This is a genomic window from Jiangella muralis (assembly GCF_001270745.1).
In the GTDB taxonomy this organism is placed as follows: domain Bacteria; phylum Actinomycetota; class Actinomycetes; order Jiangellales; family Jiangellaceae; genus Jiangella; species Jiangella muralis.
Map to the genome: position 1 here is coordinate 340839 of NZ_KQ434755.1, position 40947 is coordinate 381785.

Annotated in this window: 37 protein-coding genes; 18 read left to right on the forward strand and 19 right to left on the reverse strand. The window is 74.0% G+C overall.

Annotated features, from left to right (window positions below; translation table 11 throughout):
• Positions 1-1144 (forward strand): bifunctional rhamnulose-1-phosphate aldolase/short-chain dehydrogenase (gene rhaD, locus ACW62_RS11835; protein WP_157574698.1); only part of this gene is annotated, 1144 nt, incomplete at its 5' end.
• On the forward strand, positions 1141-2334 hold the full coding sequence (gene rhmD / locus ACW62_RS11840) for an L-rhamnonate dehydratase (protein ID WP_053204298.1): 1194 nt from the start codon (positions 1141-1143) through the stop codon (positions 2332-2334). The genes rhaD and rhmD, both read left to right, overlap by 4 nt.
• On the opposite strand, the gene ACW62_RS11845 is transcribed toward rhmD, so the two are convergent.
• From ACW62_RS11845 to ACW62_RS11865, 5 genes are all read right to left on the reverse strand, one after another.
• Complete coding sequence (locus ACW62_RS11845; RefSeq protein ID WP_053204356.1) at positions 2282-2794, reverse strand: VanZ family protein; 513 nt, start codon at positions 2792-2794, stop codon at positions 2282-2284. The two genes, rhmD and ACW62_RS11845, sit on opposite strands and share 53 nt — an antisense overlap.
• 305 nt (positions 2795-3099) lie before the next feature.
• Positions 3100-4881: a TNT domain-containing protein gene (locus ACW62_RS11850; protein ID WP_053204299.1), complete on the reverse strand. Its 1782-nt coding sequence runs from the start codon at positions 4879-4881 to the stop codon at positions 3100-3102.
• Positions 4882-4900: 19 nt separating this feature from the next.
• A complete protein-coding gene (locus ACW62_RS11855) occupies positions 4901-5596 on the reverse strand; it encodes a hypothetical protein (protein ID WP_053204300.1) in 696 nt (231 codons plus the stop codon).
• A 59-nt stretch (positions 5597-5655) separates the two neighbouring features.
• Positions 5656-6750 (reverse strand): cation diffusion facilitator family transporter, encoded by a 1095-nt coding sequence (locus ACW62_RS11860; RefSeq protein ID WP_053204301.1) that lies wholly within the window; start codon positions 6748-6750, stop codon positions 5656-5658.
• Between the two features lie 477 nt (positions 6751-7227).
• Positions 7228-8409, reverse strand: a complete 1182-nt coding sequence (locus ACW62_RS11865) for a helix-turn-helix domain-containing protein (RefSeq protein ID WP_053204302.1) — start codon at positions 8407-8409, stop codon at positions 7228-7230.
• Between the two features lie 141 nt (positions 8410-8550).
• Here ACW62_RS11865 and solA point away from each other — a divergent pair, with 141 nt between their 5' ends.
• Genes solA through ACW62_RS11910 form a run of 9 tightly spaced genes read left to right on the forward strand, consistent with a single transcriptional unit; the run spans position 8551 to position 17419 of the window.
• Positions 8551-9741 (forward strand): N-methyl-L-tryptophan oxidase, encoded by a 1191-nt coding sequence (solA, locus tag ACW62_RS11870; protein ID WP_053204303.1) that lies wholly within the window; start codon positions 8551-8553, stop codon positions 9739-9741.
• 30 nt (positions 9742-9771) lie between these two features.
• On the forward strand, positions 9772-10764 hold the full coding sequence (locus ACW62_RS11875) for an ABC transporter permease (protein WP_205629298.1): 993 nt from the start codon (positions 9772-9774) through the stop codon (positions 10762-10764).
• Complete coding sequence (locus ACW62_RS11880; protein ID WP_083459659.1) at positions 10761-11642, forward strand: ABC transporter permease; 882 nt, start codon at positions 10761-10763, stop codon at positions 11640-11642. The genes ACW62_RS11875 and ACW62_RS11880 overlap by 4 nt, the downstream gene beginning before the upstream one ends.
• Complete coding sequence (locus ACW62_RS11885; RefSeq protein WP_053204305.1) at positions 11639-12577, forward strand: ABC transporter ATP-binding protein; 939 nt, start codon at positions 11639-11641, stop codon at positions 12575-12577. The genes ACW62_RS11880 and ACW62_RS11885 overlap by 4 nt, the downstream gene beginning before the upstream one ends.
• Entirely contained in the window at positions 12574-13311 is a 738-nt protein-coding gene (locus ACW62_RS11890) for an ABC transporter ATP-binding protein (RefSeq protein ID WP_053204306.1), read from the forward strand. The genes ACW62_RS11885 and ACW62_RS11890 overlap by 4 nt, the downstream gene beginning before the upstream one ends.
• The gene (locus tag ACW62_RS11895) at positions 13304-14863 is read left to right on the forward strand and encodes an ABC transporter substrate-binding protein (RefSeq protein WP_083459660.1); all 1560 of its coding nucleotides are present in this window, start codon (positions 13304-13306) and stop codon (positions 14861-14863) included. The genes ACW62_RS11890 and ACW62_RS11895 overlap by 8 nt, the downstream gene beginning before the upstream one ends.
• Positions 14860-15840, forward strand: a complete 981-nt coding sequence (locus ACW62_RS11900; protein ID WP_053204308.1) for an aminopeptidase — start codon at positions 14860-14862, stop codon at positions 15838-15840. The genes ACW62_RS11895 and ACW62_RS11900 overlap by 4 nt, the downstream gene beginning before the upstream one ends.
• A complete protein-coding gene (locus ACW62_RS11905) occupies positions 15837-17042 on the forward strand; it encodes a threonine synthase (protein WP_083459661.1) in 1206 nt (401 codons plus the stop codon). Before ACW62_RS11900 ends, ACW62_RS11905 begins: the two co-directional genes overlap by 4 nt.
• Positions 17039-17419, forward strand: coding sequence for a cupin domain-containing protein (locus ACW62_RS11910; RefSeq protein ID WP_053204309.1), 381 nt, complete (start codon positions 17039-17041; stop codon positions 17417-17419). Before ACW62_RS11905 ends, ACW62_RS11910 begins: the two co-directional genes overlap by 4 nt.
• Here the strand turns inward: ACW62_RS11910 and ACW62_RS11915 are convergent.
• Complete coding sequence (locus tag ACW62_RS11915; RefSeq protein ID WP_053204310.1) at positions 17391-18098, reverse strand: GntR family transcriptional regulator; 708 nt, start codon at positions 18096-18098, stop codon at positions 17391-17393. The genes ACW62_RS11910 and ACW62_RS11915 overlap by 29 nt on opposite strands.
• A 156-nt stretch (positions 18099-18254) precedes the next feature.
• On the opposite strand from ACW62_RS11915, the gene ACW62_RS11920 reads away from it, so the two are divergent.
• Genes ACW62_RS11920 through ACW62_RS11940 form a run of 5 tightly spaced genes read left to right on the forward strand, consistent with a single transcriptional unit; the run spans position 18255 to position 24931 of the window.
• Positions 18255-20408 (forward strand): ABC transporter ATP-binding protein, encoded by a 2154-nt coding sequence (locus tag ACW62_RS11920; protein ID WP_053204311.1) that lies wholly within the window; start codon positions 18255-18257, stop codon positions 20406-20408.
• 39 nt (positions 20409-20447) lie between these two features.
• Entirely contained in the window at positions 20448-22124 is a 1677-nt protein-coding gene (locus tag ACW62_RS11925; protein WP_053204312.1) for an ABC transporter substrate-binding protein, read from the forward strand.
• A 2-nt stretch (positions 22125-22126) separates the two neighbouring features.
• The gene (locus ACW62_RS11930) at positions 22127-23263 is read left to right on the forward strand and encodes an ABC transporter permease (RefSeq protein ID WP_276202945.1); all 1137 of its coding nucleotides are present in this window, start codon (positions 22127-22129) and stop codon (positions 23261-23263) included.
• Complete coding sequence (locus ACW62_RS11935; RefSeq protein WP_083459662.1) at positions 23260-24156, forward strand: ABC transporter permease; 897 nt, start codon at positions 23260-23262, stop codon at positions 24154-24156. The genes ACW62_RS11930 and ACW62_RS11935 overlap by 4 nt, the downstream gene beginning before the upstream one ends.
• A gap of 31 nt (positions 24157-24187) precedes the next feature.
• Positions 24188-24931 (forward strand): PIG-L deacetylase family protein, encoded by a 744-nt coding sequence (locus tag ACW62_RS11940; RefSeq protein ID WP_053204314.1) that lies wholly within the window; start codon positions 24188-24190, stop codon positions 24929-24931.
• Here ACW62_RS11940 and ACW62_RS11945 read toward each other — a convergent pair.
• Genes ACW62_RS11945 through hutH form a run of 4 tightly spaced genes read right to left on the reverse strand, consistent with a single transcriptional unit; the run spans position 24909 to position 30608 of the window.
• Positions 24909-26216 carry a formimidoylglutamate deiminase gene (locus ACW62_RS11945; protein WP_053204315.1) on the reverse strand — a complete coding sequence of 436 codons (1308 nt, stop codon included), beginning with the start codon at positions 26214-26216 and terminating at the stop codon, positions 24909-24911. The genes ACW62_RS11940 and ACW62_RS11945 overlap by 23 nt on opposite strands.
• Positions 26213-27370 (reverse strand): allantoate amidohydrolase, encoded by a 1158-nt coding sequence (locus ACW62_RS11950; RefSeq protein ID WP_053204316.1) that lies wholly within the window; start codon positions 27368-27370, stop codon positions 26213-26215. Before ACW62_RS11950 ends, ACW62_RS11945 begins: the two co-directional genes overlap by 4 nt.
• The gene (gene hutU / locus ACW62_RS11955) at positions 27367-29031 is read right to left on the reverse strand and encodes a urocanate hydratase (protein ID WP_053204317.1); all 1665 of its coding nucleotides are present in this window, start codon (positions 29029-29031) and stop codon (positions 27367-27369) included. The genes ACW62_RS11950 and hutU overlap by 4 nt, the downstream gene beginning before the upstream one ends.
• Before the next feature lie 14 nt (positions 29032-29045).
• Positions 29046-30608 (reverse strand): histidine ammonia-lyase, encoded by a 1563-nt coding sequence (gene hutH, locus ACW62_RS11960; protein ID WP_053204318.1) that lies wholly within the window; start codon positions 30606-30608, stop codon positions 29046-29048.
• Positions 30609-30687: 79 nt separating this feature from the next.
• On the opposite strand from hutH, the gene ACW62_RS11965 reads away from it, so the two are divergent.
• Positions 30688-31452: an IclR family transcriptional regulator gene (locus ACW62_RS11965; protein ID WP_053204319.1), complete on the forward strand. Its 765-nt coding sequence runs from the start codon at positions 30688-30690 to the stop codon at positions 31450-31452.
• 64 nt (positions 31453-31516) lie between these two features.
• Entirely contained in the window at positions 31517-31726 is a 210-nt protein-coding gene (locus ACW62_RS11970) for a heavy-metal-associated domain-containing protein (protein WP_053204320.1), read from the forward strand.
• A 23-nt stretch (positions 31727-31749) separates the two neighbouring features.
• On the opposite strand, the gene ACW62_RS11975 is transcribed toward ACW62_RS11970, so the two are convergent.
• From ACW62_RS11975 to trxA, 9 genes are all read right to left on the reverse strand, one after another.
• Positions 31750-33261 (reverse strand): MFS transporter, encoded by a 1512-nt coding sequence (locus ACW62_RS11975; RefSeq protein ID WP_053204359.1) that lies wholly within the window; start codon positions 33259-33261, stop codon positions 31750-31752.
• Positions 33262-33284: 23 nt separating this feature from the next.
• Entirely contained in the window at positions 33285-33845 is a 561-nt protein-coding gene (locus tag ACW62_RS11980) for a TetR/AcrR family transcriptional regulator (RefSeq protein ID WP_053204321.1), read from the reverse strand.
• 36 nt (positions 33846-33881) lie between these two features.
• Complete coding sequence (locus ACW62_RS11985; RefSeq protein WP_053204322.1) at positions 33882-34829, reverse strand: zinc-binding dehydrogenase; 948 nt, start codon at positions 34827-34829, stop codon at positions 33882-33884.
• The gene (locus tag ACW62_RS11990; protein WP_157574693.1) at positions 34826-35626 is read right to left on the reverse strand and encodes a carbohydrate ABC transporter permease; all 801 of its coding nucleotides are present in this window, start codon (positions 35624-35626) and stop codon (positions 34826-34828) included. Before ACW62_RS11990 ends, ACW62_RS11985 begins: the two co-directional genes overlap by 4 nt.
• Positions 35627-35643: 17 nt before the next feature.
• The gene (locus tag ACW62_RS11995; RefSeq protein ID WP_053204324.1) at positions 35644-36585 is read right to left on the reverse strand and encodes a carbohydrate ABC transporter permease; all 942 of its coding nucleotides are present in this window, start codon (positions 36583-36585) and stop codon (positions 35644-35646) included.
• Positions 36582-37907, reverse strand: a complete 1326-nt coding sequence (locus ACW62_RS12000; RefSeq protein WP_083459663.1) for an ABC transporter substrate-binding protein — start codon at positions 37905-37907, stop codon at positions 36582-36584. The genes ACW62_RS11995 and ACW62_RS12000 overlap by 4 nt, the downstream gene beginning before the upstream one ends.
• A 14-nt stretch (positions 37908-37921) precedes the next feature.
• The gene (locus ACW62_RS12005) at positions 37922-38968 is read right to left on the reverse strand and encodes a Gfo/Idh/MocA family protein (RefSeq protein ID WP_053204326.1); all 1047 of its coding nucleotides are present in this window, start codon (positions 38966-38968) and stop codon (positions 37922-37924) included.
• Positions 38965-40212: an ROK family protein gene (locus ACW62_RS12010; RefSeq protein ID WP_053204327.1), complete on the reverse strand. Its 1248-nt coding sequence runs from the start codon at positions 40210-40212 to the stop codon at positions 38965-38967. Before ACW62_RS12010 ends, ACW62_RS12005 begins: the two co-directional genes overlap by 4 nt.
• Positions 40213-40318: 106 nt before the next feature.
• On the reverse strand, positions 40319-40681 hold the full coding sequence (trxA, locus tag ACW62_RS12015; protein ID WP_053204328.1) for a thioredoxin: 363 nt from the start codon (positions 40679-40681) through the stop codon (positions 40319-40321).
• Positions 40682-40947 lie beyond the last annotated feature (266 nt).

The following is a 40947-nucleotide window of genomic DNA, read 5'->3' on the forward strand; positions in this document are numbered from 1 at the left end:
AGACCTCCCCACCACCACCCCGGTCGAGGAGGCGATCGTCCGGTTGCGCGAGTTGCACGCGACCTACCGGGACGAGTACGCCGCCTACTACCAGCGCCACGCCACGCCCGACAGTCCGGCGATGCGGGGCGCGGACCCGGCGATCGTGCTGATCCCCGGCGTGGGCATGTTCTCCTACGGCCGCGACAAGCAGACGGCGCGGGTGGCCGGCGAGTTCTACCTCAACGCGATCAACGTGATGCGCGGCGCCGAAGCCGTCTCCACCTACCAGCCGATCCCCGAGAGCGAGAAGTTCCGGATCGAGTACTGGGCCCTCGAAGAAGCCAAACTGGCCCGGATGCCGGCACCGAAACCACTCGCCACCCGGGTCGCGTTCGTCACCGGCGCCGGGTCCGGGATCGGCAAGGCGATCGCGCAGCGCCTCGCAGCCGCGGGCGCCTGCGTCATCGTGGCCGACCTCAACACCGAGAACGCCGTCTCGGTCGCCGAAGGGATCGGCAACCCCGACGTGGCGGTGCCGGTCACGGTGGACGTCACCAGCGAGGAACAGATCACCGCCGCGTTCGAACAGGCCGTGCTGGCGTTCGGCGGGGTCGACCTGGTCGTCAACAACGCCGGCCTGTCCATCTCCAAACCGCTGCTGGACACCACAGCGGCGGATTGGGACCTGCAGCACGACGTGATGGCCCGCGGCTCCTTCCTCGTGTCCCGCGAAGCCGCCCGCATCATGACCACCCAGCGCATGGGCGGGGACATCGTGTACATCGCGTCCAAGAACGGCGTCTACGCCGGGCCGAACAACATCGCCTATGGCGCCACCAAAGCCGACCAGGCCCACCAGGTCCGCCTCCTCGCCGCCGAACTCGGTGAGCACGGCATCCGCGTCAACGGCATCAACCCCGACGGCGTCGTCCACGGCTCCGGCATCTTCGCCACCGGCTGGGGCGCCCAACGCGCCGCCGTCTACGGTGTGCCGGAAGACCAGCTCGGCGCGTTCTACGCCCAACGCACCCTCCTCAAACGCGAAGTCCTCCCCGAACACGTCGCCAACGCCGTCCACGCCCTCACCGCCGGCGACCTCTCCCACACCACCGGCCTGCACATCCCCGTCGACGCCGGCGTCGCCGCCGCCTTCCTCCGATGAACGGCGACCGCATCGTCGCCGTCCGCACCTACCTCGACGAGGAGCGGCCGCCGCCGCAGCAGGAGGTGCCCAGCGACCCGCCGGTGCACTGGCTCCAGGGCAAGGTCGCCAACCCGATGACGAAGTACGCGGAGTTCCGGAACAACCGGTCGGCCGCGATCGGGCCGCTGGCGAACGAGCGCGTCCTCGTCGAGGTCGAGAGCGCCGACGGCAACGTCGGCTACGCCACCACGTCCGGCGGCCTGCCGACGGCGGCCATCGTCGAGCACCACCTCGCGTACCTGGTGGTGGGGGAGCACGCGTCCGCGCACAGCCGCATCTGGGACCGGATGTTCAACAGCACCCTGCTCTACGGCCGCAAGGGCCTCGTGCTGCACGCGATCTCCGCCGTGGACATCGCGATCTGGGACCTGCACGGCCGGATCACCGGGCTGCCGGTGCACGCCCTGCTCGGCGGCAAGATCCGCGACGCGGTCCGCGTCTACGCCACCGGCCCGGAGCCGTCCACCGCCCGCGACCTCGGCTTCGCCGGCGCCAAGCTGCCGCTGACCTACGCGCCGTGCGAGGGCGAGGCCGGGTTCCGGGCCAACGTCGAGATCGCCGCGCAGGCGCGTGCGGCGCTGCCCGCCGACTTCCCGATCATGTACGACTGCTGGATGTCACTCGACGTCGACTACGCCGCCCGGCTGGCGCACGCGGTGGCCGAGCTCGGCGTCGCGTGGATCGAGGAGCCGCTGCCGCCGGACGACTACGCCGGGCTGCGCCGGCTGCGCGACCGGATGCCGCCGGCGATGCGGCTCGCGACCGGCGAGCACGAGTACACCGCCAAGGGCTTCCGGCTGCTCTGCGAGGCCGGCGTCGACGTCGTCCAGCCGGACCCGGCCTGGTGCGGTGGCCTGACCGAGCTGCTGCAGATCTCGGCGGTCGCCCAGGCCTTCGGCGTCACGGTGATCCCGCACGTCGGCGGGATGCCGGCGTACCACTACGTCGCCACCAGGCCGGACGGCGACCTCGCCGAGTTCCCGGTGCTGTCCCACGACGGCGGCACCGTGACCGGCCAGCACGCACCGTTGTTCTCCGGCGAGGTGCTGCCGGTCGACGGCTGGATCACGCCGAACGACGAGCCCGGGTTCGGGCTCACCCTCGACGCTGCTGCGCCGTTGCGGCGAGCCCTGCCCGCACCCGGATGATCGACCACGCGAGCAGCGCACCGGCCACCGCGCCGATGGTGTTCATCTCCCAGTCCGTCGTGTCGCAGGCCCGGCCGATGGCGGGGACCAGCGCCTGAACCGTCTCGATCAGCAGCGAGCCGGCCGACGCCGCCGCGGCGACCAGCACCGGCCGCCGGGTCAGCAGGGTGGCGAGGAACGCGACGGGCAGCAGCAGGGCGATGTTCGCCAGCGTCTCGACGCCGCCCAGCGAGGGCCAGGCGAACTGGACGGTACAGGTCCGCTCGGGTTGCGCGCCGCCCGGCGACAGCGTCAGCAGCAGCGCCGCGAGCACCGCCGCCGCGGCCAGCCAGCGGGTGACCCGCCGGCCGCGGTCGCCGCTGCGGAGCAGGACGGCGCCCAGCAGCAGGCAGCCGGCCAGCAGGAGGACGAAGACGATCGGCACCGCCCACGCGTGCTCCACCAGGAACGTCGAGATCACGCTGCGGAGTATGCCCGACGCCACCCAGCGGACTCCGCCGTTCGTGACATCGGACGTCGGACTCTGTCGGTGCCCGCCCGTAGGGTGGGCACCCTCCCTAGAGGGGCGGGTCATGCCTACCCGCAACGCAACGCGACGCTTGCGCAACGCCGTCGTTGGACGCGCGCCGCTTCCGCACCTCGTCGCCGGGCCTCGGTCAGCTGTTCGGCGACGTGCCCCGCTCCCCGCGCCATGATCATCAACCTTCTGTGCTGCTATCACGACGCAAAAGGTTGATGAAATCCGCCGGCGGCCGGCGGTGGGCCTCAGCGGGCGGTGAGGCTGCCGTCGGCGAGGTGGCCGGCGACCGAACGGGGCAGCAGGTAGGCGGGGCCGCCGCCGGGCTGCTCGTGCCAGGGCACGGTGTTCCCGGTGAGGACGCGCAGCTCCCGCTCGACGCGGTAGTGGTGCGGCCCCTTCTGCTCGCGCTCCGGGCGCAGCGACATGGCGCTGAACGCCGTCCCGGCCGCGAACGTCAGGTTGCCGCTGTCGGCGCCGTAGCGGACCAGCTCCCGCCCGGGCATCAGCACCGCGATGCGCTTCTCGGCGAGCAGGGTCAGCGGCGGCTCGCCGGGCAGCGGCTGGACCGGCCAGTCGTTCAGAGCCGCGGCCGTGTTCCGGTCCTTGGCCCCGCCGCGCAGCCGCGACGGGATGAGCGTCAGATGGCCGAGCAGGTACGCGCCGGCGTCCCAGAGCTGGGTGAACCGCTTCGGGTCGCGGGCCCGGCCGCGCTCGTAGAACGCGACCTGCCACTCGTCGCCGGCCCGTTCGAGGCAGGCGGCGCCCTCCTCGGCGTCGAGCAGCCGGTAGGCGAGCGGCAGCACGCCCGCCTCGCCCAGCTGCCGCTCGATGATCTCGAGGACGCGGCGGTCGCGGTCGGAGAGCGCCGGCGCGGGCGGCGCCGACGGCGGCTCGCCGGTGAGCGCGAGGTAGGCGGCGGCCCGGGTCTCCTGATCGACCGGTGGCACCGCGAACCCGTTGCGGCGGACGTGCTCGACGAGGTCGGGCTCGGGCGAGATGGCGTGCTTGGTGAAGGTGTGCGGGACCGACGCGGTCCAGAGCCAGACGCCGTCGGTGTGGTGGCCGGCCGGCACGTCCCGCGCGCCGCCGGGGTCGAACGGGTCCGGCTCGAAGCCGCGCCCGGCGACGATCACCGGCGCCTGCTCGAGGTAGTCCAACAGCGGCTGCCGCTCCTCGTCGCTGACCGCCGGCCGCTCGGCCACGGGGCGGCCGATCTCGTCGCGGTAGTCGAAGAGGCGGGCCCGCCGGAACCGGCCCGCGACCTCGGCCGCCTGGCGTGCGGCCGGCAGCGCGGCCGTCATCCAGTCCGGGACGCGATCGGCCGTGCGCGGGAACCGCTCCAGCTCGTCGAGCACGTCCCAGCGCGACGGCGCCCGGTGCCAGCGGGGCTCGTCGCGATAGTCGATGGACAGCCGGATCGGGTACTCGACGACGGTGCTGGCCGCCGTCCACGTGCCGGCGCCGTCCGCGTACATGCCTGCACGCAGGCGCCGGTAGAACGGCGCGACCTCGGCCGGGGGCTGCCACTCCCGCAGCTGCCCGTCGATGCCGAGGACGTGGCCGATCACCTCCTCGTGCGAGCCGGCCGCGTTGTACATGACCCGGATCTGGTCGCGGTCGGCCGGCGCCCGCTGCACCAGCAGGTCGGCGATCGCGCGGTGCAGTTCGCGCTGCTCCTCGACGGCGGTGCGCCCAGAGCCGGCCGGGACCGGCGGATTGTAGTGGTAGAAGACCTGGAACGCGCTCGGCGGGTCCATCGTGTACCGGGCCGCGCGCCAGACGCCGCGTTGCTCGTCACGCATCACCTCGCGCAGCTCCGCGAACGCCGTGGCGAGCTGCTCGGGCGGCGCGACCGGCGCGTCGGAGCCGTCGGCCATGATCACGGTGAGGCCGACGTCCTGCATGCCGTCACCGACGGTGGCGATGAGGTCCAGTCGGCGCCACCCGGGCGGCGCCGCGGCCAGCAACGTGCCGCCGATCTGCTGCAGCAGCTCGTCGTAGCGCTGCTGCCGGGCTGGGTCGGACATGGGTGGTCTCCCGGTGTCGTCAGGCGAGAGTGGTCCAGGGCACGCGGTGCCGCAGGTCGGTCATCAGGTCCGCGAGCGCCATCGCGCCCTCCGGTGTGAGCGGACCCGGCAGCACCGCCATCAGCTCGGCCGGCTCGAACACGACGATCGCGGCGGCGGCGCGGGGGTCGGCGGCCAGCCAGGTGGTCAGCGGCGGGCGCAGCACGAGCCGGGCGAAGTCCGGTGCTCCGGTGCTCACGTGGAAGACGTCGTCGAACCGCGGGTCGCCCACCTCGACATCGCGCCGGAACGCCGTCGCCCACGACAGTCGTCGCGGTGCCAGGCGCAGCTCCGGGCCGGGCACCGGGCGCGGCACCAGCAGCACCGTGTACTCAGGTGTCCGGGTCGACACCTCGAACGTCTCCGCGTGCTGCCGCGGCGGCGGGCGGCGCACCTGGAACGCCTGGAACGGCACGTCGCGCATGGTCCCGTCGAGGTGGAAATCCACGTAGACCAGCGGGTCGCCGATGATGTCGTTGATGCTCGGCGCCCGGGCCGGCAGGTTCGGTTCGGTCCGGCCGAACCGCATGCCGTTGACGGCGGCGAAGTCGGCCATGACGGCCGCCGTGGCCGCCAGCCGCCGCCGCTTGCGCAGCCGGATCGGGACCAGGATCGCCAGCGCGATCAGGAACGCGACGAGCACCAGCAGCAGCGCGACCGCCCCACCGGTGCTCATCGGCCCGCCGCCGAGGGCATCGCGACGGCGGCGGGCTGCAGGACGAGCACCCGGTCACTCTAGGGTGCGTGCGCCTCCTGGTAGGCGCGGCGCGCCTCGGGTGAACTGTGGTGGTGGGTCAGCTCGTGCGCCTCGGGCGGCGTGACGCCGTCGTAGGCGGGGTGGACGTGCACGCTGACGTCGTTGAGGTGCGGGATGGTGTGCAGCAGCTCGTGGTGCGCCTCCTCGGCCAGCTGGTGCCCGTCGGCGACGGTGAGCGTGGCGTCGACGCCGAGCGTGACCTGCGCCTCGAGGCGGTGGCCGCTCCAGCGGGCGCGGATCGCGTCGACGTACTGGACGCCGGGGACGCGGGCGGCGACCCGGTGGATGTCGTCGACCAGGCCGGGCTCGACGCCGTCCATGAGGCGGCGGATGACCGACTTGCACGACTCGACCAGGATCCACAGGATCGCGACCGCGATGAGCAGCCCGATGATCGCGTCGGCCTGGCGGAAGCCGAGCCAGACGCCGACGACGCCGAGCACGACGGCGATGGAGGTGAAGCCGTCGGCGCGGGCGTGGTTGCCCTCGGCGATGAGGGCGGCCGAGCCGATCTTGCGGCCGATGCGGATGCGGTAGATCGCCACCAGCTCGTTGCCGAGCGCGCCGACGATGCCCGCGGCGAACACCCAGCCGAGGTTCGTCAGCTCGCGCGGGTTCACCAGCGCGTCGACGGACTCCCAGATGATCAGGGCGGCGGACAGCGCGATGACGGCGGCGATGAGCAGCCCGACCAGGTCCTCGGCGCGGCGGTAGCCGAACGGGTACCGCTTGGTGGGGGCGCGCCGGCCCAGCCGGAACGCGATCACCAGCGGGATGGTGGTGACGAGGTGGCCGAGGTTGTGCAGGGTGTCGGCGAGCAGCGCGATCGACCCGCTGATGGCGACGATGACGATCTGCAAGACAGCGGTGGCGCCCATGCCGCCGAGACCGATCCAGGCGGCGCGGATGCCCTCGCTGCTGGCCTCCTCGGCGGTCTGGATGGCCTCGGTGTGGTCGTGCGCGTGCGGCTTGAACAGGTGGGTGACGCGGTCGCGCAGGCGGACCCCGTCGTGCCCGTGGCCATGTCCGTGCCCGTGACCGTGCGCATGTCCGTGGCCGTGCTCGTCGTTCATCTCTGCGGCGCTCCCCACGAGTGGACGCTGTGATACATCACAGCGAACGCTATCTGAAACATCACAGTCCCGGAAGATGCTGAGCCGAACCAGCTTCACTTGGTCCGAAACTCCGGCACGTGAACCGAGTTCGATCGATGTGAGAACGCTGTCGTGTCCGCGACAGTGATGCCGCGTCGTTTCCGCAGCGATCTCACATCGATCCCCGCATCGTTTGGCCGCGACGACTGTGCGCCCGCCTCGGCGCGCCACTGGGTGGGATCACTGTGCGTGCCGGGTGGCGTTGCTGTTGCCAGGGGAACAGTGATCCACCCCACCCGGCGCAGCGGATCCACACGGTGGCGTTGGGGATCGCGTACGGTTCGCCGTTTTGCGGCGGTTCGCCGCTTTGTGGCAGGGGGACGGCCAACGTGCGGACCACGGCGGACGCGGCAGACCCGGCACACGGCCGGCCAGCCAACGAGAAGCGCGGGGCGGTCAGGCGTCGGCCGGGGCGAGGCGGGTGGCGAGTACGAGCGCCGCGTGCGCGCCGAGCCGCCCGGTGCCCGTCGACCAGGAGCTGCCGACGAGGTCGCGGATCTTGTCCATGCGGTAGTAGAGCGTGGTCCGGTGGATGTGCAGTGCGGCGACGGTGGCAGCGGCGTCGCCGCCGGAGTCGAGGTAGGTGAGCAGGGTGGTGGCGAGCAGCCGGTGCTCCGGGCGCAGCAGCGGCGCCAGCGGTGGGTGCAGCTCGCGCGCGGTCGCCGGGGTCCACGGCAGCCCGAAGAGGAGCTGCCAGGCGCCCAGCTCGGTCCAGCAGGCGAACCCGTCGAACTCGCCGACCCGCTGGGCGACGTCGGCGGCGTAGGCGGCGCGGCCGAACGACGGGCCCGGCGGCTCGCCCGGCAGCTGGTCGGCGAGGCCGACGGCGAGGGCGGGCTCGGCCGCGCGGGCGGTGCTCCAGAACCGTTCGCGCCAGGCGGCCGACGGCGGGCGCGGGCCGGCCCGGCTGACCACGGCGAGGTACCCGCCGACCGGAGCCACCAGCGCCGGCCCGATCAGCTGGCGCAGCGCGACGGACCGGGTGACGGCGTGCCGGGCGGCCTCGGCGGTGTCGCCGTCGCCGTCGCGGAACCGGATCGCCGCGATGCGCAGCGACGCGCCGGGGCCGAGGCGGTCCGGCCCGGTCACCGCGGCGAGGGCGGCGTCGCGCCGGGCGCGGTCGTCGCCGAACAGGCCGGCCAGCAGCGGGGTGTCCTGCGCCTGCAGGTCGTCCAGCTGGGCGGCGTTGTGGCGCAGCAACTCGGTGATGGCGCGGGCGCCCTTGGTGGCCATGGTCAGCTCGGACGGCGTGACCGGCGGGTCGGCGTCGATCAGCCAGAGGAAGCCGTAGAGGTCGGAGCCGTCGCGCAGCGGCACCGCGATGCGCGGCAGCGTGCGCAGCTCGGCGCTGTCGGGGATGTGGACGGGGTCGACGGCGTGGTCGATGCCGAACGTGCGCACGTGCGCGACGATGGCGGCGTCGGCCCGGCGGGCGAGGACGCTGTCGATGCGGGGCGGGTCGATGGCGCCGTAGTGCGCGCTGGCCGCCAGCAGCTGGATGGCGACGTCGTCGACCGCCACCGACCGCTGCAGCTCGGTGGCGAGGTCGTCGACGAGCTGTTGTAGCTCATCGAGCATGCGTGCCTCGCGGACTCGACATCTGTCGAGTCTAAGGCCGGGAGATTGCGACGTTCGGGTGCGGACCGGACGGATTCCGGCCCCCTAGGTTGTCCGGCACGACAGTCCGGCAGCGACGCCGGCGACCGACGGGAGACGCCGATGGCGAACCGGTACCGGGTGATCGTGGTGGGATGCGGCGCGATCGGCGCCGCCACCGCCTACTGGCTGAGCCGGCGTCTCGGCGGCGAGGTCCTGGTGCTGGAGCAGTTCGACCTCGGCCACTCGCGCGGCGCGTCGGAGGACCACTCGCGGGTCATCCGGCACACCTACACCCGCACCGCCTACACGACGCTCACCCCGGCGGCGTACCAGAGCTGGAACATCGTCGAGCAGGCGACCGGCCTGCGGCTGGTGCAGCGGACCGGCGGGCTGATCCTGGCGTCGTCGCAGGCCCCGTCCATCTCGTTCGTCGACGACACCGTCGCCGCGATGGCCGCGACGAACCTCCCGTACGAGGAGGTGGGCGCCGCCGACGTCATGCGGCGCTGGCCGCAGTGGCGGCTGGAGCCGCACCATCGCGGCGTGCTGGACCCGGAGGCCGGGGTGCTCGACATCCGCCAGGCCACGGCGGCGCACGTCGCGCTCAGCCGCGACAACGGCGTGACGATCGTCCCGAACGCGCCGGTGACGGGGCTGACGGAGACGGCGGGCGGCGTCGAGGTCGCGGTCGCCGACGGCCGCCGCTTCACCGCCGACCGGCTGGTGCTGGCCGGCGGCGCCTGGAACCCGGCGCTGCTGGAGCTGCTGGGCACCCGGCTGCCGATCACGCTCACCGAGGAGCAGGTGACGTACTTCGCGACCCCCAAGGTGCGCGAGTTCACCCCGGACCGCTTCCCGGTGTTCGGCTTCATCGACGACGACAGCCGGCTCTACTACGGGCTGCCGGTGTACGGCGAGGTGGCGGTGAAGGCCGGGCTGGACGGCGTCGGGCCGGAGGTCACCAGCGAGACGCGGACGTACCGGGCCGATCCGGGGCGGGTCGACGAGGTCCGCCGGTTCCTCGGCCGGCACCTGCCGGCCGCCGTCGGGCCGGAGCTGTACTCGCGGGTCTGCTGCTACGACTTCCCGCCGGACCGCGACTTCATCGCCGACTTCGTCCCCGGCCACGACCGCGTGCTGGTCTGCGCCGGCGCCGGTCACGCGGGCAAGTTCGCCGGGCTGCTCGGCCGGGTGCTCACCGAGCTGGCGCTCGACGGCGTCAGCCGGTTCCCGGTCGAGGCCTTCCGGGCCGACCGACCGGCCCTCTACTCTTCGGCCCCAATGCAGGTCAGCCGCTCCAACTCGATGTGAGAGCCGGATGAAGGCGAGGGACCGATGAGCGTGACGCGAAGAAGACGGCGGCGACTGGGCCGGGTGCCGCGCCGGATCCTGCACATGCTGGTGACGCTGTGGGCGGCGAGCCTGCTGGTGTGGTCGCTGCTCGCGCTGGCGCCCGGCGACCCGGCCCGGCGGGTGCTGAACGGGCGCGGCGTCGTGGACCCGACCGACGGGCAGCTCGCGGCCGAACGGCTCGCCCTCGGCCTGGACCGGCCCGCCTGGGAGCGGTACCTGGACTGGCTCGGCGGCGCGGCGCGCGGCGACTTCGGCCAGTCCTGGCGGACCGGGCGGCCGATCAGCGACGAGCTGGCCGTCTACCTCCCCGCGACGATCAACCTCACCCTCGCGGCGCTGGTGATCGCGCTGGCAGTCGCGCTGCCGCTGGGCCTGCTCGGCGCCGCGACGGCGGGCCGCTGGCCGGACGCCGTCATCCGGGTCGTGACGCTGGTGATGGTGTCGACGCCGGCGTTCGTCATCGGCGTCGTGCTGCTCTACGTCGTGGTGCTGCGCTGGGGCGCCGGCAACGTCGTCGCGGACGGCACCTGGTCGAACGCGTGGCTGCCGGCGATCACGCTGGCGGCCTGGCCGGCGGCGTCCTGGGCACGGATCCTGCGGGCCGGCCTGCTGGAGTCGATGTCGGCCACCTACCTGCACGTGTCCGAGGCGCGCGGCGCCGGGCGGCTGCGGCTGCTCGTGACGCACGCGCTGCCCAACGCGTCGGTGCCGTTCCTCGCGGTGTTCGGGGTCAGCGTCGGCTGGCTGCTGGCCGGCGCGCCGGTGGTCGAGACGGTGTTCACCTGGCCGGGCATCGGCCGCTACACCGTCGAGTCGATCATCGCCCGGGACGTGCCCGTCGTGCAGGCGTTCACGATGCTGGCCGTGCTGCTGTTCGTGCTGAGCAGCCTGGCCGTCGACCTCCTCTCGACGACGATCGACCCACGGCTGCGCGAGCGCGGCCGGCCGGCCGGATCGATGGCGGGGGAGGCAGCGCGATGACCGCGGCACCCGTCCTCGTCGCCCGCTCCGCCCGGGCCGGCAGCCAGCCGGTCGGCGTCTGGGCCAGCCTGCTGCGGCACCCGTCCGGGCGGGCCGGGCTGGCCATCGCGGCGCTGCTGGCGCTGGTCGCCCTCGTGGGCCCATGGCTCACCGCCGACCCGAACCAGACCAGCTACGACACCCAGCTCGCCCCGCCCAGCGCGGAACACCTGCTCGGCACCGACCAGGCCGGGCGCGACCAGCTGGCCCGCGTCGTGGCCGGTGCGCAGGCGACGCTCGGCGCGGCGCTCACGGTGTTCGTGCTGGTCGGCGTGATCGGCGTGGTGGTCGGGATGGTGGCCGCGCTGGCCGGCGGCTGGGTCGACAGCGTCATCTCCCGCATCGTCGACCTGCTGCTCGGCATGCCGTCGCTGGTGCTGGCGCTGGCGATCGTCGGCACCCTCGGGCCGAGCCTGCGCAACGTCATCATCGCGCTCACCGTCAGCGGCTGGGCGTACCTGGCCCGGCTGGCCCGCAGCCACGCCCTCGGCGCGCACGACCGGCCGGACGTCATCGCCGCGCGGATGGCCGGCGTCGGCCGGGTCCGGATCGCCGTCGGGCACGTGCTGCCGGGCGTGACCGTGCAGGTCGCGATCGCGGCGACGATGGAGCTCAGCGCGATCATCCTCGGGCTGTCGGCGCTGTCGTTCCTCGGCCTCGGGGTGCAGCCGCCGACCGCCGAATGGGGCCAGATGCTGGCCGAGAGCCGCTTCGCGCTCACCCAGATGCCGACGCTCGCGCTCGGCCCCGGCCTCGCCGTGATGCTCGCTGTCGGCGCGGCCGTGCTGATCAGCGAGGCGTTGCGCGATGTCGTCGACCCGGCTTGGAGGCGCGGATGAACGAGACCAACGGCGTGGTGACGGCGCCCGTGCTGTCCGTCGACGGGCTGGACGTCACCTACGCGAACGGCGCCCGCGCCGTCCGGGAGCTGAGCCTGGCCCTCGGCGACGGCGAGTGCCTGGCGCTGGTGGGGGAGTCCGGTTGCGGCAAGACCACCGTCGCCCGGGCGCTGCTCGGCCTGCTGCCGCGGCGCACCCGGGTGGCCGGGTCGGTGCGCATCCGCGGCACCGAGGTCGTCGGCGCCTCGAGCCGGCGGCTGCGGCGGCTGCGCGGCACCGACGTCGCCTACGTCGCCCAGGACCCGTACGCCGCCTGCGACCCGCTGCGCACCGTCGCCCACCACGTCGAGGAGGGCTGGCGGGCGAAGGGGCAGCGGCCGCCGGACGGGCAGGTGACGGCGCGGCTGGCCGAGCTGGGCATCGAGGACGCGCAGCACCGGTCCCGGCTGCGCCCGCACCAGTGGTCCGGCGGCATGCTGCAGCGCGCCACGATCGCCGGCGCGACGGTGCACGGCCCAGCGCTCACCGTCGCCGACGAGGCCACCAGCGCGCTCGACGCCGACCTCAGCGACGGCGTGCTGGCCGCGCTGCGGGCCGCGTCGAACGCGCTGCTGCTGGTCAGCCACGACCTCGCGCTGGTCGCGAAGCACGCGGACCGCATCGCCGTCATGTACCACGGACGGGTCGTCGAGACCGGCCGCACCGGCGACGTCATCGGCGCGCCGCGGCACCCGTACACGCGGGCGCTGCTGCTGGCCGCCCCGCGGCCGGGCGCCGGCCTGCCGCGCGAGCTGCCCGGCACGCCACCGTCGCTGGCCGACAGCCTGCCCGGCTGCTCGTTCGCGCCGCGCTGCGCCCACTCCGGCGACCAGTGCCGGGAACTGCTGCCACTGCTCGCCGACGGGGTCGCCTGCCACGCGGTGGAGCGGTCATGACGGGCCCGGTCGTCGAGGGCAGCGGGCTCTCGGTCACCTACGGCCAGCGCGGCCACGTCCACCACGCCGTCATAGACCTGACCGTGGCGGTGCATCCGGGCGAGATCGTCGGCATCACCGGGGCGTCGGGCTGCGGGAAGTCGACGACGCTGCGGCTGCTGGCCGGGCTCGAGCAGCCGCACGCGGGCACCGTCCGGCTCGGCGGCGCCGACGTCTGGGCCGGCGGCCGCACGCCGCGGCCGCCGCGACCCGGCTACGTGATGCCGGTCTTCCAGGATCCCGTGGCGAGCCTCGACCGGCGCTGGCCGATCTGGCGCTCCGTCACCGAGCCGCTCACCGTCGGGCGGCCGCGGATGTCCAAGCAGGAACGCATGGCCGCCGCGCGGGAGCACCTCGCCCGGCTGAGTCTCGACCACCTCGACGTGCGCTGCCTGCCGACGCAGTTGTCCGGCGGGCAGTGCCAGCGGGTGGCCATCGCCCGTGCCCTCGTCGCCGGCCCGGCGCTCGTCGTCGCCGACGAGCCCACCGCCAGCCTCGACGTCACCACCGCGGCCGGCGTCACCCGGGTGCTCCGGGAGGCCGCGGACCAGGGCACGGCGCTCGTGATCGTGAGTCACGACCAGGACCGCCTGAGCGTCCTGGCCGACCGGATCCTGCGGATGAACCGCGGCCGCGTCGTCGCCGAAGAGGTGCTGCGGCCGCTCGTCCACGCACGAAGGGGCACCGATGAGTAGACGAGTTGGACGGCGGGCGCTGGCGGCAGTCGCGGCCCTCGCCGTGACGGTCGTGGCCGGCTGCGCCGTCGAAGGACAGGCCGCCGATCCGGCCGGCGAGACCGACCGGCCGCTGCGGATCGCCACGACCTGGGCGATCGGGTCGCTGGACCCGATCACCGAGGCGTACTGGGCGCCCGAGTTCGGCTACGGCGAGCTGCTGATGCGCCCGACCGCCGACGGCGTCGTCGAGCCGTGGCTGCTGGAGTCGGCGGAGTCGGTCACGCCCACCGAGTGGGAGCTGGTGCTGCGCGACGGCGTGACGTTCCAGAACGGCAGCCCGTGCGACGCCGACGCCGTCGCCGCCGCGATGAACCACCAGCTGGCGAACAACCCGGTGCTGCCGCCGATCCTGCCCGGCGCGACGGCCGCGGCCACCGGGCCGGACACCGTCGTGCTGACGACGTCGACGCCGGTGTCGTTCCTGCCCGCGCTGCTGGCGCAGGAGGACATGTTCCCGATCTACGACGTGGCCGCGTACGAGTCGGCGGCGGGCGATCCGGAGGCGCTGGTCGGGCTGGGCATCCACACCGGGCCGTACCGGGTGACCGAGCTGACGTCGTCCGGCATGGTGCTGGAGCGCTACGACGACTACTGGCAGGGCGAGCCCGCGCTGCCGGGCGTCGAGGTGTCGTTCATCTCCGACGCGCAGGCGCGGGTGCTGGCCGTGCAGTCGGGCGAGGTGGACGTGGCGCTCTACCCGGCTACGGAGTCGGCCGGCACGCTGGAGAACTCGTCCGCCGCGCACTTCGTCACCGGCGACGGCACGCTCGGCCCGCGGCTGATCCTCAACGTGCAGCGCAGCCCGATGGACGAGCCGGCCGTGCGGCAGGCGCTGAGCGCGGCGATCGACTACGAGGCGATGGCGAAGGACGTCATGAACGGCTTCCACGACGTCGCCGAGGGCATGTACCCCATGCAGTTGCCATACGCCGTGGCGAACCAGGCGTACGACCCGGACCGGGCCGCCCAGCTGCTGGACCAGGCCGGCTGGGTGCGCGGCTCGGACGGGATGCGGGCCCGCGACGGCGTGCCGCTGCAGCTGACGCTCTACACCTACCGCGCCGACCCGGACCTGCCGGCGATCGCCGTCGCGCTGCGCTCGCAGCTGGAGGAGTCGGGCATCGGCATCCAGATCGAGGAGCTGGACGACATCTCCTCCATCTACGACGGCGACACCGGCTGGCACATCGCGCTGTTCCGCACCGGCTACTACGGCACCAGCGGCGCGGTCGTCGGGGTGATCCACGACTACCTCACCTCCGACGGCTCGCGGAACGCCGGCGGCATCGCCGACCCGGAGCTGGACGGGCTCGCCGACCAGCTGTCGCTGGCGTTCGAGGAGGAGGAGCAGTACGACCTGCTCGGGCAGATCCAGGACATCGTCATGGCCCGGCAGGTCTACTCGATCGTCGTCTCGGTGAAGCGCGCGTCGGCGGTGGTCTCCGACACCTGGCGGGACTACGAGCCGTCGGCCGTCTACCTGCACCTGGACTGGAGGACGCAACCATGACCGTCACCGACGCCGGACTGGACCGCGCGATCGGCACCGTCCTGGACGACTGCTTCGCCGTCCGGCCGGACGAGCACGTGCTGGTGGTCGGCGACCCGGCCACCCGCGACCTGGCCGAGGCGCTCTGGCAGGGCAGCCGGTCGCGCGGCGCCGAGGCCGTGCTGCTGCTGATCGAGGAGCGCCTCGACGGCGAGCCGGCCCGGCCGGTCGCGGGCGCGATGGCCGCGGCGGACGTCTTCATCGTCGCGACCCGGCAGTCGCTGTCGCACATGAACGCCCGCAAGGAGGCGACGGCGCGGGGCGCGCGCGGAGCGACGCTGCCCGGCGTGACCGCGGCGATGCTGACCCGGGCGATGGCGGTCGACCTGCCGGCGCTGCGGGCCCGCGGCATCGCCGCCGCGGAGCTGTTCACGCAGGCCGGCACGGCCCACCTGACCTGCCCGAACGGAACCGACATGTGGTTCCGGATCGGCGGGCGGCAGGGCATCGCCGACGACGGCGACCTGACCGCGCCGCAGGCGTTCGGAAACCTGCCGTGCGGCGAGGCGGCGATCTCCCCGGAGACGGGGCACGGCCGGATCGCCGCCAGCAGCGTGACGCCGGCCGGCATCCTGCCCGAGCCGATGCTGCTCACCGTCGAGGACGGGCAGCTCACCGACGCGACCGGCCCGCACGGCGGCGCGTTCCTGGAGCTGCTGCGCTCGCACGGGCGGCTCGGCACCAACCTGGCCGAGCTGGGCGTCGGCACCAACGACGGCGCCGCCTTCACCGGCAACGTCCTGGAGGACGAGAAGGTGCTGGGCACCGCGCACGTGGCGTTCGGCGCGAGCGACGCGTTCGGCGGCTCGGTCTACGTGCCGATCCACCGCGACGTCGTCATCGTCGACCCGACCCTGGACGTCGACGGTGTCCGCGTCCTCGACGCCGGCCGCTGGCTGCTCGACGCCGCCCCGACGAGCGCTGGAGGCGCCCGATGACCGACGACCTCGTCTGCCCGCGGTGCGCCGCGCCCGGCGCCGGCTACCGCGGCTGCCCGCACTGCGCCGGCGACGGCCGCTACGTCAACCTCGTCCCGCCGCTGGCCGACCTCGCCGGCCGCGACCTGCGCGCGTTCCGCGGCGGACCGTGGGGCTGGGCGGACACGCTGCCGCTGTCCGGCGTCGCCGCGCCGGTCACGCTGGGGGAGGGGAACACGCCGTGCTTCCCGCTGGACCCGTCCGGCCGGATCTGGCTGAAGAACGAGGGCGCGAACCCGACGTGGTCGCACAAGGACCGCGCGATGAGCGCCGCGACCACCAAGGCGGCCGAGTCCGGCGCCGCCACCGTGGTCGCGCCGTCCAGCGGCAACGCCGGGCTGGCGGCCGCCGCCTACGCGGCGCGGGCCGGGCTGCGCGCCGTCGTCCCGACCTACGGGCCGCTGCCGCCGGCCTTCCAGGCGCTGCTGGAGCACCTGGGCGCGATCCTCATCGCCGCCGACGGCTTCGAGGGCCGCTCCGCGATGACCAGGATCGGCATCGACGAGCTGGGCTGGTACCCGGTGACCTTCACCGACCCGCGGGTCGGCGGCAACCCGTACGGCAACGCCGGCTACAAGAGCCTCGCGTACGAGCTGGCCCGCGACCTCGGCGACGACCTCGCCGCCGTCGTCGTGCCGACCAGCCGCGCCGACCTCATGTCCGGCATCGCCCGCGGCTTCGAGGAGCTGGCCGCGGCCGGGCTGATCGCGCGGAGGCCGGCCATGGTCGCGGCCGAGGCGAGCACCGGCGCCGCGTTCAGCGCCGCGCTCGCCCTCGATGACCCGGCGGAGCAGGACCTCGTCACCGTCGAGCGACAGGAGTCGGCGGCGTTCTCGATCGGCAGCGACAGCGCGCACTGGCAGGGGCTGTGGGCGCTGCGCACCTCCGGCGGCTGGGCCGTCGCCGTCGACGAGCCCGTCTACCTGGCCGAACAGGCCCGCCTCGGCCGCGAGACCGGCCTGGCCGTCGAGGCAGCGGCAGCCGTCGCGGTCGCGGCGGCGCGCGAGGTGGCGCAGCGGGCCGACGGCGTCGTCGTCGCCGTCTCGACCTCGATCGCGGTGAAGGACCCGGCCGTCATGGCCGCGCCCCGTTCCGCGCCGGTCCAGCTGCCCGCGGACGCCCGCGCGCTCGCCGCCCACGTCGACCAGGCCGTGCCGCGATGAGGATCCAGCGCCGCGGCGAGCAGGCGATCACGGCGCCGCAGGTGCACGACGGGCCGGGCGAGCTGACCATCGACCGCTACTTCGCCGGCGTCTCCCGGCTGCCGGTCTCGGTGCACGTCTGGGAGTTCCCGCCCGGGGCCGGTGAGGGCCCGCACACGCACGACGATGACGACGCGCTCGCCGAGCTGTATCTGGTCGTCCGCGGGAGCGTGCGGGTCACCGCCGGCGACGAGACCGCCGAGCTGCACGAGGGCGACGCCCTCTATGCCGCGCCGGGCGAGCCGCACGGCGTGCTCAACCACACCGACCGGCCGGCGACGCTGGTGCTGGTGTGGGGGCCGCCCGCGGTCACAGGCCCAGGTTCGCCGACCCGGTGACGGAGGCCGGCGAGAAGCCGGTGATCAGCGCCTCGATGACGCGGCGCCGGCTCTGCTCGATCTGCTCGGCGCTGAGCTGGCGGGCCCGCTCGGCGTCGCCGGCGACGATCGCGTCGTACAGCTCGAGGTGCTCGTGCACCTGCTCGCTGCTGGTGTCCTCGACCGTCAGGCTGAGGAAGAACAGCCGCTGCATCTCCTCCAGCAGCGTGCGGATCGACCGGGCCAGCCGGTGGTTGCCCGCGGCCTCGGCCAGCCGGACGTGGAACTCGCGGTTGTCGACGATGAACCGCTCGTAGCTCTCCGGGTCGGTGTGGTCGTACTCGGCGTGGGCGAGGTAGTGCATCGCCGTGATGGCCGGCCGCGGCGCCCGCCTGGCGGCCAGCTCGCAGGCCGCGGGCTCGAGCAGCAGCCGCAGCTCGAACACCTCGTTCACGTCGGTGATCTTCAGGTCGGTGACCCGGTAGCCCTTGCGCGGCCTGACCTCGACGAAGCCGTCCTGCACCAGCCGGCCGAGCGCGCCGCGCACCGGCGTGCGGCCGACCCCGAACTTGGCGGCCAGCAGCGCCTCACGCAGTTCGGTGCCGGGAGCCAGCGCGCAGGTGAGGATGGCCCGCTTCAGGCGCTCGTACGCCAGGTCCGTGGCGGTGGCCCCGGCCGTCCCCTCGGTTGTGTGTGTCAACCGCGTTACCTCTCCTCGCGGCTCTTGCCACGGTGATGCATCACTCGTATGTTACCTGACACATCACAATCGGAAGGGGCCAGAAATGCGCATCCACCCGAGGCTGACGACCCGCGATCTTCCACCCGTTGCTGCTCTTCGGCGCAAGGCTACTTGATGGCCGCCTCGGCGCCCGCCGGCGCCGAGCTGCTGGCCATCCGCGATCTGCGGGTCACCTTCCGCGCCGCCGGACGCGACGTCCACGCCGTCCGCGGCGCCGACCTCTCCGTCGCGGAGGGCGAGACGCTCGCCGTCGTCGGTGAGTCGGGCTCGGGCAAGAGCGTCACGATGATGGCGGCCCTCGGGCTGCTGCCGGAGAACGCGGAGGTGTCGGGGTCCATCCGGCTGCGCGGCCGCGAGCTGCTGGCGATGGACGAGCGCGCGCTGCGGTCCGTGCGCGGCGCCGAGATCGGCGTGATCTTCCAGGACCCGATGTCGTCGCTGAACCCCGTCCACACCGTCAGCCGGCAGATCGCCGAGGCGATCCGCGCCCACGCCGACGTCTCCCGCGGCGCGGCGCACGCGCGGTCGGTCGAGCTGCTCGGCGAGGTCGGCATCCCCGACCCCCGGACCCGCGCCGACGACTATCCGCACCAGTTCTCCGGCGGGATGCGCCAGCGGGTCATGATCGCGATGGCGCTCGCCTGCGGCCCCCGCGTGCTGGTCGCCGACGAGCCCACGACCGCCCTCGACGTCACCGTTCAAGCCCAGATCGTCGACCTCGTCGACCGGATCCGCCGCGACCGCGGCATGGCGGTCATCTGGATCAGCCACGACCTCGGCGTCGTCGCCCAGCTCGCCGACCGCGTCACCGTCATGTACGCCGGCCGGGTGGTCGAGCAGGGCCCGTGCGCCGACCTCTTCGACGCCGCCGTCCACCCCTACACCGCCGGCCTGCTGCGCGCGATGCCGCGGCTGGACGCCCCTGCGGGGTCGCCGCTGGAGGTGATTCCGGGCAGCCTGCCCGACCCGGAGACCCAGCCCGAGGGCTGCGTGTTCGCCCCGCGCTGCGACCACGCCCACGACCCGTGCGCCGCCGCCCGCCCGGCCCTGCTGCCGCTCGCGGCGGGCGGCGGCCACGCGGTGGCCTGCCACCGCTCCGGCGAGCTGAGCGCCGTGGTAGGCAGACCCCTCCCGGCCCGGGTGGGGCCCACCCTACGGGCGGGCACCGACAACGTCCGTTCGCACGACGCGCCCGCGGCCGCACCGCCCGCGGCCGCACCGCCCGCCGCCGCGCCCGCACCCGCCGCGGCCACACCTCCGGTCGTCGTCGCGCTGGAGGAGCTGCGGGTGCACTACCGGGGCCGCGGTTCGTGGCGGCGGGCCGCCGCACCCGTGCGCGCCGTCGACGGCGTCACCCTCGACCTCGAGCACGGACGGACGCTCGGGCTGGTCGGCGAGAGCGGGTCGGGCAAGTCGACGCTGGCGCGTGCGCTGCTGGGGCTCGAGCAGCCCAGCGGCGGCACGGTCGCGTTCGGCGGCCGCGTGCTGGACTCGATGAGCGCGGCCGGGCTGCGCGACCTGCGCCGCACCGCGCAGATGGTGTTCCAGGACCCGGCGGCGTCGATGAACCCGGCGCTGCGGGTCGAGGACGTCGTCGGGGAGCCGCTGCGGATCAACCGCCGCGGCAGCGCCGCCGAGCAGCGGGCCCGCGCCGCCGAGCTGCTGGAGGTCGTCGAGCTGCCGCGTGAACTGGGCCGCCGCTACCCGCACCAGCTCAGCGGCGGGCAGCGGCAGCGGGTCGCGATCGCCCGCGGGCTGGCGCTGGACCCGCAGGTCCTCGTCTGCGATGAGCCGGTGTCCGCGCTCGACGTGTCCGTGCAGGCGCAGATCATCACGCTGCTGTCGCGGCTGCAGGCCGAACTGGGGCTGTCGCTCCTCGTGATCTCGCACGACCTGGCCGTCATCCGGACCATCGCGCACCGGGTGGCCGTCATGTACCTCGGCCGCATCGTCGAACTGGGCGGCCGCGACGACGTCTTCGGCCGGCCGCGGCATCCGTACACGCGCGGCCTGCTCGACGCCGTCCCCGTCCCCGATCCGCACCGGCGGTCCCGGCCGGCACCGCTGGCCGGCGACCCCCCGAGCCCGGTGGCGCCCCCGCCGGGCTGCCGGTTCCACGAACGCTGTGCGTTCGCCCGGCCCGGGCTCTGCGACACCACTCCGCCACCCCTGGAGGAGCAGCGCCCCGGCCACTGGACGGCCTGCCATCTCGCCGACGAGATCGCCGCGTCGTCCGCCCCCGATCCGGCCCATGCGGCGACGGGTTGACCTGCCGCCGACGCCACCGAACGCCCTCCGGAGGTCCACATGTTCCACCGTCGTATCAGCAGAGCCGGGGCACCCGTCGCCGCGCTCGTCGCCGTCCTGGCGCTCGGAGCCTGCGGGTCCGGCGACGGCGGCGGCGGTGGCGGTGGCGCCGAGGACGCCGGGCCGGCCGGCGGCGCCTCCACCGCCGAGTCGCTGCGCATCGGGATCATGTCCGAGGAGGGCAACCTGACGCCGCACACGTACGCGACCGGTTTCCCGGGGCTGAACCTCACGATGCTCAGCTACGACTCGCTCATGCAGGTCGACGAGAACGGCCAGCCGCAGCCGTGGCTGGCGGAGACGGTGGAGGGCTCGGCGGACGGCCTCACCTACACCCTGAGCCTGGCCGACGGCGTCAGCTGGCACGACGGCGAGCCGCTCACCGCCGAGGACGTCGTGTTCAGCGTCGACTACTACAAGGCCGGCCCGCCCGGGCGGTTCGCCACCGCGATGGGCAATGTCACCCAGGCCGTGGCGCAGGACGAGTCCACCGTCGTCCTCACGCTCGCCACGCCGGACCCGTCGTTCGAGATCCGCGTCCTCGCGGACGTGCCGGTCCTGGCGGAGCACATCTGGTCCGGCATCGCCGACCCCGACGTCGCGCCGTTCGACGAGTCCACGAACGTCGGCTCCGGGCCGTACCGGCTGGTGGAGTCCGATCCCGGCGTCAGCTACTCGTTCGAGGCGAACCCGGAGTACTTCCGCGGCGAGCCGAAGGTGGACGAGCTGGTCGTCGTCCAGTTCGCCGACGAGGCCGGCGCCACCGCGGCGCTGCGGTCGGGGGAGATCGACACGATGATGCGGTCGATCTCGCCGGAGCAGATCGACGTGCTGCGCGGCACCGGCACGCTGGATGTCGTCGAGGCGCCCGAGTACACGACGACGCTGCTGGTGTTCAACACCGCCGTGGCGCCGTTCGACCAGGCGGAGTTCCGCCGCGCCGTCGGGCTCGCCGTCGACCGGCAGCGGCTGGTCGACGACGTGTTCCTCGGCGCCGCCGTGGTCGGCAACGCCGGCTGGGTACACCCGGATTCGCCCTGGTACGACGAGTCCGTCGAGACCGTCCACGACCCGGAGCAGGCGGCCGGGCTGCTCGACGACCTCGGGCTGACCGACTCCGACTCCGACGGCATCCGCGAGCTGGACGGCGCGCCGCTCTCGTTCGAGCTGCTGGTCGCGTCGAACAACGCGCTGCGGATGCGGCTGGCCGAGCTGATCGGCGAGCAGCTCGGCGAGGTCGGCATCGGCGTCGAGGTCAGCTCGGTCGAGATGCAGACGCTGGACGACGCGGTCTGGCCCGGCTACGACGTCACCCAGGGCCGCAACTACGACCTGGCCATGTGGGGCTGGTCGGCGGCCAGCCAGGCCGACATCGGCCAGATGGCGTCGCTGGTGGCCACCGACCCGGCGCTCGGCAACCTCAACGTCACCGGCTACTCCGACCCGGAGACCGACGCGCTCGCCGCGCAGCTCGACACCGAGCTGGACCCGGCCGCCCGCGAAGGGGTCGCCGACCAGCTGCAGCAGCGGATCGCCGAGGAGGCCCCGTTCGTGTCGCTGCTGCATCCCAACGGCGCCTACGGCTACAACCCGTCGGTCTTCGGCGACTGGGTGTCGATCACGGGCACCGGCCCGATGACGAAGCTGTCCTTCATCCCCGACGACGGCCAGCCCTGACGATGCGCGCCCGGCACCTGGGCCGAGGGCGGGCCTCCCAAGTCCGTGGCCTACCGAGCGACGACCAGGCGGCGCCTCGCGGCGTTCTCGTCAGTCGCCATAGGCACCGCTATGTCTCCTTCCTCGGCCTTGCGAGGCATCCACCTGGACGCCGCTCGCCACGGCCGAGACTTGGGAGACCCGCCCTAGCCCGCCTCGGCCAGTACGCCGTCGTGCTGGTCGTCGCGGTCTCGCTGAACTTCGCCCTGCCGCGGCTGATGCCGGGCTCACCGCTCGCGCTCATCGCCGGCGTCGAGGTGGGTGAGATGACGGCGGAGGAGCGGGCCGCCGTCACCGCCGACGCCGGCCTGGACCGGCCGCTGGTCGTCCAGTACCTGAGCTACTGGAAGAGCATCCTCACGCTGGACTTCGGCTACTCGTTCCGGCAGGGCACGCCGATCGAGGAGCTGGTGCTGGACCGGGTGCCGTGGACGCTGCTGCTGACGCTCACCGCGCTGGTGGTGTCGGGGGTCATCGGGATCGCGCTGGGGGCGTTCGCGGCCTGGCGGCGCGGCGGCAAATGGGACGTGTCGTCGCTGGCCGTGATGATCGCGCTGGAGTCGACGCCGCAGTTCTGGCTCGGCATGCTGTTCATCGCGCTGTTCTCGGTGTCGCTGGGCTGGCTGCCGTCGTTCGGCGCCACGACGGCCGGCGCGGACCTCACCGGCCTCGCCTGGCTCGCCGACGTCGCCGAGCACGCCGTCCTGCCGGTGCTGACGCTGTCGATCCTCAGCATCCCCGCCGTCTACCTGTCGATGCGCTACTCGACGCTGTCGGTGCTCGGCGAGGACTACATCCGCACCGCGCAGGCCAAGGGGCTGCGGCCGCGCACCGTCATGCTGCACCACGTGGTGCGGACGGCGCTGCTGCCGGTGACGACGGTGCTGGCGCTGCGGCTGGGCTGGGCGTTCGGCGGCACCGTCGTCATCGAGACGGTGTTCTCCTATCCGGGGCTGGGGCGGCTGATGTACGACGCCGTCTCCGCCCGCGACTACCCGGTCATGCAGGCGACCTTCCTGGTCTTCACGATCGCGGTGCTGCTGGCCAACCTGCTCGCCGACTCGCTCTATCCCCGTCTGGACCCGAGGGTGCGCGTATGACGACCACCGTGAGCACCGAACCGGCGCCCGGCCCGGCCGGTCCCGCCCCCGTCGTGCGGCGCGGACGGCGGCTGCGCGACCACACGACCGCGCTCGGCGCCGTCGGCGGCGTCATCGTGCTGGCACTGGTCACCGTCGCCGTGCTGGCGCCGGTGCTGGCGCCGTACGACCCGGCCGAACGCGCGGGGACGCCGTTCTCGCCGCCGTCGCCTGACCACCTGCTCGGCACCAACGACGTCGGGCAGGACCTGCTCAGCGAGATGATCTACGGCACCCGGGTGTCGCTGACCGTCGGCATCGTGGCCGCCGCGGCCGCGATGCTGATCGGCACCGTCGTCGGGCTGATCGGCGGCTACTTCCCGCGACTGGGCGCCGTCGCCATGCGCGGTGTCGACGTCGTGCTGATCCTGCCGTTCCTGCCGCTGCTCATCGTGCTGGCCGCCTACCTGGGGCGCAGCATCGTCAACACCGTCATCATCATCGCGATCCTCATCTGGGCGCCGACCGCCCGGGTGATCCGCTCGCAGGTGCTGTCGCTGGCCGGCCGCGACTACATCGTCGCGGCCCGCTCGATGGGCGCCGGCCACGCCTACGTCCTCTGGCGGCACGTGCTGCCGAAGACCATGCTGCTGGCCATCGGCGAGTTCGTCGCCGCCGCCAGCGGCGCGATCCTGCTGGAGTCGTCGCTGAGCTTCCTCGGCCTCGGCGACCCGCTGCAGGAGAGCTGGGGCTCCACCCTCTACTGGGCGCAGGCGCGCGGCGCGTTCCTCACCCCGGCGTGGAAGTGGTGGGTGCTGCCGCCCGGCCTGCTGATCATGCTCTCCGCCCTCGGATTCGCCCTGCTCGGCTACGCCCTCGAGCAGCGCATCAACCCACGCCTGCGCCGATCGTGACGGCGCCGGCACCGACAGAAGGGACCCGCCCATGACGAACGTCCTCATGCTCGCGAGCTACGGCCTGGAGATCGTCGAGTGCGGCGGCGCCATCGCCAAGGCGGTGGCCGCCGGCGAGACCGTCAACGCCGCCGTCCTCATGTGCCGTGAGGAGAGCAAGCCCCAGGTGTCGCGCGCCGCGGACATCCTGGGGGTCAGCGGCGGAGTGGACTTCCTCGACGTGTCCTTCGGCGAGGTGGACCTCGCCGCCGCGACCAAGCTGAAGGTGGTGGAGTTGATCCGCCGCACCAAGCCGGACGTCATCATCATGCAGGACCCGCAGCACGCGCAGCACGACCTCGACCCCGACCGCCGCGTCATCGCGATCCTGTTCGCCGAGGCCATGGCAGTCGCGGGTCGCGACTGGCGGGTCGAGGAGGCCGGCGGCCACGACCCGCACCCGATCCCGACCATCTACTACATGACGCCCGAGCACCCCAACTGCGTCGTCGAGATCGGCGACGTGCTGGACAAGAAGCTCAAGGCGCTGCAGGAACTGTCGTCGCAGAACACCTTCAGCGCGCAGCACTGGCTGGAGCACACCACGCCGGAGATCCTGCGCTCGGTGATCCCCGCCTGGACCGACGGCGAGCTGGAGACGCTCGGCGCGGAGGGGCAGCGGGCGTTCTTCACCGCGCTGGCGCTCACGAACGGCTTGGCCTCGCACTCCGGCGCCGTCCTCGGCGAGCCGTACCGGCGCGAGGGCACCTTCGTCATGGACCGCCTGACGCGCTGACGATCGCGGCCGAGAGGAGGCGACCGACGTCGCCGAGGAGGTGGTGGCCGCCGCTGACGATGGGGCGGCCACCGGCGATGACGGTGTCGACGTCGGCGGCGGTGGCGGCGAAGAGGACCTGCCCGGGGTCGGCGCCGGCGGTGCGGGGGGAGTCGAGGCGGACGGCGACGAGGTCGGCGTGGGCGCCGGGCGCCAGCCGGCCCGCGTCCGGCCAGCCGAGGCTCGCGTGCGCCGTCGCCGCGGCGAGCAGGTCCGCGGGGGAGAAGTGGCCGCGCCGCAGCGTCCGCAGCCGCTCGTGCGTCTCCAGCGCGCGGGCCTCCTCGAACAGGTCGATGACGGCGTGCTGGTCGGTGCCGAGCGACAGCGGCGCACCGGCGTCGAGCAGCGCCCGGGCCGGCCCGACGCCGTCGGCGAGGTCGCGCTCGGTGGTCGGGCAGAGGCACGCGGTGGTCCGCCGGGAACCGAGCAGTGCGATGTCGCCGGGCGTCAGGTGGGTCGCGTGGACGGCGGTGGTGTGCGGCCCGAGCGCGCCGTGCTCGTCCAGCAGCTGCGTCGGCGTGCGGCCGTATGCGGCCAGGGCCGCCGAGTTCTCCGCCGGCTGCTCGGAGAGGTGGACGTGCAGCGGGCGGCCGGCCGCGGCGGCGACGACGGTGCCGATCGCCTCGGCGGGCACGGCCCGGACGGAGTGGACGGCGGCGCCGACGCGCGTGGTCGCGTCGTCGCGCAGCAGGCCGAACCGCTGGGCCCAGCCGTCGGCGTCGCCATCGCCGAAGCGCAGCTGCACGCCGTCCAGCGGCTGTCCGATGCCGCCGGTCAGGTAGCAGGTGTCCAGCAGCGTGAGCCGGAGACCGGCGTCGCGCGCCGCCTGCCGCAGCGCCGCGCCCATCGCGTTCGGGTCGGCGTACGGGGTGCCGCCGGGGCCGTGGTGCAGGTAGTGGAACTCGCCGACGGCGGTGACGCCGGTCAGCGCCATCTCGGCGTACGTCGCCCGCGCCAGCTCGTAGTACGTGCCCGGGGTGAGCCGGCCGGCCAGCGCGTACATCGCCTCGCGCCAGGTCCAGAACGAGCCGTGCCCGTCGTGCGTCCGGCCGCGCAGCGCCCGGTGGAACGCGTGCGAGTGGGCGTTCGCGAACCCGGGCAGCACGACGCCCGGCAGCCGGACGTCGCCGTCCTGGGCCGCCGCACCGGCCGCGACCGTGACGATCACCCCGCCGTCCACCGAGATCCGCACGTCGGAGGCGAGGCCGCCGGGCAGCCAGGCGTGCGCGGCCCAGTACGCCGTCACCGGGTCAGCTCCGCCAGCACGTCGGCCAGTGCGGTCACGCCCGCATGGCAGTCGGCCCGCTCGGCGAACTCGGCCGGCGAGTGCGAGATGCCGGTCGGGTTGCGGACGAACAGCATCGCCGTGGGGACGCCGGCCGCGCTGAGGATGCCGGCGTCGTGCCCGGCGCCGGTCGGCAGCAGCGGTGCGCCGCCGAGCAGGCCGCTGAGCCGGGCCGCCAGCGCGGGGTCGAACACGGTGGCCGCGGTCCACGACTCCTGCCGCGGCGCGAACCGGTCCAGGTCGGCGAGCACGGCGGCGACGGCGTCCGGGTCGGCGCCGCGGCAGTCCAGCCAGGCCCGCACCTCGGACGGGATCGCGTTGACGCCGTTGGGGTCGACCTCGATCTTGCCGACGGTCGCCAGCACCCCGCGCGCGGCGGCCGCCGCGCGGGCGGCCGTGACGAGGGCGGCGAGGTCGAGCATCGGGTCGCGGCGGTCGTCCAGCGGGGTGGTGCCGGCGTGGTTGGCCTCGCCCGCCAGCGTGACCCGCCAGCGTCCGTGCGGCCAGATCTCGGTGGCGACGCCGACCGGCGCGGTGAGCGCCCGGCCCTGCTCGACGTGCAGTTCGACGAACGTGCCGACGCGGCCCAGCGCCGCGGGGTCGGCGGCCGGCTCGCGCAGGCCCTGCCGGCCCAGCGCCCGGGCGAGGCTGACGCCGTCGGCGTCGGTGAGGGCGAGCGCGCGGTCCGCCGCCAGCGCGCCGGTGAGCAGCCGCGACCCCGCGCAGGCGACGCCGAACCGGGCGCCCTCCTCGTCGCCGAAGTTGACGACGCCGATCGGCCGCGACGGGACGTGCCCACGCGAGCGGAGCAGGTCGACGGCGGCGAACGCGGACACCACACCGAGCGGGCCGTCGAACGCGCCGCCGTTGGGGACGGAGTCCAGGTGCGACCCGGCGACGACGCCCGGCGCCGCGGCAGACGGCTCGCCCCACCACGCCCACTGGTTCCCGGCCCGGTCGGCGACGGCGGACAGCCCGCGACGGGCCGCCTCGGCGGCGAACCACTCGCGCAGCGTCGCGTCGGCGTCGGTCCACGCGAACCGCCGGTAGCCGCCGCGCGGGTCCCGTCCGACCGGCTCCAGGTCGGCCCACATCGAGTCGAAGGGCGCCGTCATCCGTCGGAGTCCTCACGCATGGGGACGCGGACGTCGCGCCCGGCGGCGACCTCGGCGGCGCGGTCGTACCCGGCGTCGACGTGGCGGATGACGCCCATCGCGGGGTCGTTGGACAGCACCCGGGCGATCTTCTCGCCGGCCAGCGCGGTGCCGTCGGCGACGGTGACCTGCCCGGCGTGGATGGACCGGCCCATGCCGACGCCGCCGCCGTGGTGGATGGACACCCAGGTGGCCCCGGACGCGGTGTTGACCAGCGCGTTCAGGAGTGGCCAGTCGGCGATCGCGTCGGAGCCGTCGGCCATCGCCTCGGTCTCGCGGTACGGCGACGCGACGGAGCCGGCGTCGAGGTGGTCGCGGCCGATGACGACCGGCGCGGACAGCTCGCCGGACGCGACCATGTCGTTGAACCGCAGCCCGGCGCGGTCGCGCTCGCCGTAGCCGAGCCAGCAGATCCGCGCCGGCAGCCCCTGGAAGTGCACCTTCTCGCCGGCCAGCCGGATCCACCGGGCCAGCGGCTCGTTGTCCGGGAACAGCTCCAGGATCGCGCGGTCGGTGGCGGCGATGTCAGCGGGGTCGCCGGACAACGCGGCCCACCGGAACGGGCCCTTGCCCTCGCAGAACAGCGGCCGGATATAGGCGGGCACGAATCCCGGGAAGGCGAAGGCGCGGTCGTACCCGGCCAGCTGTGCCTCGCCGCGGATCGAGTTGCCGTAGTCGAACACCTCCGCGCCGGCGTCGAGGAACCCGACCATCGCCTGAACGTGGGCGGCCATCGACTCGCGCGCCCGGGTGGTGAACCCGGCCGGGTCCTTGGTCCGCTCGACCGCCCAGTCCTCGAACGCGACGCCGAGCGGCAGGTAGGCGAGCGGGTCGTGCGCCGACGTCTGGTCGGTGACGATGTCGATCTCGGCGCCGTGGCGCAGCAGCCCCGGTACGACCTCGGCGGCGTTGCCGAGCACCCCGATCGACAGCGCCCGGCGGCTGCGGCGCGCGTCGTCGGCCAGCCGCAGCGCGTCGTCGACCGAGGCCGCCTGGACGTCGAGGTAGCCGTGCTCGATGCGCCGCGTGATGCGCGACGGGTCGCACTCGATCACGATCGCCACGCCGCCGTTCATGGTGACGGCCAGCGGCTGCGCGCCACCCATGCCGCCGAGCCCCGCGGTCAGCGTGACCGTTCCGGCGAGCGAGCCGCCGAACCGCTTCTCCGCGACCGCGGCGAACGTCTCGTAGGTGCCCTGCAGGATGCCCTGGGTGCCGATGTAGATCCAGGAGCCGGCGGTCATCTGCCCGTACATCGTCAGCCCGAGCGCCTCGAGCCGGCGGAACTCCTCCCAGGTGGCCCAGTCGCCGACCAGGTTGGAGTTGGCGATCAGCACCCGCGGCGCCCACTCGTGCGTGCGCAGCACCCCGACCGGCCGGCCGGACTGCACGAGCATCGTCTCGTCGCCGCGCAGCGTGGTGAGGGTGCGCACCAGCGCGTCGAACGACGGCCAGTCGCGGGCGGCCTTGCCGGTGCCGCCGTAGACGACCAGCTCGTCGGGGTGCTCGGCCACCTCCGGGTCGAGGTTGTTCTGCAGCATCCGCAGCGCGGCCTCCTGCGGCCAGCCCTGAGCGGTCAGCCGGGTGCCGCGCGGGGCGCGGACGGGTCGGGGTCCGGACATTCTGGGTTCCTCTCTCAGTGCAGCTCGCCGGTGGCCGCCTGCGCGGCGGCGACGATCCGGCCGGTCGTGACGAGGTCGTGGACGGCGGCGATCTCCGGTGCGAGGTGACGGTCCGGTCCGGGCCCGGCGACGTGCTGGCGGATGAGGTCGCGGACGGCGCCGGTGCCGGCCGCCGGGGCCAGCGGCGCGCGCAGGTCCAGTGCGCGGGCCGCCGTCAGCAGCTCCACCGCGAGGACGCGGCCGACGCCGTCGACGGACCGGCGCAACTTGCGGGCCGCGGCCCAGCCCATCGAGACGTGGTCCTCCTGCATGGCGCTGGACGGGATCGAGTCGACCGACGCGGGGACGGCCAGCCGCTTCAGCTCCGACACGATGCCGGCCTGGGTGTACTGGGCGATCATGTGCCCGGAGTCGACGCCGGGGTCGTGGGCGAGGAACGGCGGCAGCCCGGCGTTGCGCGACACGTCGAGGAAGCGGTCGGTGCGCCGCTCGCTGATCGATGCGAGGTCGGCCGCCGCGATGGCGAGGAAGTCCAGCACGTACGCGACCGGCGCGCCGTGGAAGTTGCCGTTGGACTCCACCCGCCCGTCCGGGGTGACGACGGGGTTGTCGATCGCCGCGGCCAGCTCCCGCCCGGCGACCAGCGCCGCATGGTCCGCGGTGTCGCGGGCGGCGCCGTGCACCTGCGGCGAGCAGCGCAACGAGTAGGCGTCCTGGACGCGGGTGCAGTCGGGCCCGCGGTGGCTGGCCACCACCTCCGACCCGGCCAGCAGCGCCCGCAGGTTCGCCGCCGACGCGCGCTGGCCCGGGTGCGGGCGCAGCGCCTGCAGGTCGTCGGCGAACACCCGGTCGGTGCCGAGCAGCGCCTCGACGCTCATCGCGGCGGCGACGTCGGCCACCTGCAGCAGGCCGCGCAGGTCGTGCAGCGCCAGCACCAGCATGCCGAGCATGCCGTCGGTGCCGTTGATCAGCGCCAGCCCCTCCTTCTCGGCCAGCACGACCGGCTCGATCCCGGCCGCCGCCAGCGCGTCGGCCGCGTCGACCAGCGCGCCGGACGCGTCGCGCACCGGGCCCTCGCCCATCAGCGCCAGCGCGCAGTGCGCCAGCGGCGCGAGGTCGCCGGAGCAGCCGAGGCTGCCGTACTCGTGCACGACCGGTGTGATGCCGGCGTCCAGCAGCCGCGCGTACGCCGCCGCCGTCGCCGGACGGACCCCCGTGCGGCCGGTGGCCAGCGTCGACAGCCGCAGCAGCATCAGCGCGCGGACGACCTCCCGCTCGGCCTCCGGGCCGGACCCGGCCGCGTGGCTGCGGATCAGGCCGCGCTGCAACGCGGCCCGCTTGTCCGCCGGGATGTGCTTCGTGGCCAGCGCGCCGAACCCGGTCGACACCCCGTAGTAGGGCAGGTCCGCGGCCGCCAGCTGGTCGATGACCTCGCGGCTGCGCGCCACCGCCGCCCGCGCGTCGTCGCCCAGCACGACGCCCGCGCCGTCGCGGGCCACCGCCACGACGTCGTCGAAGGACACCGGGCCGGTGCCGACCACGACGGTCCGGCCGGGGGAGGAGAGCTCGATCACCATGAGGACATCTCAGCGCCCCCGGCACCCCCTCGCAGCACCGACGGAGCTATTTGTGTCTCGGATCTGAGACGATGGGGCCATGCCCAACGCGCCGGCCGCCGCGCACGCGCTGGCGATCCTGACCTGTCTGGCCCGGCACGCCGAGCCGATGCCGGCGGCGGCCATCGCCCGCGAGCTGGGCCTACCCCGGTCCAGCGTCTACCACCTGCTCGCCGTCCTGCGCGCCGACGGCTTCGTCGCCCACCTCGGCGAGGAGCGGCGCTACGGCCTGGGCGTGGCGGCGTTCGAGCTGGGGTCGGCGTACGGCCGGCAGGCGCCGTTGCAGCGGATGGCGCGGACGTCGCTGGCCCGCCTCGTCGACGAGACGACGCACAACGCGCACCTCGCCGTGCTGCACGGGCGCGACGTGCTCTACGTCATCGAGGATCGCGCCGCCGGGCGTCCGCCGCTGGTCACCGACGTGGGGGTCCGGCTGCCCGGCCAGCTGACGGCCAGCGGGCTGGCCATGCTCGCGGCGCTGCCGGCGTCGCAGGTGCGGGCGCTGTTCCCGTCGCGCGACGCGTTCGTCCGCCGTCACGACACCGGCATCACGTCGGCGCGGGAGCTGCGCGCCGCCCTGGCCGAGGTCCGCTGCCGCGGGTACGCGACCGAGGAGGGCACCGTGACGCCGGGGTTCGCCTCGGTCGCCGACGCGGTGCGCGACCACAACGGCCACCCCGTCGCCGCGGTCGCCGTCACCTTCCCCTCCGCCCGCGTCGACGAGCCCGAGCGGGAGCGGCTCGCGGCGGCCACCGTCCGCACCGCCGCCGAGCTCTCCGCCCGGCTCGGCCACCGCCCGGCCTAGGCGGTCCACACCATACCCGTGTAGGGTATGGCGAACCGATATCGCCCAGCGAGAGGAACAGCCCATGAGCACTTCCACGTTCACTGTTGTCGGCATGACCTGCGGCTGCTGCGCCAACAAGGTGCGCGACGAGCTCGTGAAGCTCGACGGTGTGGGAGCGGTGGACGTGGACGTCGAGTCCGGCGCCGTCGGCGTCACCAGCGACGCCCCGGTCGCCGCCGACCAGGTCAAGGCCGCCGTCGAGACCGCCGGCTACCAGCTCGCCGACGCCTGACGAGCGGCCCGCCGCCCCGGCCGTCAGTGCTGCCCGTCGGCGGCCAGATCGAACGACTTCGGGATCAGCAGGTAGGTGACGGCCGCGGCGGCGAGCATGACGCTGCCGCCGACGAGGGAGGTCTGGCCGAGCGAGTCGACGAAGGCGGCCGTCGCGGCGGTGGCGAGGTCGTCGAAGCCGGTCTGCCGGGCCACCTCGAGCGCGCCGACCAGTGACTCGTCCGCCGCGGCGCCCAGCTCGCCGGGCAGGCCGGCCGCGGTGAACGCGCCGATGCCGAGGTGCTCGCGGTAGAGGGCGGCGGCGACGCTGCCGAGGACGGCGATGCCGAGGACGCTGCCGAGGTCGTACATCGCCTCCTCGATGGCGGCGGCGTTGCCCGCCTTCTCCTCCGGCGTGCTGCCCATGATGATCGCCGAGCCGACGGCGAGCGACCCGATGCCGGCGCCGACCAGCGCCAGCGGCACGATCAGCTCCGGGTAACTCAGCGGGCTGCCGAGCGCGTAGAGCAGCAGCAGGCCGACGCCCGCGGCCGCCAGCCCGGCCGCGAGCACCGTCCGGGCCCCGATCCGGAACGCCAGGGCGGGCGCGAACGGCGCGAACACGAACGAGCCGATCGCCATCGGCAGCAGCGCCAGCCCGGCGACCAGCGGCGAGTAGCCGGCGACGACCTGCAGCCACTGCGCGACCAGCAGCAGCATCGCGCCCATCGCGAACATCGAGGCCAGCGCCGCGATGGTGCCGGCCCGGAACGGCCGGCTGCGGAACAGGCGGACGTCCAGCAGCGGGTCGGGACGGCTGAGGCAGCGGCGCACGAACCACGTCATCAGCGCGGCCGCGGCGAGCACCGCCGCCCACGACGCCACGTCTCCCCAGCCCTCCTTGGCCAGTTGCTTGATCCCCCACACCAGCAGCGACATGCCGGCGATCGACAGCACGGTCGCGACGGCGTCCCAGCGCGGCGGCCGCGGGTCGCGCGCCTCGGGCAGCAGCACGGCACCGGCGACGACGGCGACGAGCACGAACGGGACGTTGATGAGGAACGCCGAGTGCCAGCTGAACACCTCCAGCAGGGCGCCGCCGACGACCGGCCCGATGATGGCGCCGAGGCCGGAGACGATCGACCAGACGGCCAGCGCCTTCGCCCGCTCCTTCGGGTCCTGGAAGATGCTGCGGATCATCGAGAGCGTCGTCGGCATGATCATCGCGCCGGCCGCGCCGAGCAGCGCCCGCAGCGCGATCACGAACGCCGGGCTGTCGGCGAACAGCACCAGCACCGACACCACGCCGAAGAGCGTGAAGCCGGTCAGCAGCAGCCGCTTGCGTCCCCACCGGTCGCCGAGGGCGCTCATCGGGATCAGCAGCCCGGCGAGGATCAGCGAGTAGACGTCGACGATCCACAGCTGCTCGGACGCGCTGGGCGCGAGGTCCTGGACCAGCTCGGGCAGCGCCATGATGAGGATCGTCATGTCCATCATGACCACGAGCAGGCTTCCGGCCAGCACGATCAGCGCCGCCCAGCGCTGCCTGGACGTCATGGTGGGGGCGGTCAGGGTGGGCACTAGGCGTCCTTCGTCTGCGTCAGGCGGGTGAGGATGGCGAGCAGGTCGCCGACGTCGGGCGGGCTGCCGCGCAACATGGCGTGGATGCACGCGCCGTCGGCGTAGGCGCCGATCGCGCGGGCCGTGAGCGGGTCGGTGTAGGGCGCCAGGATCTCCTGGAGGCCCTCGGGCCAGCGGGTGGCGATCGAGCGCAGCCGCGGGTTGTCCATGCTGGCGACGTAGAACGCGGTGTCGGCGCGGACCCGCTCGGGGTCGGTCAGGTACTCGTGGAACAGGCCGGCGAGGGTGCCCACCCAGTCGTCGGACGCGGCGAGGTCGCGGCCGATCGCGGACAGGTCCTCGTCGGTCCGCTGGCCCAGCCACTCCAGTGCGGCCGCCTTCAGCTCCTCCAGCGAGGCGAAGTAGTGGGTGGTCGAGCCGAGCGGCACCGCCGCCTGTGCCGCCACCTTCCGGTGGGTGAGGTCGTTGATGCCGTTCTCGACGATCAGCTCGGCGGCGGCTTCGACGATCGCCTGCCGGCGGCCGACCGGGTCACGGGTCGCCCGTGTCGTTCCGTCCATAGTGGACAAGTGTACATGTACGTCAGTACACGTACATCAGTACACGTCGACGACCGCCTTGACGAAGCCGGCCGGCTTGGACCGCAGCGCCTCGAACGCCGCGTCGGCCTGGTCGAGGCGGAACCGGTGGGTGATCAGCCGGCCCGGGTCGAGCCGGCCGGCGGCGACCAGCTCCAGCGCCGCTGCGGTGCTCGCCCGCAGCAGCGCGCGGTCGCGGACGTGCGCGTTGACGACGTCCAGCGCCTTCCAGTTCCAGCTGCGCAGGTCGACCTCGCGCACGGACTGGTGGTAGCCGAGGATGGACAGCGCGCCGTGCGGCCGGACCAGCCGCCCGGCGAGGTCCAGCCCGGCTTGCGTCCCGGACGCCTCGACGACGACGTCGAAGCCGTGCCGCGCGGGCGAGTCCTCGCCGGAGAACGCCGACGGGGGCAGGTCCGACGGGTCGTGCGCGGCGTCGGCGCCGTTCGCCAGCGCCGTCCGCCGGGCGTCGTCACGCGGGTCGACGGCGACCAGCCGGGCTACCCCGGTGGTGCGCAGCAGCTGCGTCATGACCAGGCCCATGAAGCCGAGCCCGATGACGGCGACGTGCGCGCCCAGCGGGACCGGCGTGCGGCGCAGCCCTTCGGCGACGCAGCCCAGCGGCTCGGGCAGCGCGACCGCCGGGTCGACACCGTCCGGTAGCACGACGACGTCGTCGAGCTCGGCGAGGGCGTGCTCGGCGAACGACGGCGCGATGCGGCCGCCGACCAGCGTGCCGAGCGCGATCGTCACGCCCGGCCCGGTGGCGACGACCTCGCCGGTCGGCTCGTGCCCCAGCCGGTGCGGGCCGTCCGGCGCGGCCGCCGCCCAGGTGGGCAGGTCGCTGGCGCACACGCCGTTCGCGACAACCCGCAGCACCAGCTGGCCGGGTCCGGGTTCGGGCAGCTCGGCGGTGACGAGCTCGCCGCGGCCGGGCGCGACGAGTTGGTAGGCACGGGTTCTCATTTGGTCGCTCCAGCGGTGAGGCCGTTGACGAACTGGCGGTTGAACAGCAGGTACACGATGACGACGGGCAGCGAGGCGATGGTGGTGCCCGCGGCCAGGACGGCGGTGTCGGTGGTGAACCGGCCCTGGAAGAAGGTGAGCCCGATCGGCAGCGTGCGGACGTCGTCGGTCTGCAGGAAGAACAGCGGGACGACCAGCTCGTTCCACGAGGTCATGAACTGGAAGACGACGATCGCGCCGAGCGCCGGGACGGCCAGCGGCCGCACGATCGACCACATCAGCCGCAGGTCCCCGGCGCCGTCGATGCGGCCGGCCTCGATCATCTCGCGCGGCAGCGCCCGCAGGTTGGCCCGGAGCAGGAAGATCGCGAACGGCAGCCCGAGCGTCGCCTCGATCAGGATCGCCCCGGCCAGCGTGTTCACCAGCCCGAGCGAACGCAGCTGGTAGAAGAGCGGGATCACGATCGACCAGATCGGGATCATCAGGCCGAGCAGGAACAGCAGGAACGTCGCGTCGGCCCAGCGCAGGTCCAGCAGCGCCAGCGCGTAGGCGGCGGGGAACGCCAGCACGACGACCAGCGCCACCGTCCCGGCCGCGACGACGGTGCTGTTGATCAGGTAGTCGGAGAACCGGCCGGCGTTCCAGGCGGTGACGTAGTTGGCGAACCGCAGCGGCCACTCCAGCCCGAACGGGTCGGCGGCGGTCGCGGTGGACGTGCGCAGCGACTGCAGCCAGATCCACAGCAGCGGGACGACGGAGACCAGGGTCATGACGACGAGCGCGGTGTGTGCGCTCATCCGTTGCAGCGTGTGGTTCACGGGCGCTCCCGCTCCCGGACGCGGAGGAACATCACGGTGATGATCAGGATGATGACGGTGAGGACGACGGCGGCGGCCGCGGCGTAGCCGACCCGGTGGGTGACGAACGCCAGCGCGTAGATGTAGTACGCGACCACCTCGGTGGAGTGGCCGGGACCGCCGTTCGTCATCACGTAGACCAGGTCGAAGGTCTTGAGCGTGTTGATGAACGACACGACGAGCAGCAGCGTGATGTGGTTGCGCAGGGCCGGGACGGTCACGTGCCGGAACCGCTGCCGGGCGTTGGCGCCGTCCAGCGCCGCCGCCTCGTACAGGTGCGGGTCGATGTTCTGCAGCCCGCCGAGCAGGATCACCATCGCGAACCCGTAGTAGGTCCAGTTGGCGGTGGCGATGACGGCGCCCATCGCGGTGCCCGACTCGGACAGCCAGCCGCGGGTCAGCGAGTCCAGGCCGGCGTGCTCCAGCGCGACGTTCAGCAGCCCGGTCTCCGGCCGGTAGATCTGGTCCCACGCGATGCCGACGATGACCAGCGCCATCGTCGCCGGGACGAACAGCAGCGTGCGGTACAGCGTCCGGCCGCGGATCCAGCTGGCCGAGAGGATCGCCGCGAGCAGCAGCCCGAGGCCCTGCGCCAGCCAGCTGCCGGCCACCCAGACCAGGTTGTTGCCGAGCGAGCCGAAGAACCGCTCGTCGCCGATGAGGCGGCGGTAGTTGTCCAGGCCGGTCCACGTGGGTGAGGCGGTGAGGCCGTTCCAGTCGGTCAGGCTGAGCCAGACGGTCTGCCCGATCGGCCACAGCAGGAACGCCGCGTAGAGGGCGAGCGCGGGCAGCACCAGCCAGTAGCCGCGCAGCGAGCGGCGGCGGCCGCCCGGCCGGCGCGGCGGCGCCGGCGCGCGAGTGCGAGTGACGGCGACCACCGGGGCGGCGGTGCTGGTCACGGCGTCGTGCTCCGGGCCTCGGCGAGTGCGTCGTCGAGCGAGCCGGTGAACGCGGCGACGTCGAGGTCGCCGCCGAGGTAGGACTGGCCGCCGCCGTTCCACGCGTCGGTGACCAGCGGGCTGGAGCTGAACGCCGTCCAGCGGCCGATCCCGCCGCCCGCATTCGCCGCCTGGACCACCTCGAGGTTCTGCCGCAGCAGCGCCGGGACGTCCGCGCCGGCGCCGTCGTAGCCGGTGGTCGGCAGCACGCCGGCCTCCAGCCAGGCCCGCTCGGCCTCGTCGGAGAAGTGCACGAAGTCGATCCAGTCCGCCGCGATGTCGGCGACCGGCGACGACGCCGAGATCGCCCAGGACCCGCCGGCGCCGCCCGCGGCCTGCTGCTCCAGCGCCGGGTCGATCATCGGGAACGGCACGAACCGCACGCTGGAGTCGGGTCCGAGGGTGGCGATGAGGTCGGGCGTGACGCCGGTGCCCTCGATCAGCATGCCGGCCCGGCCGGTCATGAACGCCTTCACCGAGTCGTCGAAACTGACCCCGTTGAAGTCGGGCGTGACGAAGCCGCCGGCCACCCAGCCGCGGGCGGCCTCGAAGGCGGCCTGGACCGCCGGCGCCGAGTAGACGCCGTCGCCGCCGAGCGACTCGACCGCGACGATCTCGTCGACCGGCACCGACGCGTGCACGGCCGCCGCGACGAGATGCGACGACGGCCACTGGTCCTTGTTGCCGAAGGCGATCGGGACGACGCCGGCATCGCGCAGCGTCTCGGCCGCGGCCAGGAACGACGGGTAGTCGACCGGCGCCGGCGCGCCGTGCTCGGCGAACAGCGCCTCGTCGTAGAACAGGCCGATCGCCTCGCTGGAGCGCGGCACCGCGTAGAACGTGTCGTCGAAGGTGGCCCGTTCGACGACCGACTCCGGCAGCGCGTCGAGCCAGCCGTACTGCTCGGCGTACTCGGCCAGCGGGTGCACCAGGCCGTTCGTCGCCAGTACGCCGAGGGTGCTCTCGGACGCGTCGTAGTCGAACACGTCCGGCGCCGACCCCGACGCCAGCGTGGTCGGCAGCGTCTTCTGCAGGTCGTCGTAGCTGAGGTACTGGATGTCGACGCTCACCTCGGGGTGCTCGCGTTCCCAGGCGGCGCTGATCGATTCGAGCACCGGCTGCAGCGCCGGGGTGTCGCCGAACTGGCTGACGACGGTGAGCGTGGCCTCGTCGCCGAGGGCGAGGCTCTCGCCGTCGCCGTCCTCCTGTGCGCCGCCGACGCAGGCGGTCACGGTGAGGGCGACGAGGAGCGGCACCGTCCGGAGCGGGATGTCTCTGGGCATCGTTGCCTCCAGGGTCAGGGGGTGAGCAGCGGCCGGGCGGCTTCGTCGACGAGAGCGACGTGCCGGGCGGCGTCCGCGAACGTGGGGAGAGGCGCGGCGGGGCGGCCGCTGGCGTAGCCGAGCAGCGGCCGGTAGAACGCGTCGAAGAGGGCGACGACCCGGGCCTCGGCGTCGACCGGCGTGCGCCAGAACCGGCTCACGCGGTGCGGGTCGGCGTGCCCGTCCAGGCGCAGCCGCCGCGCGTCCGCCGTCCGGACCAGCTCGAGCGTCTCAAGGTCGCCGAGCTGCCAGCTGGCGGTGCCCTCGTCGCCGTCGATCTCGACCGCGATCGTGTTGAGGTGGCCGGGCGACACCTGCGACGTGGTCAGCGCGACGACGGCGCCGCCGTCGAGCCGGGCCCGCGCCACCGCGACGTCGTCGGTGCCGGGCCGGAGCGCGTCGCGGCGCGGCGTGTGGAAGTCGGCGGCGATGGAGGTGACCGGCCGGCCGGTGAGCACCTCGATGAGGTCCAGCGCGTGGCTGCCGATGTCGGCCAGCACCCGCGACGAGCCGGACCGGGCCGGGTCGTTGCGCCACGACCCGGCGGCGCCGAGCTGCCAGTTCTGCAGGTAGCTGGCGCGGACGGAGTGGACGTGGCCGAGCAGGCCGGAGCGGACCAGCCCGGCCAGCCGGACCGCCAGCGGCGAGTAGCGGTAGTGGTAGCAGACGGTGGACGCGGCGGGCGCGGAGGCGGCCAGGCCGGCCAGCTCCGCGGCGTCGGCCGCGGTCGTGGCCAGCGGCTTCTCGCAGACCACGTGCAGGCCGGCGGCGAACGCGGCGCGCACCGCCGGGGCGTGCCGGTCGTTGGGCGTGCAGACGTGCAGGACGTCGGCGATCCCGGCGTCGATCAGCGCGCGCTCGGAGCCGAACGCGGCCGGGACGCCGAGGCGGCTCGCGACCCGTCGCGCCGACTCCTCGGTGGACCCACTCACCGCGACCACCTCGACGCCGTCGAGCCGGCGCAGCGCGGCGACGTGCGCGGCCCCGACGCCGGACGCGCCGGCGACGCCGACGCGGATCACTCGGCCGCCGCCCGGGCTCCGGCGGCGCCGAGCCGGGCGAGCGTGTCGCCGAGCCCCGCGGCCGACGTCAGCTCGTCGACCGTCATGACCGCGGCGCCCAGGATCGCGCCGTCGTCGCCCAGCGACGACGGGACGATGCGCAGGTCGCGCGTGGCCAGCGCCAGCGACCTGCCGTAGACGGTTTCGCGGATGCGGGCCAGGAACGCGCCGCCGCCGCTCGCGACGCCGCCGGTCACGACGACGACGGCCGGGTTGAAGAAGTCGACGAGCACGGACAGCACGGTGCCGATGTCCTCGGCCGCGTCGGCGAGGATCCGCCGGCAGTCGGCGTCGCCGAGCTGCGCCAGCTCGGCCACCAGCTGCGCCGTCACCGAGCGGCCGGCGTTCGCCGCGGCCTGCAGGGCCGGGCTCTGGCCGCTGATCGCCAGCAGCTCGGCCCGGGCCGCGATGTCGTCGCCGCCGGCGGTGGTGACGAGGCTGCCGGCGCAGCCCTGCGCGCCGCGGTGCAGCCGCCGGTCGGAGATGAGACCGGCGCCGACCCAGGAGCCGATCTTGACCACCAGCGAGTCGGCGACCTCCGCGCCGGCGCCGCGGTGCTGCTCGGCCAGCGCCATCAGGTTGACCTCGTTGTCCGCCCACGCCGGCACCCCGAAGCGGACCGCCAGGCGGTCGCGGACCGGCTGGTCGTGCCAGTCGGGGTGGACCGGCGGATGGACGGTGCGGCCGGTGGCGAACTCGACCGGCCCCGCGATGCCGACCCCGATGCCGCAGAGCGTGAGCGGCGCGGCCGCGTCGTCCCTGGCCTGCTGGAGCTGCCGCTCGATCAGCCGCTCCAGCTCGGCGAGGACCCGTTCCGGCCCTTCGTGCATGGACAGCGGCAGCTTCTCGTCGGCCAGGATGCGGCCGGGCAGCGTGACGACGGCGGCGCGGACGTGCGTCATCGCGATCTCCGCCGCGACCACCACGAGATCGGACCGGAACCGCACCCGCGTCGCCCGCCGTCCGCCGGTGCTGCCGAACTCGCCGGCCTCCTCCAGCAGCCCCGCGTCGACGAGGGCGCGGACCCGCTCGGAGACGATCGCCTTGCTCAGGCCGGTGCCGGCGCCGATCTCGGTCCGGGACGCGCCGTCGGCCGCGGCCCGGACGACGCCGGCCACGGCGGCCGCGCTGGCGATCGCCCCGCCCGTGCCGGCGACCGCGCCGCTCGCGCCGCCGTCGCGCCCTCGTGCTGCCGCATCGTTCATGGCACACCTTCGTCTGGTAGCAAGTGGAGTTCGATCGTAAAGCGATCGAAGTAGTTCCGCAAGCTACCCCATGAGGTGTGCGCGGTTCAGGCCCTCCCGGGGCCGGTTACTGCTGCGCGTCGGGCGCGGCGGCCAAGGCGGCGTCGACGTCGAGGTCGACGACGGCGTCGATGACCTGCTGCAGCGCGGCGGCCGGCAGCGCGCCGGGCTGGGAGAAGACCAGGTGGCCCTGCTTGAAGGCCATCAGCGTCGGGATGGAGGTGATCTGCGCCCACTCGGAGAGGTGGCGCTCGGCCTCGGTGTCGACCTTGCCGAAGACGATCTCCGGGTGCTGCTCGGCGGCCTGCTCGTAGACGGGCGCGAACATGCGGCACGGTCCACACCAGGCGGCCCAGAAGTCGACCAGCACGATGTCGTTCTCCTCCACGGTCTGCGCGAAGGTCTGGCTGGTCAGTGTGGTGGTGGTCATGTCAGGTGAACACCGGATGAGGTGCGTTCGTTCCCGGCGGAGGTGGCGCCAGGAGGCTCGCCGCCGCCCCGGCCGGCCCCGGCCCAGGGGTGCGGATCGTCGCACCTTCCGTCGGACCGGGTGACGCAAGCGTCAACTGTTGGCGCCTGCGTCACCTGGCTGGAACGGTCGCCGTCGGCCCACCGGGGCGGCTGAGGAGCCCAGTTGATCTTGGAGTTTTCGCGGTATCTACCGGGGCGGCGTCCAGCGGTGTAAGCAACGGTTCA

What these genes read in the sequence shown, in the direction of transcription:
- trxA (WP_053204328.1), bottom strand. Translation starts at nt 40,681, where the DNA reads ATGACCACCACCACACTGACCAGCCAGACCTTCGCGCAGACCGTGGAG.
- ACW62_RS11950 (WP_053204316.1), bottom strand. Translation starts at nt 27,370, where the DNA reads ATGACGGCGCCCTTCGACTCGATGTGGGCCGACCTGGAGCCGGTCGGA.
- ACW62_RS11905 (WP_083459661.1), top strand. Translation starts at nt 15,837, where the DNA reads ATGACCGACGACCTCGTCTGCCCGCGGTGCGCCGCGCCCGGCGCCGGC.
- hutU (WP_053204317.1), bottom strand. Translation starts at nt 29,031, where the DNA reads ATGTCCGGACCCCGACCCGTCCGCGCCCCGCGCGGCACCCGGCTGACC.
- ACW62_RS11890 (WP_053204306.1), top strand. Translation starts at nt 12,574, where the DNA reads ATGACGGGCCCGGTCGTCGAGGGCAGCGGGCTCTCGGTCACCTACGGC.
- rhmD (WP_053204298.1), top strand. Translation starts at nt 1,141, where the DNA reads ATGAACGGCGACCGCATCGTCGCCGTCCGCACCTACCTCGACGAGGAG.
- ACW62_RS11920 (WP_053204311.1), top strand. Translation starts at nt 18,255, where the DNA reads ATGGCCGCCTCGGCGCCCGCCGGCGCCGAGCTGCTGGCCATCCGCGAT.
- ACW62_RS11975 (WP_053204359.1), bottom strand. Translation starts at nt 33,261, where the DNA reads ATGACGTCCAGGCAGCGCTGGGCGGCGCTGATCGTGCTGGCCGGAAGC.
- ACW62_RS11965 (WP_053204319.1), top strand. Translation starts at nt 30,688, where the DNA reads ATGCCCAACGCGCCGGCCGCCGCGCACGCGCTGGCGATCCTGACCTGT.
- ACW62_RS11940 (WP_053204314.1), top strand. Translation starts at nt 24,188, where the DNA reads ATGACGAACGTCCTCATGCTCGCGAGCTACGGCCTGGAGATCGTCGAG.
- ACW62_RS11925 (WP_053204312.1), top strand. Translation starts at nt 20,448, where the DNA reads ATGTTCCACCGTCGTATCAGCAGAGCCGGGGCACCCGTCGCCGCGCTC.
- ACW62_RS11985 (WP_053204322.1), bottom strand. Translation starts at nt 34,829, where the DNA reads ATGAGAACCCGTGCCTACCAACTCGTCGCGCCCGGCCGCGGCGAGCTC.
- hutH (WP_053204318.1), bottom strand. Translation starts at nt 30,608, where the DNA reads ATGGTGATCGAGCTCTCCTCCCCCGGCCGGACCGTCGTGGTCGGCACC.
- ACW62_RS11910 (WP_053204309.1), top strand. Translation starts at nt 17,039, where the DNA reads ATGAGGATCCAGCGCCGCGGCGAGCAGGCGATCACGGCGCCGCAGGTG.
- ACW62_RS12000 (WP_083459663.1), bottom strand. Translation starts at nt 37,907, where the DNA reads ATGCCCAGAGACATCCCGCTCCGGACGGTGCCGCTCCTCGTCGCCCTC.
- ACW62_RS11900 (WP_053204308.1), top strand. Translation starts at nt 14,860, where the DNA reads ATGACCGTCACCGACGCCGGACTGGACCGCGCGATCGGCACCGTCCTG.
- ACW62_RS11935 (WP_083459662.1), top strand. Translation starts at nt 23,260, where the DNA reads ATGACGACCACCGTGAGCACCGAACCGGCGCCCGGCCCGGCCGGTCCC.
- ACW62_RS11980 (WP_053204321.1), bottom strand. Translation starts at nt 33,845, where the DNA reads ATGGACGGAACGACACGGGCGACCCGTGACCCGGTCGGCCGCCGGCAG.
- ACW62_RS11885 (WP_053204305.1), top strand. Translation starts at nt 11,639, where the DNA reads ATGAACGAGACCAACGGCGTGGTGACGGCGCCCGTGCTGTCCGTCGAC.
- ACW62_RS11860 (WP_053204301.1), bottom strand. Translation starts at nt 6,750, where the DNA reads ATGAACGACGAGCACGGCCACGGACATGCGCACGGTCACGGGCACGGA.
- ACW62_RS11865 (WP_053204302.1), bottom strand. Translation starts at nt 8,409, where the DNA reads ATGCTCGATGAGCTACAACAGCTCGTCGACGACCTCGCCACCGAGCTG.
- ACW62_RS11895 (WP_083459660.1), top strand. Translation starts at nt 13,304, where the DNA reads ATGAGTAGACGAGTTGGACGGCGGGCGCTGGCGGCAGTCGCGGCCCTC.
- ACW62_RS11880 (WP_083459659.1), top strand. Translation starts at nt 10,761, where the DNA reads ATGACCGCGGCACCCGTCCTCGTCGCCCGCTCCGCCCGGGCCGGCAGC.
- ACW62_RS11930 (WP_276202945.1), top strand. Translation starts at nt 22,127, where the DNA reads ATGCGCGCCCGGCACCTGGGCCGAGGGCGGGCCTCCCAAGTCCGTGGC.
- ACW62_RS11855 (WP_053204300.1), bottom strand. Translation starts at nt 5,596, where the DNA reads ATGAGCACCGGTGGGGCGGTCGCGCTGCTGCTGGTGCTCGTCGCGTTC.
- ACW62_RS11990 (WP_157574693.1), bottom strand. Translation starts at nt 35,626, where the DNA reads ATGAGCGCACACACCGCGCTCGTCGTCATGACCCTGGTCTCCGTCGTC.
- ACW62_RS11850 (WP_053204299.1), bottom strand. Translation starts at nt 4,881, where the DNA reads ATGTCCGACCCAGCCCGGCAGCAGCGCTACGACGAGCTGCTGCAGCAG.
- ACW62_RS12010 (WP_053204327.1), bottom strand. Translation starts at nt 40,212, where the DNA reads ATGAACGATGCGGCAGCACGAGGGCGCGACGGCGGCGCGAGCGGCGCG.
- ACW62_RS11970 (WP_053204320.1), top strand. Translation starts at nt 31,517, where the DNA reads ATGAGCACTTCCACGTTCACTGTTGTCGGCATGACCTGCGGCTGCTGC.
- solA (WP_053204303.1), top strand. Translation starts at nt 8,551, where the DNA reads ATGGCGAACCGGTACCGGGTGATCGTGGTGGGATGCGGCGCGATCGGC.